General features: G+C 58.0%; 49 protein-coding genes and 1 tRNA gene. 21 read left to right on the forward strand and 29 right to left on the reverse strand.

The window, feature by feature from the left end; all coding sequences use genetic code 11:
- Positions 1–112: hypothetical protein (locus J7400_RS13090; RefSeq protein WP_209064502.1), on the forward strand; the 112-nt coding region annotated here is incomplete at its 5' end.
- Between the two features lie 162 nt (positions 113–274).
- Positions 275–350 (forward strand) — tRNA-Trp (locus tag J7400_RS13095).
- A gap of 56 nt (positions 351–406) precedes the next feature.
- Here the strand turns inward: J7400_RS13095 and J7400_RS13100 are convergent.
- On the reverse strand, positions 407–988 hold the full coding sequence (locus J7400_RS13100) for a hypothetical protein (RefSeq protein WP_209063945.1): 582 nt from the start codon (positions 986–988) through the stop codon (positions 407–409).
- A 303-nt stretch (positions 989–1,291) separates the two neighbouring features.
- Between J7400_RS13100 and J7400_RS13105 the strand changes: the two genes are divergently transcribed.
- Both J7400_RS13105 and J7400_RS13110 read left to right on the forward strand, forming a co-directional pair.
- Positions 1,292–1,936: a 2-hydroxychromene-2-carboxylate isomerase gene (locus tag J7400_RS13105; protein ID WP_209063947.1), complete on the forward strand. Its 645-nt coding sequence runs from the start codon at positions 1,292–1,294 to the stop codon at positions 1,934–1,936.
- Between the two features lie 280 nt (positions 1,937–2,216).
- A complete protein-coding gene (locus J7400_RS13110) occupies positions 2,217–4,466 on the forward strand; it encodes an ATP-binding protein (protein WP_209063949.1) in 2,250 nt (749 codons plus the stop codon).
- Positions 4,467–4,479: 13 nt separating this feature from the next.
- On the opposite strand, the gene J7400_RS13115 is transcribed toward J7400_RS13110, so the two are convergent.
- The 3 genes from J7400_RS13115 to J7400_RS13125 form a co-directional block, all read right to left on the reverse strand.
- Positions 4,480–5,202, reverse strand: a complete 723-nt coding sequence (locus tag J7400_RS13115) for a glutathione binding-like protein (RefSeq protein WP_209063951.1) — start codon at positions 5,200–5,202, stop codon at positions 4,480–4,482.
- 141 nt (positions 5,203–5,343) lie between these two features.
- Complete coding sequence (locus tag J7400_RS13120) at positions 5,344–5,934, reverse strand: NAD(P)H-dependent oxidoreductase (protein ID WP_209063953.1); 591 nt, start codon at positions 5,932–5,934, stop codon at positions 5,344–5,346.
- Between the two features lie 173 nt (positions 5,935–6,107).
- Positions 6,108–7,022, reverse strand: a complete 915-nt coding sequence (locus J7400_RS13125) for a glycosyltransferase (protein WP_209063955.1) — start codon at positions 7,020–7,022, stop codon at positions 6,108–6,110.
- Positions 7,023–7,227: 205 nt separating this feature from the next.
- Between J7400_RS13125 and J7400_RS13130 the strand changes: the two genes are divergently transcribed.
- On the forward strand, positions 7,228–8,859 hold the full coding sequence (locus tag J7400_RS13130; protein ID WP_209063957.1) for a hypothetical protein: 1,632 nt from the start codon (positions 7,228–7,230) through the stop codon (positions 8,857–8,859).
- A 101-nt stretch (positions 8,860–8,960) separates the two neighbouring features.
- On the forward strand, positions 8,961–9,737 hold the full coding sequence (locus tag J7400_RS13135) for a sulfotransferase (protein WP_209063959.1): 777 nt from the start codon (positions 8,961–8,963) through the stop codon (positions 9,735–9,737).
- Here the strand turns inward: J7400_RS13135 and J7400_RS13140 are convergent.
- From J7400_RS13140 to J7400_RS13150, 3 genes are read right to left on the reverse strand one after another with little or no spacing between them, the layout of a single operon-like run.
- Positions 9,734–10,834: a glycosyltransferase family 1 protein gene (locus tag J7400_RS13140; RefSeq protein ID WP_209063961.1), complete on the reverse strand. Its 1,101-nt coding sequence runs from the start codon at positions 10,832–10,834 to the stop codon at positions 9,734–9,736. The two genes, J7400_RS13135 and J7400_RS13140, sit on opposite strands and share 4 nt — an antisense overlap.
- The gene (locus J7400_RS13145; RefSeq protein ID WP_209063963.1) at positions 10,831–11,979 is read right to left on the reverse strand and encodes a glycosyltransferase; all 1,149 of its coding nucleotides are present in this window, start codon (positions 11,977–11,979) and stop codon (positions 10,831–10,833) included. Before J7400_RS13145 ends, J7400_RS13140 begins: the two co-directional genes overlap by 4 nt.
- 12 nt (positions 11,980–11,991) lie before the next feature.
- Complete coding sequence (locus tag J7400_RS13150; RefSeq protein WP_209063965.1) at positions 11,992–13,440, reverse strand: mannose-1-phosphate guanylyltransferase/mannose-6-phosphate isomerase; 1,449 nt, start codon at positions 13,438–13,440, stop codon at positions 11,992–11,994.
- 958 nt (positions 13,441–14,398) lie between these two features.
- Here J7400_RS13150 and J7400_RS13155 point away from each other — a divergent pair.
- A complete protein-coding gene (locus J7400_RS13155) occupies positions 14,399–14,845 on the forward strand; it encodes a hypothetical protein (protein ID WP_209063967.1) in 447 nt (148 codons plus the stop codon).
- Positions 14,846–14,990: 145 nt separating this feature from the next.
- Positions 14,991–15,887, forward strand: a complete 897-nt coding sequence (locus tag J7400_RS13160) for a hypothetical protein (protein ID WP_209063969.1) — start codon at positions 14,991–14,993, stop codon at positions 15,885–15,887.
- 8 nt (positions 15,888–15,895) lie between these two features.
- Here J7400_RS13160 and J7400_RS13165 read toward each other — a convergent pair whose 3' ends face one another.
- Positions 15,896–16,954: an acyltransferase gene (locus J7400_RS13165; protein WP_209063971.1), complete on the reverse strand. Its 1,059-nt coding sequence runs from the start codon at positions 16,952–16,954 to the stop codon at positions 15,896–15,898.
- Between the two features lie 217 nt (positions 16,955–17,171).
- Here J7400_RS13165 and J7400_RS13170 point away from each other — a divergent pair, with 217 nt between their 5' ends.
- On the forward strand, positions 17,172–18,266 hold the full coding sequence (locus J7400_RS13170) for a glycosyltransferase family 1 protein (RefSeq protein WP_209063973.1): 1,095 nt from the start codon (positions 17,172–17,174) through the stop codon (positions 18,264–18,266).
- Here J7400_RS13170 and J7400_RS13175 read toward each other — a convergent pair.
- From J7400_RS13175 to J7400_RS13190, 4 genes are all read right to left on the reverse strand, one after another.
- Positions 18,196–18,993: a metallophosphoesterase gene (locus J7400_RS13175; protein WP_209063974.1), complete on the reverse strand. Its 798-nt coding sequence runs from the start codon at positions 18,991–18,993 to the stop codon at positions 18,196–18,198. The genes J7400_RS13170 and J7400_RS13175 overlap by 71 nt on opposite strands.
- Before the next feature lie 97 nt (positions 18,994–19,090).
- Positions 19,091–20,944: a hypothetical protein gene (locus J7400_RS13180; RefSeq protein WP_209063976.1), complete on the reverse strand. Its 1,854-nt coding sequence runs from the start codon at positions 20,942–20,944 to the stop codon at positions 19,091–19,093.
- The gene (locus tag J7400_RS13185) at positions 20,944–21,210 is read right to left on the reverse strand and encodes a hypothetical protein (protein WP_209063978.1); all 267 of its coding nucleotides are present in this window, start codon (positions 21,208–21,210) and stop codon (positions 20,944–20,946) included. The genes J7400_RS13180 and J7400_RS13185 overlap by 1 nt, the downstream gene beginning before the upstream one ends.
- Before the next feature lie 156 nt (positions 21,211–21,366).
- Positions 21,367–22,836 carry an oligosaccharide flippase family protein gene (locus J7400_RS13190; protein WP_209063980.1) on the reverse strand — a complete coding sequence of 490 codons (1,470 nt, stop codon included), beginning with the start codon at positions 22,834–22,836 and terminating at the stop codon, positions 21,367–21,369.
- A gap of 191 nt (positions 22,837–23,027) precedes the next feature.
- On the opposite strand from J7400_RS13190, the gene J7400_RS13195 reads away from it, so the two are divergent.
- From J7400_RS13195 to J7400_RS13210, 4 genes are all read left to right on the forward strand, one after another.
- Positions 23,028–24,476 carry a hypothetical protein gene (locus J7400_RS13195; RefSeq protein ID WP_209063982.1) on the forward strand — a complete coding sequence of 483 codons (1,449 nt, stop codon included), beginning with the start codon at positions 23,028–23,030 and terminating at the stop codon, positions 24,474–24,476.
- Between the two features lie 100 nt (positions 24,477–24,576).
- Positions 24,577–26,793, forward strand: a complete 2,217-nt coding sequence (locus tag J7400_RS13200) for a polysaccharide biosynthesis tyrosine autokinase (RefSeq protein WP_209063984.1) — start codon at positions 24,577–24,579, stop codon at positions 26,791–26,793.
- Entirely contained in the window at positions 26,786–28,006 is a 1,221-nt protein-coding gene (locus tag J7400_RS13205) for a polysaccharide biosynthesis/export family protein (protein ID WP_209063986.1), read from the forward strand. The genes J7400_RS13200 and J7400_RS13205 overlap by 8 nt, the downstream gene beginning before the upstream one ends.
- A gap of 519 nt (positions 28,007–28,525) precedes the next feature.
- Entirely contained in the window at positions 28,526–29,239 is a 714-nt protein-coding gene (locus tag J7400_RS13210; protein ID WP_209063988.1) for a sugar transferase, read from the forward strand.
- A 237-nt stretch (positions 29,240–29,476) separates the two neighbouring features.
- Here J7400_RS13210 and J7400_RS13215 read toward each other — a convergent pair whose 3' ends face one another.
- The 6 genes from J7400_RS13215 to J7400_RS13240 all read right to left on the reverse strand — a co-directional run bounded on the left by J7400_RS13215 (position 29,477) and on the right by J7400_RS13240 (position 38,733).
- Positions 29,477–30,514, reverse strand: coding sequence for a hypothetical protein (locus J7400_RS13215; RefSeq protein WP_209063989.1), 1,038 nt, complete (start codon positions 30,512–30,514; stop codon positions 29,477–29,479).
- Positions 30,515–30,522: 8 nt separating this feature from the next.
- Positions 30,523–33,288 carry a Hint domain-containing protein gene (locus J7400_RS13220; RefSeq protein ID WP_209063992.1) on the reverse strand — a complete coding sequence of 922 codons (2,766 nt, stop codon included), beginning with the start codon at positions 33,286–33,288 and terminating at the stop codon, positions 30,523–30,525.
- A gap of 1,027 nt (positions 33,289–34,315) precedes the next feature.
- Entirely contained in the window at positions 34,316–35,203 is an 888-nt protein-coding gene (locus J7400_RS13225; protein WP_209063994.1) for a GNAT family N-acetyltransferase, read from the reverse strand.
- A 209-nt stretch (positions 35,204–35,412) separates the two neighbouring features.
- On the reverse strand, positions 35,413–37,077 hold the full coding sequence (locus tag J7400_RS13230) for a peroxidase (protein ID WP_209063995.1): 1,665 nt from the start codon (positions 37,075–37,077) through the stop codon (positions 35,413–35,415).
- 9 nt (positions 37,078–37,086) lie between these two features.
- Entirely contained in the window at positions 37,087–38,076 is a 990-nt protein-coding gene (locus J7400_RS13235; RefSeq protein ID WP_209063996.1) for a hypothetical protein, read from the reverse strand.
- A gap of 12 nt (positions 38,077–38,088) precedes the next feature.
- The gene (locus J7400_RS13240) at positions 38,089–38,733 is read right to left on the reverse strand and encodes a hypothetical protein (protein WP_209063998.1); all 645 of its coding nucleotides are present in this window, start codon (positions 38,731–38,733) and stop codon (positions 38,089–38,091) included.
- Between the two features lie 369 nt (positions 38,734–39,102).
- On the opposite strand from J7400_RS13240, the gene J7400_RS13245 reads away from it, so the two are divergent.
- Positions 39,103–41,892, forward strand: a complete 2,790-nt coding sequence (locus tag J7400_RS13245; RefSeq protein WP_209063999.1) for a bifunctional aconitate hydratase 2/2-methylisocitrate dehydratase — start codon at positions 39,103–39,105, stop codon at positions 41,890–41,892.
- 316 nt (positions 41,893–42,208) lie between these two features.
- Entirely contained in the window at positions 42,209–42,913 is a 705-nt protein-coding gene (locus J7400_RS13250; protein WP_209064006.1) for an NAD(P)H-dependent oxidoreductase, read from the forward strand.
- Positions 42,914–42,965: 52 nt separating this feature from the next.
- On the opposite strand, the gene J7400_RS13255 is transcribed toward J7400_RS13250, so the two are convergent.
- Entirely contained in the window at positions 42,966–43,877 is a 912-nt protein-coding gene (locus tag J7400_RS13255) for a LysR family transcriptional regulator (RefSeq protein ID WP_209064008.1), read from the reverse strand.
- Between the two features lie 134 nt (positions 43,878–44,011).
- Positions 44,012–45,082, reverse strand: coding sequence for a cell division protein ZapE (gene zapE, locus J7400_RS13260; RefSeq protein WP_209064010.1), 1,071 nt, complete (start codon positions 45,080–45,082; stop codon positions 44,012–44,014).
- Positions 45,083–45,220: 138 nt separating this feature from the next.
- On the opposite strand from zapE, the gene J7400_RS13265 reads away from it, so the two are divergent.
- Positions 45,221–46,459 carry an MFS transporter gene (locus J7400_RS13265; RefSeq protein ID WP_209064012.1) on the forward strand — a complete coding sequence of 413 codons (1,239 nt, stop codon included), beginning with the start codon at positions 45,221–45,223 and terminating at the stop codon, positions 46,457–46,459.
- Positions 46,460–46,647: 188 nt separating this feature from the next.
- Here J7400_RS13265 and J7400_RS13270 read toward each other — a convergent pair whose 3' ends face one another.
- The 3 genes from J7400_RS13270 to J7400_RS13280 form a co-directional block, all read right to left on the reverse strand.
- Complete coding sequence (locus tag J7400_RS13270) at positions 46,648–47,562, reverse strand: ornithine cyclodeaminase (protein WP_209064014.1); 915 nt, start codon at positions 47,560–47,562, stop codon at positions 46,648–46,650.
- Positions 47,559–48,182 carry an HAD family phosphatase gene (locus tag J7400_RS13275; RefSeq protein WP_209064015.1) on the reverse strand — a complete coding sequence of 208 codons (624 nt, stop codon included), beginning with the start codon at positions 48,180–48,182 and terminating at the stop codon, positions 47,559–47,561. The genes J7400_RS13270 and J7400_RS13275 overlap by 4 nt, the downstream gene beginning before the upstream one ends.
- An 84-nt stretch (positions 48,183–48,266) precedes the next feature.
- Positions 48,267–49,232 (reverse strand): DMT family transporter, encoded by a 966-nt coding sequence (locus J7400_RS13280; RefSeq protein WP_209064017.1) that lies wholly within the window; start codon positions 49,230–49,232, stop codon positions 48,267–48,269.
- 242 nt (positions 49,233–49,474) lie between these two features.
- Between J7400_RS13280 and J7400_RS13285 the strand changes: the two genes are divergently transcribed.
- On the forward strand, positions 49,475–49,969 hold the full coding sequence (locus J7400_RS13285; RefSeq protein WP_209064019.1) for an SRPBCC domain-containing protein: 495 nt from the start codon (positions 49,475–49,477) through the stop codon (positions 49,967–49,969).
- Between the two features lie 15 nt (positions 49,970–49,984).
- On the opposite strand, the gene J7400_RS13290 is transcribed toward J7400_RS13285, so the two are convergent.
- The 4 genes from J7400_RS13290 to J7400_RS13305 all read right to left on the reverse strand — a co-directional run bounded on the left by J7400_RS13290 (position 49,985) and on the right by J7400_RS13305 (position 53,514).
- A complete protein-coding gene (locus J7400_RS13290) occupies positions 49,985–50,434 on the reverse strand; it encodes a YaiI/YqxD family protein (protein ID WP_209064021.1) in 450 nt (149 codons plus the stop codon).
- A gap of 16 nt (positions 50,435–50,450) precedes the next feature.
- Entirely contained in the window at positions 50,451–51,284 is an 834-nt protein-coding gene (fghA, locus tag J7400_RS13295; RefSeq protein WP_209064023.1) for an S-formylglutathione hydrolase, read from the reverse strand.
- 36 nt (positions 51,285–51,320) lie between these two features.
- Positions 51,321–52,250 carry an AEC family transporter gene (locus tag J7400_RS13300; protein WP_209064025.1) on the reverse strand — a complete coding sequence of 310 codons (930 nt, stop codon included), beginning with the start codon at positions 52,248–52,250 and terminating at the stop codon, positions 51,321–51,323.
- A gap of 373 nt (positions 52,251–52,623) precedes the next feature.
- The gene (locus J7400_RS13305; RefSeq protein WP_209064027.1) at positions 52,624–53,514 is read right to left on the reverse strand and encodes a DMT family transporter; all 891 of its coding nucleotides are present in this window, start codon (positions 53,512–53,514) and stop codon (positions 52,624–52,626) included.
- 72 nt (positions 53,515–53,586) lie between these two features.
- Here J7400_RS13305 and J7400_RS13310 point away from each other — a divergent pair, with 72 nt between their 5' ends.
- The 3 genes from J7400_RS13310 (at position 53,587) to J7400_RS13320 (ending at position 55,563) form a co-directional block, all read left to right on the forward strand.
- Complete coding sequence (locus J7400_RS13310; RefSeq protein ID WP_209064029.1) at positions 53,587–53,937, forward strand: helix-turn-helix domain-containing protein; 351 nt, start codon at positions 53,587–53,589, stop codon at positions 53,935–53,937.
- 122 nt (positions 53,938–54,059) lie between these two features.
- Positions 54,060–54,680, forward strand: coding sequence for a TetR/AcrR family transcriptional regulator (locus J7400_RS13315; RefSeq protein WP_209064031.1), 621 nt, complete (start codon positions 54,060–54,062; stop codon positions 54,678–54,680).
- 88 nt (positions 54,681–54,768) lie between these two features.
- Entirely contained in the window at positions 54,769–55,563 is a 795-nt protein-coding gene (locus J7400_RS13320; RefSeq protein WP_209064033.1) for a hypothetical protein, read from the forward strand.
- Positions 55,564–55,610: 47 nt separating this feature from the next.
- On the opposite strand, the gene J7400_RS13325 is transcribed toward J7400_RS13320, so the two are convergent.
- Positions 55,611–56,750 carry an S-(hydroxymethyl)glutathione dehydrogenase/class III alcohol dehydrogenase gene (locus tag J7400_RS13325; protein ID WP_280637743.1) on the reverse strand — a complete coding sequence of 380 codons (1,140 nt, stop codon included), beginning with the start codon at positions 56,748–56,750 and terminating at the stop codon, positions 55,611–55,613.
- Positions 56,751–56,942: 192 nt separating this feature from the next.
- On the opposite strand from J7400_RS13325, the gene J7400_RS13330 reads away from it, so the two are divergent.
- The gene (locus J7400_RS13330; protein WP_209064035.1) at positions 56,943–57,212 is read left to right on the forward strand and encodes an I78 family peptidase inhibitor; all 270 of its coding nucleotides are present in this window, start codon (positions 56,943–56,945) and stop codon (positions 57,210–57,212) included.
- Positions 57,213–57,233: 21 nt separating this feature from the next.
- On the opposite strand, the gene J7400_RS13335 is transcribed toward J7400_RS13330, so the two are convergent.
- Positions 57,234–57,668, reverse strand: coding sequence for a cytochrome c (locus J7400_RS13335; RefSeq protein ID WP_209064037.1), 435 nt, complete (start codon positions 57,666–57,668; stop codon positions 57,234–57,236).
- Positions 57,669–57,671: the final 3 nt, after the last annotated feature.

A 57,671-nucleotide genomic window follows, 5' to 3' on the forward strand; every position in this document is an offset into this window, starting at 1 on the left:
GTTCAACGTTGAGCTGATCGCACCGATCGCAATGGAAGCCGGCCTGCGCTTCGCGATCCGTGAAGGCGGCCGCACCGTTGGTTCCGGTGTTGTGTCCAAAATCGTCGAATAATCAGACCTTCTGATTGTTTACGGAAAGGCCGCCCCTCGGGGCGGCCTTTTTGCTTTGGTAAGGCGCGGTCTCGCCAAGGGAAGAAAGCCGCGATGAGAGCGCATTTTGCGCGTTTTCCCTCTTGCCCTTCCTGCAGCACTGCACTACGAAACTGCTCACGTTAGGGGTATAGCTCAGTTGGTAGAGCGACGGTCTCCAAAACCGTAGGTCCCGGGTTCGAGCCCTGGTGCCCCTGCCATTTCCCAAAAGATACCTGTGTCAGAGAACCGTGCGCTTAGCGGCGGGTTCGACGCGTTAAATGCGGACCATGCGCCTGAAGCGACCGGCGGACATGCGGGCCAGTTTGATGGCGCGCTGTGGGGTTTTAAACTTCACATAAGGCGCGTTGGCATCAAAGAGTGGAGGCGAGAAGCTGCTCTCCACCCCAAGCCATTTGTAGAAATCCTGATAGTAGATCTCGCGCAGCGCCAGTGCGCTTTCAAAGCTGAAGATGTAATACTCATGTGTCTGCATGATGTTGGCGAAGATATCACGCGCGCGCGCATCATCGGCTTTGTACGTCGCGGTCGCGCCGCCAAATCGGAGCTGGCGGCTGGTGCGGCTGATGGAAAGGTCGCGGGTGCAGATCACGAAGCGCACATCATAGTCGGCCAGATCCTTGATTTCGTCCTGAAGCTCCTCAAACCATTTTTTTGGCCCGCGGGAGTAGGGCATCGAGCGGTGGATGATCACCAGGTCGTCGCCCTTGTCGCCGTTCCAGCCGTAGCCATCCCACGCGCCGAAGGTTTTGCATTTCTGGAGCACGTGTGAGGCCACGCGGGCAAGGAATACGCTGCCGGAAGATTCAAAACCGGTGACAATCAAAAGCCGTTTCATGTCTCTCGTCCTTAACACTATCCATACTGGCACAGACCGGGACTTGGGGCCCGTAGCGGCACATTTGACAGGCTCTGAAAGGGGGCGGGGCTGGTCGAAATTCTCAGCGATCCCCGGCAGATGAGCATGCCGCTATGCGCCGCAGGTAAGCTATCATGGGTTGTCGTAGCGGCAGAGTGTTATCTGCATGTGACGGGCCACAGGCGGAGTTGAGCCGGTGGCTGCTGATTTGTTGTGCGGGGCGGCGGAGGGGGCTGGAGCTTTTTTCTGGTTATGGGAGAGGGCCGCTGTTAGCGTCCCGCTATGGCTGAAATCGAGATTGAATATTTTTATTCCACCCACTCTGCCTTTGCCTATATCGGGCATCAGAGGCTTCTGGACATCTGTGCCAGGAACGGCGCGCGGTTGCGGCATCGGCCCATAGAGCTGTCGCCAGTCGTGGAGCATGCAGGCGGGATGTCTTTTGCGGGCCGGACGCAGGCGCATGTGGACTATTTCTTTGGTCGCGAAATCGAGCGGTGGGCCGCGTTCCGGGGCGTGGAGGTGCTTGGGCATCGTCCGAGTTTTCACGATGCGCCGCTTGCGCTCTCCAGTGGTGTGATGATTGCAGCCGCAGAGGCGGGCTTTGATCTGGACAGGTTGGCCTTTGCCCTGCTGCAGGGGCATTGGCGCGACGATATGGACTTGAGCGATGCAGGAGCCTTGGCCGAGGTGTTGCAGCGCGAAGGGGTAGATGCGACCGGGTTGCTGGATACGGCGATGTCGGCGCCGGTGCAGGCGCAGTTGGCGGCAAACACGCAGGAGGCCATGGCGCGCAACGTATTTGGCTCGCCCACCTATGTGTTGAACGGGGACATGTTCTATGGGCAGGACCACTTGGAGCTTCTGGAGCACGCGCTAGAGACGCCCTTTGGCCCGCATCGGTTCCAAAACCCGCCGGTTGGCTGAGGCATGGCTGTTTGCAGATTTTTTATGCGCTGCTGGCGGGCGAAAGGTTTGTACGTGACGTCGCGGCGTGTAAGCGCATAGCGGGTGTCTTGACTTGAATGCTCACCCAAAAGTAAGTGTCTGATCGCACGATTAGCCGTGTGATCAACTTAAAATTTACAGCAAATGATTTTTAGAATACTGAAAACGCTATGAAAAATGGCGACTTTCCCAGTCGCGATGTTAACGTTTGTGACCCTTTAAATAGTTTCTGAATACCTATTTAACCTCTAACGAGACCATGACCCAGGCACCGACAGCTCTTTACTCAGCGCAGGACGCCCTGCCCGTTGACGCCGTTCTGCAAAAACGCCGTCAGCTGCTTAAAGAGTATGCAGAGGAGCGGGCTGCGCGTTGGAAGGCGCGGCTGGTGCTGTTTGCGATCGGCTGTTTCATTGCCAGCTTTGCGTTGGATCCGTGGATTGTTGCGATTGCCTTTCTGCTCGCTGTTGGCGGTGATTGGTTGGACAGCCATATCCTGAGAACCCATGTGCGCCGCCTGATTGACGCAGGGCGGTTGCGGCCTGCGCAAAGGCTGGCAGTGATCTCCAGCGCCGTTCAGGGTGGCGCCTTTGTGGCCAGCATTGCGGTGTTTTACTTTGCGGAGCTTGAAGAGGCTGATTTGCTGTTTGTCGTTGGGGCGCTCTGTATCGGCGCGGTGAACGCGACAATCGCCCTGCCGAAAAACCCAGCAACAGCCATTTGCAGGTTGTTTTTCTATGCCAGCGCTCCGTTCGTGCTGATGGGGGTGCATGCTCTGCAGCTGGGGTCCTTTGAGCCGTTCTACCTCATCCGCGCCTCCAGCGTGATGCTGATGTTTTGCCTGTGTTATATGTTCATCGCATTTTCGAAGGCGGGGCTGGAAAACGCCCGTATCACCCAAGATCTGCGTCAGCAGCGGGCGGAGATGAAGGCGGTGACGGCGCGCCTGCAGGAACAGCAGACCGAGATGCGCCAGCTGTCGCTGGTGGCCCGCAATGCCAACGACTGTGTGATCATTTCTGACAAGAACCGGCACATCGTCTGGGTGAATGACGCTTTCACACGGATCACAGGGTTTTCTTTGGCTGAGGCAAAGGGGCAAGCCATTGTCGATCTGTTGACCGGCAACATCGAAGAGCTGCGAAGCTACAAACCCATTGAGGATGCTGTGGCCGCCGGCCGGGCTTTTCGCGGTGAGCTGCAGAATGTGACCAAGGACGGTCGACGCATCTGGGTGGATGTGAACCTCTGTCCGATCCGCGATGAAACTGGCGAAGTTGAGTTCTTCGTGTCCATTGAAAGGGACGTGACGGAAGCGCGTCAACACTCGCAAGACATGGTGAAAGCCCGTGAGGCGGCTGAGCAGGGCGCGCGCACCAAAGCGGAGTTTCTGGCAAACATGAGCCATGAGATTCGCACGCCGCTGTCCGGTGTGATCGGCATGGCCGATCTTTTGGCTGAAACCCAGCTGGACACAGAACAGGCGCGCTTTACCGAGACCATTCGCGGATCCTCCATGTCGCTGATGGCAATCATCAACGACATTCTGGACCTGTCCAAGTTGGATGCCGGGCGGATGCAGTTGCATCCGGTGGTGTTTTCACCACACGCCTGCATCAAGGAGACCTTGGATCTGTTGAGCCCTGCGGCGGACGACAAAGGGCTGGTGATCACCTTTAATGTCGGGGAGAGCACGCCGGACTACGTGAAGGCTGATGACGGGCGTATCCGTCAGGTACTGACCAATATTTTGGGCAACGCCATCAAGTTCACCGACACTGGAGGGGTAGATGTGATGCTGCGCCACACCTATGATGCGAAGGGGCGGCGCCTGATCTGTGAAATCAGCGACACGGGGGTCGGCATTCCGAAAGATCAGCAGGACAAGATTTTTGATCACTTCACCCAAGCCGAAGCCGCGACCTCGCGCAAGTTTGGCGGTACGGGACTTGGTCTGTCGATCACGCGGCACATTCTGGATGTTATGGGCGGCAGCATCATGGTGGAGTCTGAGCCCGGCGAAGGGGCAACATTCTGCGTTGAGATCCCTTATGAGGATGTGGAGCAGTCTGAGCTGTCCCCCATGGAGGCTGCCAACTCAGATGCGCCCGCACAGATCGAGCCGGGGCTGCGCATACTGGTGGCTGAGGACAATCAGACCAACCGTTTCCTGATGAAAAAATACCTCAAGGATCAACCGCTGGAGCTGGCCTTTGCCGAAGATGGTCAGGAAGCGGTCGAGATGGTTGAGGGTTTTGCGCCCAACCTGATTTTTATGGATATGTCGATGCCGCGCCTGAACGGCGTGGAAGCGACGAAGGCCATTCGCAAAATGGCCATTGCGCAGCCGACCATTGTGGCGCTGACCGCACATGCGTTTGATGGGGAAATGCAGGCGTGTCTGGATGCGGGCATGGATGAATTTCTCACAAAGCCGCTGCGCAAGGTTCAGCTTTTGAACTGGATTGCTGATCACCAGAAAAACGGACAGATCACCGGCGCAGCGTGACGCTTGGCGTGACCTAAGGCTGTTTTGCATCCATCGCAAAGCGCGCAGCGTTTTCGGCGCCAAAGGCATCATCCTGCGCTGAGGCGCTCCAGAATTGCGGCTGGGCCTTGGGGATGGTGAGTGCTCTTTGCGTTGCAGGGCGGGCGTCGATGCGGTCAAACCACGCTTGCAGATGCGACAGCCCGTCGATCGAAACCTTGGCCCAGGCGTACGCACGTGCCCATGGAAAGGTTGCCATATCGGCGATGCTGTAATTCTCGCCCGCAAGCCACTCGCGGCCTTTAAGGCGGGTGTTGAGCACTTCGAGAAGGCGGCGGCTCTCATCCACATAGCGCTTGATTGCGTAGGGCTCTTCATGCCCGTTGGGCGCGGCGATGCGCTGGAAGTACATGGCTTGGCCCATCATCGGCCCGACACCGCCCATTTGAAACATAAGCCACTGCAGTGTCTCGGACCGTGCGTTTGGATCTGTTGGCAGGAACTTCCCGTATTTTTCGGCCAGATACCAAAGGATTGCCCCGCTCTCAAACACCGCAAAATCGCCGTTTGAGCGATCCACGATGGTAGGGATACGGCCGTTCGGGTTGAGCTTCATATAGTCCGGCGCTTTCTGCTCGCGTTTGCCAAAATCAACGAATGTCAGATCGTAGGGAACGCCGGCCTCTTCCAGAAACAGGACCGGTTTGTAGCCGTTCATTGTGGCAGCGGTATAGAGATGGATGTCTGGCGCGGGCATGAGGGCACTCCGGGGTTCGGCAAGCTTGCATCCACAGGCTAGCAGCTTCGGCTATTGCTGGCGACAGGTGGCTGGCGGCAACACATTTGACTGGTGCAGCCGCCGAGTTTGGGATGCAAGATTGGCTGGGGGCAATGGCCGTCAGGCTGCGAGATGTGCCGCGAGATGGGCGTCAAAACGCTCAAAATCTGCGGCAATGTCGGGATTCTTCATCACATCAAACGCGGCAAAGGTTGGCAGGGCGGACATGTCAAAGAACTTTGCGTTCAGGTGCATGGGGCGCAGCAGGTCATCAACGCTGCCACCAGCAAAAAGAGCCTCGGCAGGGTCATCAAAAGACTCACGCGGAGCGTTGAATGTGACCGACAACATGTAGCGGGTGCCGGTGAGCGCGCCACCCATGCCGTAGTTGGCTTTGGGGGCTTCTTCGGTGCGGCCATCGCCCGCGCTTAAGCGGCCATCCAGACCGGCGGTATAGACTTCATCCATGTATTTCTTGAAGGACCACGGCACGCCCATCCAGTTGACCGGGAACTGGAAAATCACAGTGTCCGCCCATTGGTGGTTCGCGATCTCGGCGTCTACGTCATAGCCCTCGGCGACAGTTGTGACGCGCACGTCATGGCCTTTGGCTTCGAGCGCTGCGCGGGCGCGATCGGTCAAAGAGGCGTTCAGCCGGCCCGGTGCAAATTCATAGGGTTGGGCGCCGTTGAGGATCAGTATGTTGGTCATGATGCATTCCTTGCATTTGGGACAACCGCTTGGGGAGGTGCGGTGCGCAGGACGTGTGGTTGCCCAATGTGAAGTTCAACCTGTGCGCGTTTCTCAAATCCGCACGTTTCCGTGAAACCTGCAGAGGGGACGAGAAAAGCCATTGAACGGAAGGCATTAGGCGCCCTCCCCAATTACATTTTCAGGATCTTTTCGGGGTCAGACCGGCCCATCAGCACATCCGCGATGGCCATCCAGTTGCCGCGGGCGCGGCCGCGTCTGTCGACCCATGCCTCCGGGCGCAGGGATCGCAGGTGGTTGGCAGCGAAGTTGCGCAGGCACATGGTCAGGCCGCGCCGCCACGGAATGCTGCCTTTGCGGATCAGATAGAGCGGGTTGGCGATCTGGGAATAGCCCAGAATTGCGCCATTGCGCTCGCGGCCAGATTTGACGCCGCAATGCACCCCCACAAGGCTTTGCAGTCTGACCTTCTGGCCGGGCAGGCGGGCGCCAAAGTCGAGATCTTCCTGCCATGCATAGAGTGGGAGTTTCTCGTCAAAGCGCACGTCTTTGGCCGCAGAGGTCCGCACCGCCATGTTGCAGCCGTAAAGCCCGAGCAGGCCGGAGTTCATGATTTTGGGTTCCCCCCTTCCAGCGTCCGGTGCTTGCTGCTCCCAATTGACCACTGCATGCCCCGCTTCCTTGATGCTGATGCCCTCAGAGTTGATCCCATCCGCCAAGAGATTGCCGGTGACGCCGGTCACCTCCGGGAAGGCCTCAAAAGCTTTGATGATGTCAGCAATCACGTGGCAGCTGGGCACATAGTCATCATCTTGAAAGAAGACAAAATCGGACTGATCCACAACGCGATCCAGCCCGACATTGCGTTGCCTGGACGAGCCTTTTTCCGAGAGGATCACCTCTGGGAAGACAGGTGCGTGGGGGAGAAGTTTTGCAAAATCCGGCGCGTCTTCGGGTTTGGTGACCACAAGCAGGATCCGGCTTGGCAAGACGGTCTGCCGCATCAGATAGGGCATCATTTGGGCCAGAGTGTCAGAGCGACCAAGCGAGCAAATCACCACTGCTACGCGCTTTGGGGCAACCGACATACAAGCACTCCGAAAAATTTCATTTTCCAGTGTCTATATGTCTAGCAGGTTGCATAATGCGATAAAGTGACAGTTGTGCCTTTTCCGGTTTTTGATGGTGTGTTTGGTGGTATTTCGCAAAAGAGGCCCGCTGCTTAGGCAGATTGTTGCCTGTGCGCTGTTGGGCGGTTTTTTATCTGCGCAGCAAAGTGGCGCTGAGGGGAAATTGAGGGCACCGCCAATTGGCGTGGCAAGCAATTTTGGGGTGGATCAGCAGGATCGGGTGCTGCGGCTGGCGCAGGCGTTTCCCATTCTCAACATGCGCGATTCCATTTCTTGGAAAGAGCTGGAACGCGCGGCAGGCGCCTATGACTTCGGCAGGCCGCGCACGGGTTTTCCTGCGCAATTTGATCTGGAGAAGGTCGCGACAACGCTGATCGTGCATCCCGCGAACCCGCTTTATGAGGCAGGCAATACGGTGATTACAGAACACGGCATCGCCGCCTTTGCGCGCTATGTGGAGGCGGTGTCCACGGCCTATCCCGGGGTGGTGGCCATAGAGGTGGCCAATGAGTTTAACGGAGGCAGTTTTGTCAAAGGTCCGGCGCTTAAACTGGGGCCGATGGGGCGCGCGGATTTGCATGCGGCGCATCTGGCCGCCGTTTCAGAGAGGTTGCGTGCGCGAGCTCCTGAGGTACGCATCATTGGCGGGGCCGCGCATTCGATCCCCGCAGGCTACCTGTGGCGGCTTCTTGATCAGGGTGCGGCGGCGTGGATGGATGCCATCGCGCTTCATCCCTACACCACAGAGCCGGAACAGTTTGTGCGGCAAGTGGCGGTTCTGCGTCGGCATCCGGAGATGGCGGGGCTTGGCATTGATGTGACGGAGTTTGGTCATATCGACCGGGAGGCGGCGCCGGGCTACATGCTGCGGTACTATTGCCAGATGGCACTGGCGGGTGTGGACCGCGTCGCTTGGTATCCGCTGGCGCGCAGGGGGAAATATGCGGGGCTATTTACGCGCGATGGGAGGATCGAGCCAGCGGGGCGCAGCTATCGCATGATTGCTGCTGAACTCTCGGGCACGGATGTTGAGACGGTTGAAGCCGGGGCCTTTACCTATGGCTGCGCCTTTGATGGCGGCCGCAAGCTGGTGCTTTGGGGTGCGCCGCGTCCGGTGACAGTAACGGCGGCAGATGTGACTGTGCGCGGCGCTGATGCGGTGGAGGTGCCTGCCCGGGAAGAGATGGCCTTGTCACGTGAGGCACCGTTGGTTTTCAGCGCAGAGCGGCCACTTGCGCTGGGCACGGATATTCGGCTGGGGGCGCAGGCGCTGCTGGCCGATAGCTTTGATCAGTTTGCCTACCCTTCGGAGGGGGAAGCTCTAGGCAGAGCGCCGGGATTTCAGCGTTTCCTGCAGGTGGCTGGGGCTGAAGAGAGGCCGTTTGTCACGCGACCGGGGCAGGAGGCGCGGGGCAGACCCTGGACGCCTTACCTTGGCACGGATCTTGCCGAAGGTGTGCGGCTGACGGCGCGCGGGATGCAGCTGGGCGGGGGGCGTGCTCAGGATATCGGGATCGTGCATCGTTATGTTTCGGCGCGGGGGGGTACGCTTGATGTGTCCGCCAAGCTGGAGATCACGGGGCAGGGTGGCGATGGGGTGATGATTGTCGTCAAGGCTGGCGACGTGGTGCTGGCGGAGCAGGTTGTGCAAACGGAAGAGGAGATCGCACTGACAGGTGTCAAACTGCTTGCGGGGCAGGCCGTGGACATCGTCGTGCGGGCCAATGGTTCAATGCGTGGTGATAGTTTGCGCCACCGATTTCAGCTTTTTGATGCTGAGGTTGCCCGTAACTGAGCAGCGGGTGGGAAAAGGGTCACCTCGGGTCCATGAAGCTTTGACACAGGGGCGGTGATGGCGCAGGAATGAGCTTGTATTCTGTGTGTTTGGCCATTTTTATGACCGTTTCTGTGAGATCATTTGTGAAGGCACCGGTGGGGGCCGCGGTGGCGGCGGTTAATCCGCAATGCCGCTTTGACCGCGCGATATTTGTGATGTCTCACATGCGGGGCGCAACAACAGCCTTATCTAACGTGCTGTGCAGCCATCCTCAGATTTCAGGCTATGGCGAGGCGCATATTTCTTATCAAGGACGCGGGAGCCTTGGGCAGCTGGCGGTCAATCAGGCAAGGCGCAGCGCGTGGTCGCCGAGCGCGCGATACCTGTTTGACAAGATGCTCCACAATCGGCTCGACCGTGACCTGCCGGAGGCATTTTTTGCTGCGCGTGTGGTCTTCTTGTTGCGGGCGCCGGAGCCGACAATCCTGTCGGTGGCCAATCTGTTCCAGCATGTGGGGTCCAGTGAGTACCCCGATGAGATCACAGCGGCGCAATATTATCTGGCGCGGGTGCGGCGGCTCACACGCCTGTGGCCACGGTTTGCGCCAGAGCGGCGCATCGGGTTGCGCAGCGAGGCGTTGCTGTCTGATCCGGAGGCCGCCGTGGCGCGCATTCAGCACATGCTGCAGATGACCCCTCCGCTAGAGAACCGCTATGTCAGCCGGGCGGCGAGCATCGGGGCGGGGGCGGGCGATCCGATCCAAAGTGGCAACCATGCCAGGATTGAACGGCGCGTGCCTCAAGAAGAAGCGCCGATGCCCAACATTGCGCCGTCTCTGTTGGCGCAATGCCGGAAGGCCTATGAGGCGTTGTTGCAGATGATGGAAGCGGGTTAGGAAGCAACCCGGTGCTGATCCAGCGCGGCAATCACCGCGCGGGCGGCATTCTCCCAGGTGAAGTCGGAAATATGCGCGCGGCCCGCAGCGATCAGAGAGCTGCGCAGGGCGGGTTGGCTCATCAAGAGTTGGGCGCTGATCGCCCAGTCTTCAGGATTGTCGGGATCCGCGTAAAGTGCGCCGTCACCGCACACTTCAGGCAGGGCTCCGCATGGCGCGGCGATGGCCGGGGTGCCCAGTGTCAACGCTTCGGCAGGGGGAAGGCCGAAACCTTCGGTGCGTGATGGCGTGAGCACGGCAACGGCCCCCTGATAGAGGGCGGCGAGTTCCCGATTGGAGACAAACCCCGGGAAATGGACGTTGTCCGGCACCACATGACCTGCGCTCAGGAACGCCTGTTTGGTGGATTTTCCGACCAGCACCAGCTGGGCATTTTGCATGTCGGACCGCGCAAAGGCCTGCAGCAAGACGGCGATGTTCTTGTGATCCTGCAGGCTTGAGAGGGCCACGAAATAAGGCGTCTTCGGCGGGGCGTTGTTCGGGTTGTAGCTGTGTGAAGACAGGGCGGCCAGATGGCCGACGCCATTTGAGACCACATGGATCTGATCTGATTTGGCGATGCCCAAAGCCACCAGCCGGGACTTGGAATATTCCGATACCGCCAACACCAGCCGCCCATCAGTGGCCGCACCATAAGACAGCAGCTTGCGCCACTGACGCGTGGTGAAGCTGTAGCTTTCCGGTGCATCAAAGACATGGGCATCGTGCAGCATGGTGACATGGTTTTTGCCGAGCAGCGGAGCGGTGTTAAAAAAGCCGGCGATGCGGCCGCGGCGACTCAGGCGGGGAAGTTCCAGCTGTTCCCAGAAAATGCCGCCGAGGCGGCCGAAGACCTGAAACGGGATGCCTAAGGCTTGCGCTGCTTTTTTCGCGGCGGGGGGGACAACCACTTTGAGGTCATAGCGGGCGGCGACGTCCGGGTCGGTCGCCTGAAGTCTGGCCAAGGCCAGGGTCAGCTCGCGCGCGACTGTGTTTACTGCTGTGGTGTCTGCGGTCAAGAAGCGCCCGTTGACAAAAACCGGAAGTCGGGTCGTCACATGATCTCCTCAACCAGTTGCTGCATTTTTTTCTGAAACACTTCTTTACGGAAGCTTTCGGCGTGGCGGCGCACGGCTTTGGGTTTGATGTCGTCCTCCACCGCAAGGAACTGATCGACCGCGCCTAGCAACGACGGAATGCTCTGTTCGTTATAGAGCACGCCGGTGGGATCGCCTTTGTCCAGCCCGCGCACGGTTTCAGCAGAGCCTCCGACACCAAAGGCAATAACCGGAGTGCCGCAGGCCTGCGCCTCGACCGGTACCATGCCAAAATCCTCTAGTGCAGCAAAAAGAAAGGCGCGGGCATTGCGGAAACACTTCGCCATATCGGCGTCGGCAAGGCGGCCGGTGAACTCCACATTGGGGCCGGCAAGGGCCATGATGCGCGACTGTTCCGGGCCGGTGCCGACGACTTTGAGTTTGAGGTCCGGGCGGCGGGTGAAGGTTTCGACAATGAGGTCGATGCGTTTGTAGGGCACAAAGCGGGAGGCGGTGACAAAGTAGTCATCGCGCGCGCCCTCGTTGTAGGGGAAACGCTCCATATCAATGGGGGGGTGGATCACCTGCGCCTTGCGGCGGTAGACCTTCTCGATGCGCTTGGCGATGAATTCCGAATTGGCGACGATGTGATCCACCATATTCACCGTGCGCAGATCCCAGAGGCGGAATTTGTGGAGCATGCCGTGTGCAAGGTGGCGCTTGAGCTGGCCTAGAAAACCGCCACCGAGACTGTCCAGATATTCTGGTGCAAGATCCCAAGCATAGCGGGGAGGTGAGTGAATATAAGCGATATGGGGTTGATCGACCCCGGTGATCACGCCCTTGGAAAAGGCGGCGGAGGAACTGATCACGCAATCAAAGCCGCGCATGTCGAATTTTTCGATCTCGCGGGCGCATTGAAGCAGCAGATATCGGTAGTATTTCTGCACGCCGGGCAGCCGGTTGAGCCGGCTGACCTTGAGCGGGCTGAGCCCACCGTTTGTCGCGTAGTCACGCTCTTCCTCGGTGAGAAAATCAAAGAGAGTGTGTATGGGAGCGCCGGGGAAAGCACGCGCCAATTCGGCGGTTACGTACTCTCCTCCAGCAAGTCCGGGGAACCAGTCATGTACAAGTGCGATGTTGCGTGCCGGGGAGCGCATCAACATGGCGAAACCTACCTATCCTTTGGCACCTTGCCCCCGCGAATACACATCTTCGTAGCGAATGATGTCATCTTCGCCGAGATAGCTGCCGGTTTGAACTTCGATGAGAACCATGGGGACTTTGCCAGGGTTTTCCATCCGGTGAACCGCCCCAAGCGGGACGTAGATTGATTGGTTTTCCGATACCAGTTGTTCGGTGTTGTCCACCGTTACTCTTGCCGTGCCCTCCACGACGATCCAATGCTCTGCCCGATGGTGATGGGATTGCAGAGACAGGGATGCGCCCGGGTGGACATGGATACGTTTGACCTGAAAGCGATCGCCAATGACGAGACTTTCAAACCAGCCCCAAGGACGGTGATCTTTGGGGAATGCGGTTGCCTGCAAGGCGTTCTTGGCCTTGAGCGCCGTGACGGCGTGTTTCACGTCTTGCGCCTTGCTCATATCCGCGACCAGAACCGCGTCGTTCATGGCTACGGCAATGATGTTTTCGAGGCCGATGCCGACGATTTCCTGAGTGTCGGTTTCGGAGCGCAGCAAGGTGTTGCGGCAGCCTATATCGGTGGCATTGCCTGAAAGCGCGACACCCTGATCGTTCTGATCGCTGTTGCGCCATACGGAGTCCCAACCGCCAAGGTCAGACCAATAGCCGGTGAAAGGCATCACTGAGAGATTGGTGGCCCGCTCCATCACCGCGTAGTCGATGGAGATGTCTTCGGCCTCGCTCCAGGGCTCTGGCGCCAACCGCAGGAAGCCAAGGTCCACTTCGGCCGCTTCAACGGAGGCCTGGACCGGGGTGATGAGGTTGGGGGCGTGCGCCTCAAAGGCGGCAATGATGTCTTTGGCTTTGAACAGGAAGATGCCCGCATTCCAAAGATAGTTGCCCTGCTCAAGCATGGCCTGGGCAACCTCAAGCTTTGGTTTTTCGACAAACCGCGACAGCTTGATCGCGCCTTCAGCGTTTTCGGGAGAGCCTTCGAGCTCCAAGTAGCCGTAACCGGTTTCCGGCGAGGTTGGCGTGATGCCGAACGTAACCAGATCTCCGCGCCCAAGCGCAGGCAGCGCTGCTTTGACGCTGGCCTGAAACGCGGCCACATCAGGCACCACATGGTCAGATGGCCCTACAAGCATGACGGCGTCCGGGTCTTCGGAGTGAAGGTGCAAGGCCGCCGCCAATACAGCGGGCGCGGTATTGCGACCCTCGGGTTCAATTAGAATGGTTTTGGGGTCAATTCCGATATCCATTAATTGCTCGGTGACAATAAAACGGAAGTCGGAATTTGTAATAACAACGGGAGTTGAGAAGCTCATATTTTCAATGCCGCCCGTAAGGCGCTGGGCGGATGCTTGAAAAAGAGTGTGCGTGCCAACCAATTCGACAAATTGCTTGGGGTAACTCTTTCTAGAAAGAGGCCACAAGCGCGTTCCAGAACCGCCACAAAGTAAAACCGGCGAAATTTTCATTCGGGTTTATCTCCAATATTAATCTACAGATCCTGAAGAATATTCAGGGAGGGTATACGCAGATCCTGAAACTGAATTCAGGTATAAGTGTATCATGTGACTGCCTCAAGTTATTGAGAACATTGTCACAAAACTATCACCCGCTGCGGGAGATTGCCTGAAAATTAGGCTGACTGCCAGCTTTTTTGCGCATGAACTAACCGTTTGAGGAAAGTTCCGCACGAAAGAGTATGCAGCGTTGTTTTCATGGCCGTTAGGCGGTTGTAGCGGTGACGTCAGGTCGTGGTTTTGGCAGAGGTTGTGGCGGATAGGGGATCTTCCCTAGATTTATTCTCCTTATGGTTAAGTATTGTTCATTAAATATTAACGAAGGATTAATTTTTGTTTTGTGATTTTTGAAACGTTGTCGTGTTTTGGATTTGGCGAAATTATCGAAATGGTTGAGCGTTGAATTGGTGTTTCGTCCTTGGGAATTTAATCAAAATATGTGAGCGGAATCAGCATTGATGACGGCGTTATGGGCGATTGTTTGCTGGTTGCATGAACGTCAGTTCGGCGGCAATTTGCCGAATTATTATTTAGTTAACTATTCATGTCTCGAAAATGCGCTCGAAATAATTCAAAAGACAAAAATAATCTTGTGTCAGGCGCGTGCGTAGTGCCGCTGCCACCGTTTCCAGTGATCAGTAGAAAATTAACTTCGCAGAGATATCGACTCTGTTGGAGAAATTGTGGTGCCGGAATTGAACCGAGGAATAGTGGCCATTTCCTGAATGTCGCGGGCGGAGTGCGTATGCACAGCATGCCGACTATTTCCCGCGAGTGGGTTGCGCATTCAACGGATCGGTTCGTCAGCCCGGCGCATATGCAAGCCGCGATGATCGGCAGAGAAGATCGGACGCAAAGTCCCAATCCGGTGCAGGAGCCAGAAGATCTGCGCCAAGGTGGAGAAGACAAAATGACTGACACCGCAGAACGCGATGTCTGGAAAGACAGAACACTGAAACTTGACCGCGATGAGAGCCGCTGGGTCTCCCGCCAAGGGGGCGAGGCGCTCTTTGTCGGGCACGGAGATGACAATGTGATCGGCGCAAATGGCGTGGATCGTTTGGCTGAGGTGACGGTCGACGAATCTGTGGCCGATGGTGGCCCATCAGATGTTTTGCGGGACGATGTCGATGAAACGGCACTGGCTGGCGATGAAGTATGTGAGCGCGTCATCAACTTTGATATTTTCGAAAGTGACCGGCTGGTGTTGAAGCTGGCGCATGTTGATGAGCGTGGTCCGGATTTTGTGGCATCGGGCACTCAGCTGGGTCGGAATAATGAGGCCATCAACCTCTTCGGTGGCCTTCATCTGGGCGAAGGCCAGCAGGATGATCGCTTGGAAGCACTCTTCGGGTGAACACGAGATACCGTTGAGCAAAGCAGCCTGATCAAAAAATGAGCGACTGGCCAAACGGACCTGCCTGATTAGCCTGTGCCGTTTACCGCAAATACGTCGCGCGATAAGCTGGCAGCGTTGGTTGATTTGTTTTGCGGGTGGTTTCTTGGACAGGCTGATTTACATCATCGGCTCCGGGCGCAGCGGCTCCACCGTTATGGAGCGCGTTCTCAACAGTTCAGACAGAGTGGTGGGCGTTGGAGAAATCCACGCGCTGTGGCGGCTACCGATTGACGGGTTGATGTGTTCCTGCGGTGCGACCGTGCCTGATTGCACGTTCTGGCAAAGCGCCTTGTCGCACGCTGAAATTGATGCGGATGATCTGGCCGAACTTGCGGAGCTGGAGGCCAGTGTGGTCCGCAATAAGTTTCTCGTGCGAAAGCGATATGATCTCAGAAAGATTGCGCGCGATCCGGGGATCGTTCGTTTTAACGCATTGCAGGCCCGGCTGTTTGACGGCGTGCGGTTTGCGAGTGGCGCTGAAATCGTGCTCGACAGTTCCAAGGCGGGGCCGCGGGCTTGGGTTTTGGCAGCCACAGAACGCCCACCGGTGTTTTTGCACGCTTATCGCAATGCCCGTGATGTGATTGCGTCATGGCGTAAGCCGAAATTTGAGCCCTCCACCAATAGCTTGATGAAAAAGCCAAGTTTGGGGAGCGCGGCGCTTGATTGGATCAAGGTGGAACAAGCCGCGCGCAGTCTGGCCCATCGAGGGCAGAAGGTGAGCCGCGTGAACTATCTGGATTTTGCCAAAGCACCGCGCCCGACCTTGCACGCTGCGCTGGAGCCTTGGTTTGCTGGGCTGGTGGACACGATGGATTGGCGTGGCGAAAGGGATGTCGCACCGGGCGCGCAGTATCATTCTGTCCTCGGCAATCCGGATCGCTTTGACAGAGGGGTGATCCAGATCCGGCCGCAACGGGTGGCGGCGCAAAACTTTTCGCGTAGCGAAGCCATTGCCATTCAGAGCGTTGCCGCGGTTCTGCAGCGGTTCTACCGATAGCTGGCGGCCTATGCCTGTGATTGCTTTGGGGTGAAACTGTCTCGAAACCAGCGGGTTATGGGCCGTTCGATCCAGAGGTGGGTGGCTGTGCCCGCAGAGATTGCCGCAACAAAAAGCACTGCCGCAGTGCCGATAGCGCCGAGTGGCCTGGCGAACTCAAGGGCTGCGATCCCCTTTTCTCCGATTTGCAACACAATGGTGTGGGACAGATAGAGAGCGTAGCTTGCAGCGCCTTGTTGTTGCCAAAACCGGGATTTGAGCGATTGGGAGGCGCGCTCCAGGCAAAGTGCGCCAGCCACGATGCAGAAGGCCGGCAGGCCGAAAATTAAAAACCGAAGCGGCATGAGTTGTTGAAAATCGGGGCCCCAGTCGAAAATTTCTGGGAGAGCCAGACCAATACCACCGGCTGCGATCAACAGCCAACCGGTGCTGCGCCGCCCGCCAATGGGGCCTGCGTTCAGGTACCAATGTGCCAGCCAGCAACCGGTGAGAAACTCCAAGAGAATACTGTTGGTGAAGAAGCGGGCCACCGCGCCGGAGGGCTGTAGAAGCAGGCCAGCCAGCGGCAAGAGCAGAAGGCAAGTGGTGATCGCCATCAGACGGTGGCGATTGGGCAGAAAAAGAGCGGCGCCAAAGAGCAGGTAGAAAAACGCTTCGTAGTTGAGGGTCCAGCCGACGCCGAGAAAGGGCATAAGCGCGCCGTTACTGCGCTCAAACGGAATGAAGCCCATGGATTTGAACAGATTGGTCAGCGTGGCGTCTGTGTCGGTGAGGCCAACGGGACGGAGGCCGAAAGCCACCATGCCAGCGATGAGCAATAGGAACAGCCAGTAAAGCGGCACGATGCGTGTAGCGCGCTGTGCAAAGAACTGTGCTGGCGTGGCGGTTCTCTGCGCCGTGGTCAGCGTGATGATAAAGCCCGAAATTACAAAGAAAATATCGACCCCGGCCGCACCTACATGGATGTCCTTGATCCATGGGGCATGCGGGAGCAACGGCGTGCGCAGGTGGTGCAGAACCACCATGGTCGCGGCAACAGCGCGCAGAACTTGTACATTACACAGCATAGCAAATGACCTCTCCCCGAAGGGCCTTGGCACACAAAGATGGGTCGGATCTCTTTTTTAGCTCTGCTGGAAAGATGGGCTCTGTCAACCTACGGGAGATGATAGTGCCCAGCATTGGGCAGATTTTGCGCCTCCAAGTGGCAATGCTGTTGAAAGATCCGGCAGCCGCTCGCATGGTAAGGCTGTTTTTATGTGTTTGCTTTGATGTGTTTTTGAGATGGCGCTTTTGCTCAATGGCCGCTTTTTGACGCGACCGCCGACCGGTGTGGACCGGGTTGCTGTGGAACTGATGCGCGCGTTTTTGGCGCGGGACGATGCGCCGGAGCTGCGATGCGTGGTGCCGCAGCCAGGACCAATTCAGGAGCTGGAAACCTTTCCTGACGCTCTGATCAAGTCGGTGGAAATTTCCGACAGCATCTTGAAGGGGCAACTTTGGGAGCAGGTCTCTTTGCCCGGTTTGGCGGCAGAGGAGACCTTGCTCAGCCTTTGCAATATCGGGCCGATTGCCTCAGCAAATCAGGTGGTGATGATGCACGATGCGCAGGCGTTCACACAGCCGCAGGCATACGCGCGCGCCTTTCGCATGTGGTATCATGCGGTGCAGCCGCGATTGGGGCGGACGGCCAAATTGGTTCTGACCGTTTCCCGCTTTTCAGCGGGGGAGTTGGAGGCGCATGGTGTCGTGCCGCGCGGCAAGGCGCGCGTGGTGCACAATGGGGCGGATCACATTTTGCGCACCGCTGCGGATCCGGAAATCCTAACAGATTTTGCGCTGGAACCGCAGGGGTATTTTCTCGCGATTGGCAGCTTGGCGCCGCATAAGAACTTGAAAATGTTGATCGCCGCGGCCGAGCGGCGCGGGGCGGGAGCACCACCCTTGGTGATCGCGGGGGGCGGCAATGCGCGGGTGTTTGGCGAAAACGGTCTGCGGGAAAGTGCGTCGGTGCGCCTGTTGGGGCGGGTGAGTGATGCGCAATTGCGCGCTCTCTATGAAAATGCGCTGGCCCTGACGTTTCCATCGCTGACGGAAGGATTTGGATTGCCTCCTGTTGAGGCGATGACGTGTGGCTGTCCTGTGATTGCCGCGCCGCGCGGTGCTGTGCCGGAGATCTGTGGTAGTGCGGCGCGCTACGCCGATCCAGAAGACGCTCAAGCTTGGACCGTTGCGATACAGGACATCGCCGATAACCAGCAGGAAAGGAAAGAACGGGCCGAGGCTGGGCGCGCCCAGAGTGCCGCATTCACTTGGCAGGCAGCGGCGGCGCAGTTTGCGGCGCATCTGGATGAGGCTGGTCTATTGTCTTCAGCGTAAGGCCACCGGCTTCGATCCGTGCCACGGTGAGCGCGCCGGTCGCATAGACGCCGCTGTCGATTGCGATGCGCCCGTTGGTCAAGCCGGGGCGATCCACGATGAGGTGGCCGTGCAGCACAAACAGTCCGTCTTTGCGGCGAATGTCATAGCAGTCGGCATTGCCCCAGGTCAGCACTGCCGGGTCTTGGGCATCGGGCGATTGGGCTGGGTCGAGACCTGCGTGAACCGCAATGATGTTGCCGGATTGCCAGAGCCAGGGCCAGTCGAGCATCCATTGGATCATCTCCACACCCATGGCCTGCGCAAGGGCATCGCGCAGATCATAGAGCGCGTCTTCACTGTTGGTGGTCGGTGTGAGGCCGAAACTTTGCAGGGTCTCTGCGCCGCCGGCCCCAAGCCACATTGGGGCGTATTGGACCGGATCATCCAGAAAGCCGAGCAGCATTTCCTCGTGATTGCCACGCAGGCAGATCAGGTCTGGCCAGGCGGCGCGCAGGCTGAACAGCCTTCGCAGCACCGCGGCGCTGTTAGGCCCGCGATCTATACAGTCCCCGAGAAGCACCACCGGAGCCTCAGCATCTTCAGGGCGGGCGGCGATCCAGCCAAGAGCGGCGTCCAGACGATCGGCGCAGCCATGCACATCGCCGATGGCAAAGAAAGGCTTTTGCGGCGCAAGCGCGCTTTCGGTGAACGGTTTGGTGCGGAACAGGCGGGGAAACAGAGGCATCACAGTCTGAGATCGGAATATAAGCTCAGACTGGCATGCTTTTGTCCGGGGTCAAGCGGGAAGCGCTTGGGATTGGTCACATTTGCGGAGCCTCCCGCTAGCCCCAGGGCTGAAAGCCCGTTGGCAGGGGCAATGTGAGGCCGGAGGTGCGCAGTCTTGCGCCGGTGGTTGTTCCGGGCCCAAGGCCTGCAAGCGGTTTGAGGGGGCCAAGGACGGCCGAAATATCTGCACCAGAGGTCCCGGAGGCGGGATCGGCATCGGCAGTGTTGTTCCAGAGGGTTGCGCCGGAAGGGCGCAGCCAGAGCTGGCGGGCCGTAAGGTCAACGGCCACCTGTACGGTTGTCTGGCTGTTGATATGGGACCCCATCTGCTGAAGGCCGCCGCCGGAGAAGCGCAGCGTTGTGCCCAGCCAGCCTGCTTTGCGCACACCATTGGTGCCGCCGCCCAGCGGGGCGTCCTGATCCCCGACCCCGACAAAGACGACGCTTCCGAACACATCGACCTCAAAGATAAACTTCCCTGTTGCGCGTGTTTGGGTGCCGCGTGCATAGCGGGTGCCGGTCTCGCCGTTGTTCACCAACGCCCCATTTTCGGAGTAGCTGAACAGGCTTGGTTGATAGGTCACATCCCAGACCGAGGCGCTGGAGGGCAGGGTGATGTCGGGGAGCGATTGCAGGGGGCTGTTGATCTCGTCTGTCGTCAGCAACGCGTAGATGTCCATTGGGGTGTCCTGCGGCAGGGCGCTTAGAAGGACCGTGGATTGTCCGCCGGGGGGAAGAGTGCTTGGCAAAGCTTCCTGCTGCGTGGCGAGGAAGCCTGTGCCAGCTTTCAACTTCGCTTGCGTCGGTGCCGGATCGCCTGCGGGCAGTGCTGCCACATAAAGTGTGCCGCCATCGGTGCTGCGCAAAGACAGGGTCAGATCCGCGTCTGAGATCTCCGTTTCGGCGAGTTGCGTGATCACAGGGCGCAATGCCGGTGCGTAGGAGTGCGATGCGCCATCGGCACCGCGCAGATCCACGAGGGCATTGGCGATGAGCTGGCCGAGCTGCTGCATTTGAGACGCTGTCAGATGCACATTGTTGCCATTGCGCAAACCGTGCTCGACAAAATAGCGCCGAGTATGACCGCCGTTGGCCGCGTCGGTAATTGTGCCATCCTGTGCGATGTGCCAGCGGCAGAGGCCGCGCAATTGGTCGTTGATTGCGGCGGTGTAAGGATCGGGTTGGCCGGACCCAAGGGAGGTTTCGATGGGAGACAGAGCGATCAGAAACCAGGGCGGCTGCGCACCCATTTGAGCCTCTTCAAAGGCGTAGATCTCCTCAAAATGCTGGGCGTAGTCGGTGATATCGGGGTGCGTGAGGTTGGCCTCGGCTCGTGGCGTGCTGGTATTGGTTTCGCCCTGCCACCAGATTTTCGCCTGATAACGCAGAGGAGCAGGCAGGCCCGCGAGCGCTTGGCGCAGATGGCGTCTTCCGTGGATCTTGTTCTGCCAGACCTGCCCGGAAAGGCTTGGGCGGAAGGCGTCGATGTGCTGCCCTGCCGTGGCCGCCTTGGCCAGCAGGAGCGCGCTCGCCGTTCCCCAAAGCGTGCCTGTGTCAAAGGCTGCGGCGAGGCCTATGGTTGGGCCTGTGCCACCGCTGCCGCCACCGGACGTGAGGCAGCGCTCCCCGTAGCGGCCCTCTTGCCCGGCGATGGTTTCATCTGCTGCGGCCAGCACGTAGGGCAGGGTTTCCACTGTTGGCGTGGAGGTTCCTGCACCAGCGGTGATCGAGAGTTGGGAGACGTCCCCATAGAGGCGCCGTGCGGAGGCAGGCAGGCTGTCGATGGAATTGAAGCCAACAATGTTGGATTGCCCTTCTGCATCGAGAAGAGCGATGAAGCTGGGTTGCGGTGAGACTGTTCCGGCTTCCCCAAGCGTGCTCGCAGAGATGTCGAGGCCGATCCCAATCATCAGCTTAGCCCGATGATGCCGGTTGCGGTTGTGCCTGTGGCCCAGACGCGCGTGGCGCGCACAGGGAAGGTGATCCCGGCGGCAACAAAAAGCGTGGCCACAGAGCCATCGGCGGTTGTGAGGCGCACCGTGCCGCTGCTGGCAACGTTCAGGGCGCGTGTGGTTTTGCTGAGATCCGCGCTGTCGTTTGGGGTGATCTCCTGCAGAGACACCGCTGGAGCGTTCAGGGTGACGGGATATTGGGAAAAATCATCTGGTGACGGCAAAGCTGTGTCCTCGCATGGTCAATCGGTCAGGCGGGGTGCCTGAGCTTGATGGGCAAGGGGGATGCCAGATCGTGCTTAATCAGGGGTGGGCGCTGCGCGCGCAGGCTACGAGTTCCGAGCAACGGGAGCTGTCTGTAGTGGCTTGGTATGAGGGGCTTACCGCTCGGCAAAGACCCGCATATCAAACACGCGCAGCCGCATTCCCGCGCCGATCGTGGCCAGAGCCAGAAGCGTGGCCAATGACAGACCGATGCCAAGGCTGAGACCGCTGACGCCAATCCCGCTTTTGATCCAGAGCCACAGGCCGCTAGCGGCAGCGTAGTAGGCGCCAACCACCGCCAATGCGATGAGGATATTGTAAACTGCGCCTCGAATGGGCACTTCGCCTTGCCAAGAAATCAGTGCGAACGCGGCAATTGCTGTGAGGATGGCCACACAGGCTTGGGCAAAGGCGAGCGTGTTCAGGCCCTGATCTGAGGTGACAAAGATGGTGGCGATCATCACGCTGGTCCAGAACAGATTGTGATACATCGACACCTGCGTTTTGTTGCGCGCGGCAAAGATCGGCAGGATCAGCGCATTGCCAAACCCGGCAAAGGCGCGCACCGACAGCGCATAGAGGGCGCCAAGGGCGGCGAGATAGCTTGGGTGAAAGAGTGTGGTGACGAGATCGGCTCCGAACACCAGAATGGTGGCGGCAAAGCCTCCCATCAAAATGACCATCACACCACAAAAGCGGTTGAGCACTGGCTCCAGCTGCGCCCCTGTTCGGGCCGCCGCGCCAAATTGGTTGAGCGCAAAACTGCGCAATGGTTGCCCTACGATATCAATGGTGGCGGTCGAAAGCCGATTGGCGAACCGATAGAGACCGGATTCTGCCGTTGTGAAGAAATAGGCCAGCAAAAGGTCTGTGCCGAAGTTGGAGACAAAAACCAGCAGGCGGGATCCATAAAGCCCCGAGGCATAGCGCAGCGCATGTGCTGCCATCGGTCGATCAAACAGGAAATGCGGCCGATCCGGCGTCATGACGCTGTAGAGAAAAACACCTATGACAACCCGGATATAGCGGTAGACCACCAAGGCAAAGAGCGACTGCCACAGCCAAAGCACCAGCGCGCCGCCGAGCATTGCGGCACTGTTTTGCAGCAGCATGATGATGAAGTGCCGCCGCATCTGCTGACGCCTTATCAGAACGGCGCTGGCCCAGGCCATGCCGGAGGCAAAGGGCTGCAGCAGGCCCAGGTAGCGCAGGACGGGTGCGAGATCAGGGCTGTCAAAGACCTGTGACAACCATGAGGCAAACACGATGAGTGCACCACCGCCAATCCAGCCCACAAGTTGCATTAGCCAAAACATGGTGGAAAGAACCGATTTGTCATCCTCAGAAGAGGTCACGACAAAATGGTAAAACCCCGCATAGGTGAACGCGAGCACCAGCTCCACAAAAACAATGGCAAGCGTGTAGACACCGTATTCAACGGGGGCGAGAAAGCCTGCGGCCAACAGCGTGATGACAAAACCGGATATTTGCTGCGATGCGAGGCCAACCATAGAGAGCGCCGCATTCGCGCCGGATTGGATCTTGGATTGGCCTGAGGATTGGGCTGCGGGAGCGCGATCTGCCATCTGTCCTGTAAATCCGAGTTTTGAACAAAAGAAACCAAAGTACGGGTGATGAAAATTCGTGCGCCACAGGGCGCGATATCGGGAATTCAGAGGTTTTGGCGCGTGAATAGGGAACGCGGCTGTTAAATTGCCTTAAAATGTTACATCCTGTCGGTATTTGTAAGTAAAGCGTATTTGAGACTTGGTTTGGTATGCAATTCGTCTCGACCTCTTTTATTGCCGTGTTTTTGTGCAGTGTCCTGTTGTTGCAGGGGCCGTATCGCGGGCTTTGGGCCTTTATGGTCTCTTTGCCTTTTGGTGCAGCTGCGGCGATTTCTTTTCCGGCGGTTGGCGGCACATCCCTGTTGGTCAGCGATATTGTGCTGCTGGTTATGATGGTGCAGCTCTTCTTTCAGCGCCGTTGGTTCAGTCAGACTTTGGGAACATTGCGCCCCTATCGCCCCGGGTTCTGGCTGTTGCTGTGTTTGATCGGGGCGGTTGTATCGGCGATTTTCCTGCCGCGCCTGTTTGTCGGTCAGACCGAGGTTTTTCAGGTGGTGCGTTATGAGGACCGGGCGCTGCCGATGTTGCAGCCCTTGCAGCCGTCAAACAGCAATATCGCGCAGGCCTTTCGCCTTCTTCTGTCTGCTTCTGCCTTTCTGGTGCTCGCCACGCTTTACCGGCTACGGCCCGAGCCGCAGCATGTGGTGGGTGCAATGGCGGCGGCATTGGCTGTGCACGCTGCGCTTGGATTTGCAGATGTCGCCTCCTACGCGTTGGGCATGCCGGATTTGCTGAGCGTGATCCGGACCTCCGGTTATCAAATGCTGGACCACCAGATGCTGTTGGGTGCAAAGCGCATGGTTGGAGGATTTCCGGAGCCTTCGTCCTTTGGCTATTACACCATCGGGCTCTTCGGGTTCTGGCTGCGGTATTGGGTGGGGGACCGTTCAAATGTGCTGGCGATCATCTGCCTGCTGGCGGTGACGGTTATGGTGCTGCGCTCCACCTCCAGCGGCACCTATGCGGCGGTGGGAGCGTTTATGCTGATTTTTCTCGGCCTTCAGCTGCGCCACATGCATTTGGATCATTTGCCTCCGGCGCAGGTCAGGATGTTGGGCGCTGTTGCTGTCTTGTTGCCGCTCTTTGTTGGAACCGCTGTTTTGATCCTCAATCTTGTGCCTGCGGTTGGGGACTATTTTGACCACGTTTTGTTTTCCAAGCTGTCCTCCTCCTCTGGGGTGGAGCGCATGAGCTGGAACCGGCAGGCGTTTGTCAATTTCTGGGACACATGGACGCTGGGGGCGGGCATCGGATCGGTGCGCGGCAACGGTTGGCTTGGCGCGACGCTGGGCAATATTGGCTTGGTTGGAACCCTGTTGTTCGGAGCGTTTCTGGTAGGTGTGATCCGCGCGCGGGCGGTGGATCCCGCGTCACAGCAGGCGCTGGTGGTCTCGGCCCTGCAATATGGCTGTGGCGCGGTTTTTCTGCAGGCGATGCTGACCAAGACGACACCCAATCTCGGCACGGAATTTTTTGCGATGGCGGGGCTCGCCGTAGGTATCGCCCGAGGATCAGAACTGTTGGGGCGCCCAATGCGACCGGTGCCTTTTCGGTCAAAATTGAGGGCAGGAACGCATGGTGTGTCGCTCAACAGCTGAGTGCCGCGCCCTCGGGAGGACTGCGCATACGGCGCGCCAGTGATGAGGCGCCTTTTGAATTGAGATGACAGAGCGTTTTGGCGCTGCACGGAGATTGAATGTGAATACGCTTGGCAACGAAGACCTTGGCACGGAGCGCTCCTACATCGTTCGACCCGCCACCAATGCAAAGGGCGATGAGGTTGATCTAAGCGAGTTTGTGCACTCCTTGCTGCGGCGCAAATGGCTCATTTTAGGATGCTCCTTCGCTGTCGCGGCGCTGTTTTATGTGCTGACCGCGCAGATGACGAGCTACTACACCGCGCGCGCCACATTGATGCTGGACCCAAGGGATACGCAAATTTCGACTTCGCAAGCTTTGGTGTCTGATTTGCAGTTGAGCAATCCGATTTTGGACAGCGAAGTCGCGGTCATTCAATCCAATCAGTTGCTTGAACAGGCCATCAGCAGCATTGGTGTGGACCGGATTGATGCGCTTTATGCCGAAGCCAATGCGCCGCTGCCGCCGTTTTCCTGGTTTCGCTCAAAAAAGCCCGCGTCCGGCTCAGAAAACGACGCCACAGAGGAGGTCGATGCGCCGCCTGCGCTGATCCCGCCGGAGCGAGTGAAGATGAACCGGGTGTCGTCCCGCATTCGCGAGGGGCTTTCGGTTCGGCGCGTGGGGCAGTCCTATGTCATAGAGATCCTGTCTGAAACGGTGGATCCGCAGCTCTCCGGCCTAATGGCGAACAATCTCGCCAATGGCTATATCCAGCAGCAAATCGTCAACCGGCGCGAGGCAGCGCTTCGTGCGACCACATGGTTGTCCAATCAGGTGGAGGCGCAGCGCACGCAGGTTGAACGCGCCGAGGCGGCTGTCGAAGACTTCAAGAGTGCGCAGATCATCAGTGATGGGGCCTCCAGCGATATCGTGTCTCAGCAAATGATTGAGCTCAATGATCAGCTGGCCCGGGTGCGCGCGGAAATTGCAGCAGAAGAGGCGCAGGTTCAGCAGATCGAGGCGGTGTTGCAGGGGGACGGAGCGCCCGCTGTTGGTGATCTGTTGTCCTCGCCTCTCTTCGCGACCTTGCGGGAGCGCCGTCTGGCTTTGCTGCAAGACGATGCCAATCTCGCAACACGTCTGGGCGAAGAGCACCCAGAGCGGCGACAAATCGCTTCGGTGATTGCGCAGCTGGACGCAGAGATGACGGATGAGGCGCGCAAGGTAATTGAGGGGTTTCGCAATGATGTGCGCATACTGGAGTTTCGCGAGCAGGCTTTGTTGGAAAACGTGAGTGAACTGGAGGCCAAGCTGGCGGCCATCTCGCGCTCGTCGCTGGAGTTGCGCCAGCTGGAACGCGAGGCGGATGCGTTGCGCGGCACTTATGAGGATTGGCTGGCCCGTTTGAGCGAGGCGCGTTCACAGGTTGAACTGCAAAGTGCCGAAGCCTTTTTAATCAATGCGGCGAAAATCCCCTCAGGTCCGTCCGCACCGCGGCCGAAACTGCTGACCGCTTTTGGTGCGGTCTTAGGATTGGTGATTGGTTTGATCGCTGCGCTTGTGCTGGAAACCACCAGCCATGGGTTTGCGCGCAGTGCGCAGCTGGAAGCGGCGCATGGCTTCCCGGTGGTGGGCAGCCTGCCCAAAGGCAATTGGTCTGGCCCCGGAGAGATTTTTGCCACCCTAACAGATGATCCCTATTCCTTGTTCAGCGAGCGCTTGCGGCAGCTGCGGGAAACCCTGCTCAGTCGGAAGGAGAGCGGGACATCGCACAGCTACGTGCTGTTGTCTTCTGTGCCCAATGAGGGGAAATCAACTGCGGCGTTGGCGCTGGCGCGGATGTTTGCGATTTCCAACCGCTCTACGATCCTCGTGGATCTGGATACGCGCCAGTCCGCGATCTACCGCGAAGCCAACCTGACAATGGAGCATGATCTTGGGGATTTCATTGCCGGGCGTGTGTCGCTCAGTCAGGCCATCATGCGCGGAGGTTCTCTGAATTTTGATGTTCTGGGAAGTTCCTCTTCCAAAGGTATTTTGTCCGATGCGGTGAAACACTCTGAACTTGTTGAATTGGTGGAAACGCTGAAGCGTCATTACGAGATCGTCATCATAGATGCGCCCCCGGTGCTTGCGGTCTCCGATGCGCTTATGGTGGCAGGGGTGGCGGACAGCCTGTTGTATCTGGTGCGCTGGCGTAAGACGCCCAAACGTGCCGTCAAAATGGGGCTGACACATCTCGCCAGTATCGGAGCGCGTCCGGAGGGCATGGTTTTGACCATGGTCTCCACACAGCAGGATCCCGACTATTATGTGAGGCACTACAATTATGGTTAGAGCGAGTGCATGCGCGCTGGGCCTGTGGGCCGCGCTTCTGAGTTTAGGTGCCACGTTGGCCTATGGAGAGGGCTACAAGCTGGTCATCGGCGACCGGCTTCAGGCAAGTTTGCTGGGAGAGTCGCAACCCATGACAGGCACGGTTGATCTGGATGGGTATCTGCGGTTTGCGGGGCTGGCGCAGTCGCGTGTCGCGGGACTGACACTGGAGGAAGCCGAGCGAGCCCTTGAGAAAGACCTGCAGGCGGCGGAGCTCTACGTCAATCCGGATATCAGTCTGGCGATTGAGAGCCATGCGCCCATCGTAATTGTCGGAGAAGTGCAGCGCCCGGGCTCGTTTGATTTCCTGCCACAATTGACCGTGGAGCTTGCGCTTGGTTTGGCAGGCGGCGTTTCACTGACAGACCTGAGTGATGATCAGCGCGAATTGCTTCATGCGGATGCCGAAGGGCAACTTCGTGCGGCAGCCCTTGAAATTGCGCACCAGACAGTCCGGATCGCGCGACTGGAAGCGCAGTTGGCGCAAAAGTCGGTGCTTGCCGCGCAAGATGTCGATCCCCGCGAGATGCCAGTCGCTATGCCAGAGATCATCGATGCGCAGCTTGGGTTGGAGCAACAGCTGTTGAGCACCTTCATCGCGCAGGGGGGGCGGCAAGATGCGCTTTGGGATCAGCATCTCAAGGAGCTGGAAACGGAAATCGCTCTTTTGGACAGCCGGATTGAGATTCAGCAGGATGTCGTGCTGAGCCGGGTGGAGGAGTTGGAGGACACCAGATCCCTGGCGGAGCGCGGTCTGCAGCGCGCGACCATTGTCACGGCGCAAGAACGCCTTGAGTCCGAGGCACGCGCGCGCATCTTGGAATTAGAGGCGCAAAAGTCGCGTGCGCAAAGTGACTGGATCACTGCATCACGCGCGCAATCCAACTTTCATGACCAGCGGCGACTTGAAACGCTGGAAGCCTTGCGGAGCGCTGTGCAGGCCCGCGATGGTCTGCGGCAACGCCATGAGAATCAGCGACAAAGATTGGCAGTACTCTCCTCAAATGGGGTGATTCTGGGCTCCGCTAGCGATCTTTTGGATATGAATTACGTGATTTTGCGTAGAACAAGCGCCGGAATCGAGCGTTTGGACGCGACGAGCGACACCGTCGTTCTACCAGGCGATGCGGTGATTGTTTCCGCTTTGATGGGCAATGCTGCAAACGACTTTTGAGTGTTGATATTTTGGGCGCTGCAGCTGCACTGAATCCGGTCTTGGAAAACACGTTTATTGGGAATTCTCTGAAGGTAATACGCCAATCAATGAATGCCTGCGTCCCGATGCCGTCTCAAATGAGGGGATGTCACAAATGCGTAAATCCCCTTGATTTTCGAGAGATTTATGCGCTTATTTCGCGGGTGGTATTCGTTGGAGCGCTTTGCGTAAGTATAAGTGGTTTATGTGGATTTTCTAAATTTAACTTGAGAACAATTTCACTTTCCAATTCGCTAATTGGCGCGATCTAATTGTGCGTGAATTTCAGGGAGATTTCTTTTTTATGTAATTTAGTCAGGTTTTCCTGACTGACGCATGGCGCTAAAAAATGGAGAATCAAAAGATCTCTGCAGCGCAGAAAAGTCACGAATATAGATAAGTTAAAAATTTACTTACAATCAGAATCAAACTACTGTTTATCCAATACCTAAGAATACTTTTCGCTATTTTTCGTAAGTTCTGTTTTGAGTTTTGGTCATGAAAGATATTGTGGAAGAACGTTTTTTGTTCGCCCGGCAGAGCTTCACTCGCTCTGATGAAAGATCAGCCACAAAGGCTACTGTACGCGCTACGGCAAACCGGTTTTATCGCCGCGCCGGTAAGCGTGCCTTCGATATTGTCCTTGCCTTGATCATGCTTCCGGTTTTGGCGCCGGTCATTTTTTGCCTTTGGGCTGTGACGCGTCGCGACGGTGGCAGTGGCTTTTTTGGCCATGTACGTGTTGGAAAAGACGGTCGCAAATTCAAATGCTGGAAAGTGCGCACAATGGTGATGGGGGCAGAGGAAAAGCTCCAAGCCTATCTGCGTGAAAATCCGGAAGCGGCAAAAGAGTGGTATGCAAATCATAAACTGACTGATGATCCGCGTATTACAAAGTTTGGTGATTTCCTGAGAAAAACCAGCCTGGATGAATTGCCGCAGATTTGGAATGTTCTGGTCGGCGAAATGAGCTTTGTCGGCCCGCGTCCTGTTGTTCAGGATGAACTTAAGAAATACGGCCACGGCGAAGAATTCTACCTCGCTCAGAAACCGGGGATTACGGGTCTTTGGCAGGTGTCCGGTCGCAATAGCGTTTCTTATGACGACCGTGTTGCTATGGATTACGAGTATCTGCAGCGAATGAGCATGGGTTTTGACATTCGTATTGTGCTTAAGACGTCGCAAGCTGTTGTCAGACGCACTGGGTGCTAATCAGCGATCAGCACAGGCCGTGAGGTTTAATGGTCGGAAATTTCTTTTGGCATAGAGATGAGAAATGCGCGCATGCATTTGGGATCTAATTTTGAAGGCCCAATTTAAGTAACGAGTTCAATTGGTTTGAATACCGTCGCTAGACTAAAATAAGAGCGTAGATGGGGGCATCTGCGCTCTTATTCCTTTGAGTGGCTTTTCGTTCCAGTAAGCGCATATGAAATGCACTTTCATATGTCAGTCAGCCGCGCCTCGGGCGCCTTGGAGCTGTTCGCGGATCTGCTCAAACATCCTCACGAGAGGCCAGGTTTCTTTCTCCATCGCAGCGAAGGTCTCGCCACGCAGCAGCAGGGCCTGAACCATCTCCGGATGCGCGCCAACGCGGTCTGATCTGGCGATCTCCTGCCGGGTGTACCAGCGGCGTCGTTTGATCAGGTGACGCCCGATGCGGCGTGTGCGCAGCGCGATTAGGAGGGTGGTCATCAGATGAAACCGACGCAGCACGAGAGGGGCGGCGAGCCCGTGATATTCTTCGATCCGTGCGACAAAGAGCGGGTAAATGTCGGCAAAAGACAGCGCATGGTATTCATCTGCTGCCAGCCAAGCCAGATCTTCAAAACCTGAGCCGACAAAACTGTCTTCAAAATCAAACCAGCCAATTGTGCCTGACTGTGCGACAGACGCGTTTGCGAGCCGGTTGTCCCATTTCAAAAAGAATGCGTCTGTTGGTGCAAATTCGATTGCCAGTTTGTCAGGATCGTATCCGTCAAGCGTCAGGCCAAAGACCGATGCTGTGCGAATGGGGCCGTCACAGAAATACTGGCGCTTCGCATTGTCTTGAAACAGCACAGGCACCTCAGCTTGAGGCAAGGGGCGGCCGATGTGCATTTGATAGTTGAAGACCGAGACAATGGCGTCGTCAAACAGTGCCTTTTGCTCAGCGGGACGTATGGCCCCGATCCGATTTGCGAGACTCACCGGGCCCATATCTGTCTGAAACAGAAACCCCTGATGCTCGCCAATCAGTTGAGGGAAATGATCTGTGCAGGGCGCGACATGCTCCAGAATGCGCCGTTCCCGTGCTGCGCCTTTGGTGTTGTCCCGACGGGACACAATCACCGTTTGATCTTCCAGAAACATCCGAAAAACCGCCCGGTCACGCCCGCCCGGGCAGCTGGCTTTGATCACCGGTTGCCCGAGGAGTTTTTCTGTGGCGGAGATGAGGCTTGCGACCTCAACTCCGCCGACACGGTCCACGCTGTGCGTGTCCTTCATGGCTTACCTCACTGACGGATTTGAACCTCGGCGGAAGCCGCCGTTTTGGGGTCCACAAGCGTCTTGCGGTTCCGCTGCATGCGCTCCAGGAACACCCGCAGCTCTGCGCCTTTTGGTGTGGCGCGCGCGATCATCGGAATGCCATTTTCTCCACCGGTCTTGAGCTCCGGGAAGATGGCAAAGATCTCGTCCCGCGCCTCCGGGGAAAGCGATTTAAGCGCTTCGGTGCCGGTGAAGAGGGTCTCCGTCACAGTGCCTTCCGACCAGATCAGTTCGTGGTTCTCGCAGAGGAAATGATAGTAGGACACGCCATCCGGGTTGTCCTCCACCACATCAATGCCTTTGAACATGGTCAGCTTCTTGGCGGCGATCAGCACCTCGCTTTTGCCAAACATACGCTCGGCAATTTTGGAGCTGACAAAGATCCGGTGCTGAGGGCTCACCACCAGGTCACGCTTGGGCATGTCCGGCCCCAAAGCGCTGGCAGAGATGCGCACGGGCTTCAGGTTCGGGTGCTTTTCAAGCTCCTCCGCCGAGATATTACGGTTGCCGATCCAGCGGATAGGCTGCGCGCCGTTGTCCTTGGTCATCACCTTGTCGCCAACCGACAGGGCCTCAATGGCGACCTCGCCTTCCGAGGTTGCGATTTGCGTGCCGCGGGCAAAGCAGACAACGGTGAAGTTGATCTCTTCGAAGTTCTCAAAGGAGATATTGCCAACTTGGCCGCTTTCGTCGCCATCGGTGATCCGATAGGTGCCACCCGGCGACACATTTGGAACATTGCCGTCCAGAATGTCGCGCAGCGTGGGCTGGCCCTGGCCACCAAAGTTGATCGCAGCGCCGTTGTTGGGTGTGAACACCCCGATGGCACTGTTGTCAAAACCCGTGATCGTTGACACGTCGGTGACATTGGTGGTCAGCGTGATGGAGTCATCATTTGCAGTCTCATCTGCAACAAAATGCTCGACCTGATTGACCGTGTCGCGAGAGCCCTCGATCAGTTTGTCGATGTGGCCGTTGCCACCATCGTCGATGAAGGCATCAATGTGCTCATCTGCCGGATCGGCGCTCTTATAGGTGTCCCGACCGGAACCGCCTGAGACTTGGTCGCTGCCATCGCTGCTGATAAAGGTGTCATGTCCTCCATCACCAAACAGTTTGTCATCACCTTCGCCGCCATCGATCGTATCGTTATCGGCACCACCGCGAACCGTGTCGCTACCCGAACCACCTTCCAGGTAGTCGTGGCCACTGCCACCTGAAAGGTTGTCATCGCCCTCTCCGCCAAGCACGGTGTCATCACCACCGCGCCCATCAATGACATCGTCACCGTCTGCGCCTTGGAGAATGTTGGAACCATCGGTGCCGGCAAGCGTGTCGTCACCGGCGCTGCCGATCGCGTTTTCAAAGTTGGTGGCAGTTTCAGTCGTGCCATCGCTCAGGCGGGCTGTGCCAGCCTGCAGGTCGAGGTCGACGTTTTGATCTGCCGAGGAAAATGCGCGTTGGAAGCTGACCGTGTCGATGCCATCGCCACCATCCATGTGGTCCGTAGAGAAGCCACCGTCTACAGTGTCGTTGCCATCGCCACCCTTGATGTTGTCGCCACCCCAGTGGCCATACAGGCTGTCATTGCCCGCGCCGCCATCGATATGGTCATGACCTATGCCACCATCTACAGTGTCATTGTGGGCGCCACCGGAGATGGTGTCGTTGCCATCACCGCCGAGGAGCGAGTCGTTGCCATCTCCGCCGTCGACATAGTCGTGGCCTGCGCCTGCATCAATCGTATCATTGCCCGCCACAGACGGGGTTTCGATAACGGACACATTGTCGATTTTGCCGTCGCTGCTATGAGCCTCACCAACAGCCGTTGTATTGGTAATGCGCAGCGTGGTGTTTGGTGTGGTTGCGGTAAACGTGAAGCTTACATGTTCACTGGTGCCGTTTTGTACTGCGACGGATTCTGACGAAATGACATTGCCGTCTGAATCCAGAACGTCGATGCGAAATCCATGATGTGCTGCACCTGCGTGGTGTTCAAACAGGTCCAGAGACACCGTGTGCTCAGCACCGATATTGGTGGCAAAGGTTTGTTGAATCGCGTCACCAGCTGCACGACCACCGTGGTTGAACTGCGCGCGCCCACCACCAACGATTGGCGATACGCCATCGTGGTTGCCGTCAATTCGATGCCAGCCAGCGCTTGAGGAGAAATCCCCATTGGTGATCAGGTTGCCAGTATTGCCGGTCTGTGTGTCCCCATAGATGCGGTCATCTCCTGAACCAGCGCTGATGCTGTCATTCCCGCCGCCGCCGAACACTGTGTCATTGCCACCACCGGCATAAACCGTGTCATTGCCTTCGTTGCCTGCGACCACATCGTTGCCGTCGCCACCGTAAGCAACGTCATTGCCGGAGCCGGCATCAATGTAATCGTTGCCGTCGCCTGCGTTGACGGTGTCGTTGCCGCCGTTGGCATAGATGATGTCATCATTGCCCGCTTCTCCGGGGAGGCGCGCATCGTTGCTATCAACGCGGTCGCCGTCGCCATCGGTGAAGCCCGGGAAGATGTTCTCGTTGCCGTTGCCGCCGCGTACGACGCCATCGGGGCCAACTTTGAGGGGATTGAGACCGCCGCCACCACCGGAGCCGCTGCCTGATCCGCTGCCGCCGCCGCTGCCTGATCCGCTGCCGCTCCCGCGACCACGACGTCCACCTGACCCACTGCCGCTCCCGCTCCCGCGGCCGCTGCCGCTCCCGCTTCCGCCTGACATTTCAGCACCTCCTTAAGTCTGCGTGTGCAGAATGCTAAATTCTCTGAGAGCTAACCCCAGATTGATAAAAGACTTCTTAAACGCACATGAGAGGAAGCCAGCGAGGGCCGTTTCGTAAGTCCCGTAGCACAACGGATTTTCTACCCGATGCTTATATGCGAACTGACACTACAGAGTGTCTGAGTGCGCACCAAGCAACGAGTTTGTTATGAAAGCGTGAACTTATTTGAAAAAAGTCCGTAGTCATCCCCAGTGTCGTCATGGGGCACGAAGTTGCCTTCCATTTGTGATAAAATTAGGACGCGTGCAGGACCTCTTCGTGTCTCATGTGTGTTCTTTCGGACGAACGAGTGACGAGAATGCCCTTATTTACAGAGATCTGTGCGCTGTGGCGTTGCGTATGTACCAGAATGCGAGAGCTGCAGCTTGAAGAGGCTTCAAGTTTGGCCGCCGCGAAAGCTGTGCATATGATGCGTTCTCCGAGCTGATGAGCGGCAATCGATTCTCCTGACTTGGACCTGATTCAGCACTATCACCGTGAAAGATTGCGACGATCTCTGGCAGGGTTTCTGCGTCGTTTCTAAGTATCTGGCCGGTGGCGGTGGCGTCTTCGCCCATCGTCGCGTTGCGCTGGGTGATTTGCTCAGGTTGAGATGTGCTGCTGTTGATTTCCGTCAGATTTCTGACTTGCTCGACGGCTGTGTTTGAAAGCTTGGGCTGAAGCTTGGAAATGTGGTTTACGCGGTTCGCAATGCCATTGATCGCGACGCCGGCATTGCACTCGAACTACATGCCTTTGTCGATCTGCTGCGCGCTCGCAGAAATGAGGTTTTTGATCTCCATGGCGCAATCCGAGGTCTTTTGCGCCAGTGAGCGCACTTCGGATGGGGCCAAGTGATACAAACTGTGTGAATTCAATTCACGCGTTCAGGAGGGGGAAATATGGCATCCAATGAGCGCAGGGATTTAGCCAGTTTCCCTGATAGGAATGCGTTGCTTTCACCTGCAGGCTTGGTCGGTCACCTGCTCATTTCATCAGGTTTTGATCCAGCAAACTCAGGGGGCGCAGCATCCCGCGGATGGGCGGCCACCAGAGCCACGTGCCGCCGAGTGGGCGCAGCGTTGCGCCGGTTCCGAGTTTGAAGCGGGCGAGGCCTGCTGCGGAGCCTTCGGTGGAGGCAATTCCCAGATCGAGATGCAAAGCCCCTTTGGTGGCCAGCCAGCACATGCCTTGCCACATAAGCAGGTTATGTGCGGCCAATGAGCGGCCCAGAGCGGTGCTATGGCTGATGTGATACGTGGCGCTGTGCCCATGTCGTAAAAACAGCATCGCTGCGACAGGGGTCTTGTCGGAGAAAGCGGTGAAGAGCTTCGCGCACCCGGGGTTGGCTTTGGCATAGGCCAGCGTAAGGGCATCGGGCCAGCCGTTGTAGCCGCGCTCTTTCTGCTGGGCCTGGTTTTGTTGCAGCAGCCACTGATCAGGTTTCAGTGTCATGTTCTGCCGTGTGATGCGCAGATCCTGCTGTTCGGCAAAACGCAGACGGTTGCGCCACTTTTGATGCAATTGCGCGCGGAGATCACCCTGCAAAGACAGCTCCGCGATGTGCTGCGGGGTCATCACCGGAACCGCGCCGAGTTTGCCCAGCCACGGGGCGGGCTGATCAGGGTTTAACACCCAGAGGTGTTTGTGGAGGCTGCCGCCCTTGATGGGTTTGCGGATCAGCGCGGGGAGCGTGTCTTGTGAGAGCTGAGCGCGGGGGAGCATTGCCACAGACACACCCGCCAATTTGCGCCGCAGCACCAGCGTGCCGTCCTCCAGCGCGGAGGTTTGTGTCTTGGTCAGCGCGAGAGCCTTGCGATATTCATCACTTTGCTGAAGCGGGGTTGGCGGGAGGTCTGGGCAAGCATCAAACATGCGGCCATTAACGCATCTGAAACCTAAATCATGGTTAATAAACTCATGAGAAAATCAAAACAAACCCCCGTATATGGCCAGACCGCACCAAGCGCCAAGTGGACGAAGGCGGCGGCCCTTCTGTTGGCCACAGGACTTTCTATTCCTGTGTTTCTGGTGCTTTCGGTGATTGAGTGGCTTTGGCTCTGAAGCCGCGCCACGTCGCGTATTTATGTTGGGTCTACCACGCCCATAGCAATGAGCCGCAAGGCGGTCATTGAGGGCACAAAGAAATATTCTCCGCCCCGGCACTCCACAAAGGTTTTGAGCTTGGACATGATGTAGGGCGGCTTTCCGCATTTCGGATCCGCCGGAATGGTATGGCGTTTGTGGGTGCTGTGATCGCCCAGCATGGGGCAGGTGTTGTTGCCTTGGTTGAAATCCAGCCCGTATTGCACCCACTGCTGCTGCACAAACTCAAACTGACGAAACAAGCTTGCTCCCATCAGGATCATGGCGACGCCCTGTTCGGTTTCATCTGTGTTTTTGCTGGCATCTGAGCTGCCATAGGGGAGGCCGCGACGCAGCACGCGGCGCCGTTTGTTGAGCGCATGGGTGGCGTTTTTGTTGGGGTACGGCATCCCTTCGGCATCAACGCCGTCCTGATTGAGCGGGTCGAGATAGCCGCGAGTGTTCATGCGCCGAATATGTGCGCCGCCAGGCACCTTGTAGCCCGGCATGTCATCTGCGTAGCGAAAATCTGAGGCGCAGGGGGAGCGCAAGAAAGCCATCTGATTTTCAAGCGCTTTGACCGGATCGGGATCATCAAAACCCCGCCCGGCCTTAAAGGCTTGCCAGCCCGCAAATGTGGGATGTTTGGCCAGCGGCACACCGTCAGACCAGCGGCCACACATTTTGGCCATAAGCGTTTCACGCGCTTCTTCTTTTGGGACCGACATCACCTTGGCAAAGCGCGCGCTTTCCTCCTCGAGCACCTCATTGAAACTGCCGACGTTTTCATGAAGCTTGCGAAACGCCATGAAGGTGCCGTTGTGTGAAAACTCAGGCGGCATGGCAGCAGGGGGCAACTCCTGACTTTCATCGGGGTGGCCGAGAATAAATTCGCCGGTGGCGATGGGCGTCCATTTGCCGTCCATGCGCTTGCCGCGGCCGATCACCCGATCAGGCATGTCTTCAGGGCGGTATTGCCCGTCAAACACCGGATCGCCGATGCCGTCTGCAAAGCCAAAATGCTCTTTGGGTGTTGGCAACACGACATCGCCGTGGGTGTCAAACACCGCATTGGCTTCCAGATAATCCGCTCTGTCATCACGACCGGCATTCAATATGCGTACACTGCCACCTGAGGCCTCGCACAGATCGCGCAGCCACTGGGTACGTGTCTCAAGTGCGGGGGAGGGATCAGCCTTACCCGGTTGCGCAAGTTGCGCGTTCAGCGAAATCCAGACGTGCACATCCTCAGCGCCTCCGCTTCCGGGAGCGCGGTTTTTTTGCCAGATGGGATCCCAATGTGCATCCCATTCCGGATCGTCCTGCGCCACCTTTGTGGTGTCACGATCGCCCAGAACAAAGGCGCGCGCCTTCATGCCGTCAGCGAACTCAAAGGGCATGCCTTTCAGGGTGCGCGTGGGCACTTCCAAAGCGAGAAGGCCCATAAAGCTGAAGGCCACATTGACCGTGCAGGCGGGCTTCTCGGCCTCTTCGGGCCAGCGCGCGCCTGTGGTGACAACCTTGCGAAGCGCATCGACAAACTTGCGCCCCTCGGCAGCCTTGTCGATATGCAGAAAGAAGTAGCGGGCATAGGGGAAGGAATACCGGCCATAGGCGCGGATCACATTGCCCTGAATGTCATGCAGATTGAGGGTGCGTGCCATGGGCTGTCCTTATGGTTTTGGGGCGGCAATCGTGCCGGGGAGCTGCGTTGGCGCGGTCTTGTTTGCCGGCTGATGGGCGGCGAGAAAGGCGCCAAACTGCGCGTGGAGTTCTTCGGGATCGGCCCCTTGGGTGTCGACCGCGAAATCTGCAAACTTCTGCTGCAGATAGAGCGCCTTAAGCACTGAAGGCAGATCGTCATATTCTGCGGGTGGAAGAGGTTTCTTCCCGTTCTGACACACATACCAGACTGCTGCCGCGGCCATGAGGACGGCCGCAAGCAAACCGCCGATAAAGGCCCAGAAGGTGCTGATAGGTAGAAGCGGCATGTCCACCACGCCGATCAGGCGCAGCAAGAGCCCCAAAAGAGCAAAGAGCAGTGGCACAGCGACCAAGGCAATCAGGCGGCGCAGCGGCAGGTGATGAAAGTCGGGCAAGTTGAGGTAATAGTCATGAAACGGCATGGTCGTTTCGACGTGGCACCTGTCCAGATAGAGCGCGAAGTCGTCAGCGGACTGAACGCCGTCAAAGCCCTCACAATTGCAATACACCGCGCGCAATTCGGCTTCCATGGTGTTCCAGAGCGTGCGGGCATAAGCGGAGCGCACCTCTTTGTGCTCCGTGCGGGAAAGCCCTGCCGGCAGTGGGGCACCATCTTCGGTTATCGCGTCAATGTCGGCACAAAAAACCACATAAGATGTGTTCAGGCGGTCCACATGTTGCGGATCAATTGGATCTCCACGAAAGCGTTTGCCCACACGTCCGTTGTAAACCGCGTCATTGAGCACAAACATACGGGCAAAGTGGGTGCGCGTGTTGCGCGCAAAAGGGCTGTTTTTGCCGCTTTTCTGCGTGGCAGGAGATTGCAGCGCAGGTGGCATTTTTGCCAGGGCAATGCGGGCGGCCTGTGTGTATGAGGTGTGGGTGTGCTCGCCTGCGGCGCTGTCGCGGATTGGGGCGAGCGTTGTCAGAAAATAGTGGCCGCTGTCCAGATCTGGCATTGGGGGCTCTCCTCACGCATCATTGGCGACATAGATGTTGCGGTTCAGATCCGCGCGCTCGGTGCTGAGGCTGGCGACAGGGCCAAAGCCCACATCGCCCAAACAGCCTTGAACCCGGCTCATGGCCTCCCGAAAACTGCGGGCAAAGACTTCGGGGCTCTCCTCTGCGTAGAGCGTTTCCAAGTGCAGGAGCGCGTCATACACCTTCAGCGCCCCTTTGATGTCACGCTGCGCGGCACCGGGTGTGGCGTTGTAGTAGTAATCCGTGCCGAGCTGATTGTGGGTGATGTAGTCCTTGAACGGCGTGACCGGTATCGATAGCGGGTATTTCGTGGCGGAAAACCAGAACAGGTCAAGCCCGCTGGGAATGCCATCGGAAAAGGCGTCGATATACTGGTCCCATGTTCCGTTGAAATTGGAACAGAACAGAACGTAGTCGTTTTGCAGATTTTGCGGGCCTTGCCCGAGATCCGGCCAGTCTTTGGGTTTGATGATCACCCAGCGGGCAAAGTGAATGAGGGACAGGCCCAAAAGCCCGGCCAGACGTTCGGGCAATCCTCGGGCCGCCATGAAAAACAATCGGTTGAGCCATGTCAGCTTGGGGCTGCTTGGGGTGACGACATTCATGGCATACGCCTTGCCGGCAACATTGGTCATAAAAACCTCGACCTAAATAACAACGCACTTAAAAATATTCTCTCAGACTAAGCCAATTGAGACGGTTTGTTAACGGAAAAGGCGGAAAAAATTGGGGTGTGCTTTGGTCGCATCCGCAAGATGTGACGGAGACGGCCTTATATGGTATGCGCTTTCGCAGCCATGTGGCAGGCGAGCGATTGCTGGGCTTGAGATTCCGGCCAAATGGCCTAGTTCACAAAGCGTTTTAAGCATATTGTCGTTGGTCTGGACCTTGTAACCGAGGCAAGCTTGGTATACATCGGCATACAAAGAGCGCTTCAGGGCGCGCTGATCTGTGTCAGCACCCTGTGCTCTCGCTTCTTCTAACGCTTACTCGTCAGGATAGCCATGAGCCTTTATACGGATTACCTAGCTGAAATCGAAACGCGCAAAGAGCAGGGTCTGAACCCCAAGCCGATTGACGCGGGAGACCTGGTTGCCGAATTGATCGAACTGATCAAGGACACCGGGAACGAGGCGCGCGAAGGTGCGCTTAACTTCTTTATCTACAACACACTTCCGGGCACCACGAGCGCTGCTGGTGTGAAAGCGGAATTCCTCAAAGATATCATTCTTGGCGCCGCTGATGTGGCCGAGATTTCTCAGGAATTTGCATTTGAGCTGCTTTCGCACATGAAGGGTGGCCCTTCCGTGCGCGTGCTGCTGGATCTGGCGCTGGGCGACGATGAAGCCATCGCGAAGCAAGCCGCAGAAGTTCTGAAGACTCAGGTGTTCCTCTATGACGCGGATCAAGCGCGTCTCAAGGAAGCGCTGGACGGTGGCAATGCTATCGCCAAAGACCTTCTGGAAAGCTACGCCAAGGCAGAGTTCTTCACCAAGCTGCCTGACATCGACGAAGAGATCGAGATCGTGACCTTCATCGCGGCGGAAGGTGACATCTCCACCGACCTGCTTTCCCCGGGTGCGGAAGCACACTCCCGCGCGGACCGTGAACTGCACGGCAAGTGCATGATCACCGAAGCGGCACAGAAGCACATCGAAGAGCTGAAGCTGCAGCACCCTGGCAAACAGGTCATGCTGATCGCTGAAAAAGGCACAATGGGTGTGGGCTCCTCCCGTATGTCCGGTGTGAACAACGTGGCGCTCTGGACCGGTAAGCAAGCATCCCCTTACGTGCCATTTGTGAACTACGCGCCGATCGTGGCGGGCACCAACGGCATCTCCCCGATCTTCCTGACCACTGTTGGCGTGACCGGCGGTATCGGTCTGGACCTGAAGAACTGGGTGCGCAAAACCGATGAGGACGGCAACCCGATCCTCAACAACGACGGCAACCCGATCCTTGAGCAGAAATACTCTGTTGAGACCGGCACCGTTCTGAAAATCAACACCAAAGACAAAAAGCTGCTGAGCGAAGACGGCGAAGAGCTGGTGGATGTGTCCTCTGCCTTCACCCCGCAAAAAGCCGAGTTCATGAAAGCTGGCGGCTCTTACGCGATTGTCTTTGGTAAGAAGCTGCAGACATTTGCCGCAGAAGCGCTTGGCGTGGAAGCAACACCTGTCTTTGCGCCGTCCAAAGAGATCACTGCGGAAGGCCAAGGTCTCACTGCTGTTGAAAAGATCTTCAACAAAAACGCTCTGGGCTCCACGCCGGGGGCCACTCTGCTGGCGGGTTCCGACGTGCGCGTGAAGGTCAACATCGTTGGTTCTCAAGACACCACCGGTCTGATGACCATGCAGGAACTGGAAGCGATGGCGGCGACTGTTGTGTCCCCAATCGTGGATGGTGCCTATCAGTCTGGCTGTCACACCGCCTCTGTGTGGGATGCAAAAGCGCAGGCCAACACGCCGCGTCTGATGCAGTTCATGAACGACTTCGGCCTGATCACCGCGCGTGACCCTAAAGACGTTTATCACTCCATGACAGACGTGATTCACAAGGTGCTGAACGACATTACCGTGAACGACTGGGACATCATCATCGGTGGCGACAGCCACACCCGTATGTCCAAAGGCGTGGCCTTCGGTGCGGACTCTGGTACTGTGGCGCTGGCGCTGGCGACCGGAGAAGCCTCCATGCCGATCCCCGAGTCTGTGAAAGTGACCTTCAAAGGTCAGATGGCGGATCACATGGACTTCCGTGATGTGGTGCACGCCACTCAGGCGCAGATGCTGGAGCAGCACGGCGACAACGTGTTCCAGGGCCGCGTGATCGAAGTGCACATCGGCACTCTGCTCGCAGACCAAGCCTTTACCTTCACCGACTGGACCGCAGAGATGAAGGCGAAAGCCTCGATCTGTATCTCCAACGATGAGACCCTGATTGGTTCTCTGGAGCTGGCGAAATCCCGTATCCAGATCATGATCGACAAGGGCATGGACAACGAAGTGAAGATGCTTCAGGGCCTGATCGACAAGGCGGATGCCCGCATTGCCGAAATCCAGTCTGGTGAGAAGCCAGCACTGACCCCGGATAGCGACGCGAAGTACTTCGCAGAAGTTGTGGTGGATCTGGACCAGATCGTTGAGCCCATGATCGCCGACCCGGACGTGAACAACGCAGACGTCTCCAAGCGCTACACCCACGACACCATCCGTCCGATCAGCTACTACAACGCTGAAAAGAAAGTGGATCTGGGCTTTGTGGGCTCCTGCATGGTGCACAAGGGCGACATGAAGATTGTGGCTCAGATGCTGAAGAACCTCGAAGCGGCCAATGGCAAAGTCGAGTTCAAGGCACCGCTGGTTGTGGCCGCGCCGACCTACAACATCATCGACGAGATGAAGGAAGAGGGCGACTGGGACATTCTGCAGAAGTACTCGGGCTTTGAGTTTGATGATCTCTTCCCGAAACAGCAGGCGCGCACCGAGTATGAGAACATTCTCTATCTCGAGCGTCCAGGCTGTAACCTCTGCATGGGCAACCAGGAGAAAGCTGCGAAGGGTGACACCGTTCTGGCGACCTCAACCCGCCTGTTCCAAGGCCGTGTTGTGGCTGACCTGCCGGAGAAGAAGGGTGAGTCTCTGCTTGCTTCCACACCGCTGGTGGTGCTCTCCGCGATCCTCGGCCGCACACCAACGCTGGAGGAGTACAAAGAGGCGGTTGAAGGCATCGACCTGACCAAATTCGCGCCACCGCTTCAGGTGCCAGCGAACGCGAAGTCCGCACACTTCTAAGAAACACATCGACGGGCAGCATCTGAAAATGGTGTTGCCCGTTTTCTTTTTCAGGCGCTGATGCGATATGCATGCAAATGCTTGCAGAGCGAATTTCTCGCCTCTTGAGTCTCTCAAAATCAAATGAATTTAGCGGGTTAACCTCTTTGGGCAATGCGCAGATCGATGCGTTACCTCTTGGTTTACGTCTTTCCGGCAAACTGTAATTCACCCGTTAATTATATGCGAAACCCGAATTCTCTTTTGTGACTCGCCTCAGTTTTTGTCAGATCTCGCTTCTCATATCTGAGCGCCATCAGATTTTTGGAGTGAAGACATGAAAGACATCACTGACACCACCCGCATCCAGGCCGAAATCCTTGAGGCCTTCAACTTCCGTCACGCGACCAAAGTGTTCGACGCTGAGCGCAAGATTGATGACGCCTCCTTTGAGACCATTCTGGAAGCCGCGCGCCTGTCACCAACTTCCTTTGGGCATGAGCCGTTCAAGATCGTCATGCTCCAGAAACCGGAAAGCCGTGAGCTGTTCCGGGAGTTTTCCTGGGGGGCAAACGGGATGATGAACGGCAGCACCGGTCAGCTGGGCACTGCGAGCCACTTTGGCATCATTCTGGCGCATACCGAAGAGACCATGACTGCAGGCTCCGATTACCTGCAGAACTTCTACCGCACTGTGAAACAGCTGCCTGAAGAGGTGATCAAGATCTTCAACGGTGCCTATGGCAAGTTCCAATCCGACGATCACAAGATCACCAGCCCGCGTGAGATCAGCGACTGGGCGGGCAAGCAGGCCTATATCGTGCTGGCGAATATGATGACCACTGGCGCGCTTATGGGCATCGACTCCTGCCCGATCGAAGGCTTTGACATGGCACAGACCGCAGAGGTGCTCGAAAAGCACTTTGGCATCGATCCAAAGCTCTACAAACCGGCTGTGATGTTCGCCTTTGGCTACCGCGCAAATGAGCCCGAGTTCGGCAAGACCCGCCGCAGCATGGAAGACACTGTAAGCTGGTTCTAAAGCCGGCTTTGTTTAAGCACTTTGACCGCGCCCCAAAAACCGGGGCGCGGTTTTATACAGGGGTCTGCCAGACCGGGGATTTGCCGATCTCTTCGATCAGAAAATCCATAAACACCCGCACCTTGGCAGAGAGCACGTTGGTTTTTGGGTAGATCATCCAGAGTACTGAGCCGTCTGCCACCTCGTGATCGGGTAACACCCGGACAAGCGCGCCGGATTTCAGCTCCTGATGAACGCTCCAGACCGGATTGCTGGAGATGCCAGCCCCGGCGATGGTTGCCAACTTCTGGCTAAGGCCGTCGTCCAAAATCACCCGGCCACGGGCTTTGTTCGGATCAAAACTCCCGATCTCCCCATCGCGGCGGCGCAGAGGTTTGGCCTCCTGATCGGCAAAGGCAATCAATTCGTGCGAGAGCAGATCCTCAGGCGTTTGAGGGATGCCGCGTTTCTCAAGATAGCTGGGGGCCGCGCAAAGGATGCGGTGGTCATTGGCCAATTTGCGCCCTTTGAGGCTGGTGTCCTCAAGTGCTGAGTTGCGGATCGCGAGGTCAAAGCTGCCTTCGATCAGGTCAAACCGGCTGTCTGAGAGGCGCAAATCCAGCGTAATGCCCGGGTATTGCTCCAGAAATTTGGGTAGGATCGGGGCAATGTAGAGCTGTGCAAAGGTGCTGGGCGCGGTGAAACGCAGGGTGCCCGTGGGCATGGCCTGACCTTGGCCCAATGCGGCCAGTGCGGCTTCCTCCTGAACAAGGATTTCCCGCGCGTAGGGGAGAAACTCCGCACCTTCCAGCGACAGAGACACCTTTCGGGTGGATCGGTGCAGCAGGTCGGCGCCTAGGGCGTGCTCAAGCTTGGCCAGACGGGCGCTGGCAACGGCTGGTGCCAGACCAAGCTCCCGACCAGCAGCGCTGATGTTGAGCTTGTCGGCGGCGAGCACAAAAAGGCGGAGGCTGTCAGTATCCATGGGCGCCTCATTGCATGGAGGGATGGAACGATCCATCCAGAAATGAGCGGTTTTTCCCTATGGCGCAATGGTTAGGTGACCAAAGGGCGCAGTAAGGGGATGACGTTATTGCCGCTACGCCTCTTGTTTTTGAACTAGTTTTCCGGCTCTTGGCCCCACTCCGCATCTTGCATTTCACGCAGGCGGGAAGCGGTGCGTTCAAACTCAAAGGTGCCTTCCCCCTCAAGATAGAGCATCTCTGGTTCTGCCGCGGCAGAGCAGATCAGGCGAACGCGGGCCTCATAGAGCGCGTCGATCAGGGTGACGAAGCGCTTGGCTTCGTTGAAGTTTGTTCGGCTCAGGGCCGGGATGTCCTCTAGGATCAGAACCCGCACCGCATTGGCGATGGCCAGATAATCACCGGGGCCAAGCATCTTGCCGCAGAGATCAAAGAAGCTCGCCCGTGCCACACCATTGCGGAAGGCAGGCAAGGTGACTTCGCGGCTTTTGACCGTAAGCACCAGCGGTGACGCGTCGCCGCCGGTTAGATCCTCCCAGATGCCGCGGATCTGCGCGCGGGCCTCGGTGCCGGCCTGAACAAAATAGACCTGATTGCCCGCAAGGCGGTTTTGCCTGTAGTCGGTTGGGCTGACCAGCTCCCAGACCCGCAACTGTTCTTTGATTATCGCGATAAAAGGTAGAAATAACTGACGGTTGAGACCATCCTTATAGAGATCGTCAGGCACGCGGTTTGAGGTGGTGACAACCACCACGCCCGCCTCAAAAAGCTGTTCAAACAGGCGGCCCACAATCATCGCGTCGGTGATGTCGGTGATCTGCATCTCGTCAAATGCTAGCACGCGCACGCTCTCTGACACCGCTTGGGCCACGGGTTGAATGGCGTCCTCAACCCCATCAGCGCGGGCCTTGTGCATGGCCTCGTGGATTTCTTGCATAAAGGCATGGAAATGCACGCGCCGGACGGGGACAGAGAGACTTTCGACAAACAGATCCATCAGCATGGACTTGCCCCGACCAACGCCGCCCCAAAGATAAAGACCCTGCACGGGTTCCGGTGTGGATTTGCGGAACCAGCTCTTTTTCACCGGTTTGCTCACCTCCGCGCGGATGCGCTCAAGCTCTGGCAAAACGGCGGTTTGGGCGTCGTCAGGCGTGAGGATGCCTTCGGCAACCTTGGCGGCGTAAATCTCTGGCAAGCTTGTCATATTATCGGGTGTAGCCAATCGCGGGGCGGAGGAAAAGTGGCGTTACATTGACAGGCGTGATGTGGGGGCAAACAAATGCTGAATTGCCTGTGTTGATTAAACTGTGCAGTATCTGCTCTGCGCAACAGGAGAACCCCCATGCCGCAGAAGACCCCTCTTATGACCCCGGTTTTGATCGTGGGCTGTATCATCATTCTGGTGAGCTTTGCCATTCGGGCGAGCTTTGGGGTGTTTCAGATCCCGATTGCCGATGAGTTTGGTTGGCTGCGCAGTGAATTCTCTCTGGCGATCGCGATTCAGAACCTGGCCTGGGGGATTGGTCAGCCGTTTTTCGGGATGATTTCGGAGAAGATGGGCGACCGGAAAGCGATCATTCTGGGGGCTGTGACCTATGCGGCGGGGCTTGTTCTGTCGTCTTTCGCGGTCACACCCGAAGCGCATCAACTCTATGAAATCCTTGTTGGATTTGGCATTGCGGGCACGGGGTTCGGGGTGATTCTGGCGGTCGTGGGGCGGGCCAGTTCGGATGAGAACCGCTCTATGTCATTGGCGATTGCCACAGCGGCAGGGTCCAGTGGGCAGGTGTTTGGGGCACCGCTTGCGGAATGGATGCTGGGCTTTTTGAGCTGGCAGGAGACCTTCCTTGTTTTTGCGGCGGTTATTCTGGCGGTGCTGTTGCTCTTGCCGATGATGCGGGCGCCTGCGGCACCTAAGGCGGAGCTACAAGAGAGCATGGGCGCGATCCTGATGAAAGCCTTCCGGGATCCGTCTTACACGTTGATTTTCCTTGGGTTTTTCAGCTGCGGCTATCAGCTTGGGTTTGTGACCGCGCATTTTCCGGCGATGATCACTGAGATGTGCGGGCCGATTGCGTCGGGGAGCATGTTGGCGGGGTTGGGGATTTCGACCACCTCGGCACTGGGTGCGGTGGCGATTTCGTTGATTGGTCTGGCCAATATCGGAGGCACTTTGCTGGCCGGTTGGTTGGGCAAGCACTATCAGAAAAAGTATTTGCTGGCAGGGGTTTACACTGGCCGTACCCTCGCGGCGGCGATGTTCATTCTGATGCCGATCACGCCGACAACGGTGGTGGTCTTCTCGCTGGTGATGGGCTCTCTGTGGCTGGCCACTGTGCCGTTGACCTCAGGGTTGGTCGCGCATCTTTACGGGCTGCGTTATATGGCGACGCTTTACGGAATTGTCTTTTTCTCTCATCAGCTTGGCAGCTTCTTGGGTGTCTGGCTCGGCGGGCGCTTGTATGACCAATACGGCGACTACACAGTGGTGTGGTGGCTGGGTGTGGCCATCGGAGCGTTCAGCGCGATTGTGCACCTGCCGATCCGCGAAAAACGCGAGCCCGTTGCGTCCGCGGCCTAGGGCGCGTTAACCATAAATCGGAACGTCGGTATTGCGTCTGTATCGCGGCTGTATTGCGGAGGTGCGAAATTTGGCGGCGAAAAAAGGTTACCCAACCGCGCGTTGCGCCGGCAAACAGAGGCCCTAGGCGGCTTGTTGGGGCGCAATCTCGCCCCAAACATCGGTTTGGCAAGAGGACGGCGCGCGCGTCAGCGCGCGGCCTGCCATTGATCGAGAATGTAGCGGCTGGTCATCAGATCGAGATGGGCCCCCCCGCCGTTCTTAAAGAGTGTGATCTCGTCCTCTGACTGGCGGGTGAACCGGGACAGGTCATAATAGTCTGCCAGCACATCCTCGTGGGTGAGGGCGCCCTCAGACAGCGGGATCTTCAACTCGCCGATATGATCCAAGGTGGTGGCATAACTGTCCACAAACACGCGGGCGCGTTGGAGCGCGGTGTCATCGGCCTCGCGCATGTCGGGGCGATAGGCGCCGATCAGATCCACATGCTGGCCGGGTTGCAGCCAGTCGCCGCGCAGGGTGGGCTCTGTGGACATGGTGGCGCAGGTGATGATGTCAGCCTCGCCCACGGCGGTTTCCAGATCGGTGGCCACAGAGAGGCCCTCGATCTCAGACGCCATCTTCTCGGCATTGGCCTGTGTGCGGTTCCAGACTGTGAAGCGCGCCTCCGGGAAGGCGACGCCATAAGCGTCGCGCAGGTTGCGCCCCTGCGTGCCTGCGCCAACGATCAGGATGTTGCGGCTGTCGGGGCGGGCGAGGCGGCGGGCGGCCAGAAGGCTGTCGCCTGCGGTTTTCCATTTGGTGACGAGGTGAAAATCAATCAGCGCGGAGAGCGTGCCGATCTGGTCGTCAAACAGGGTGACCGCCCCGTTGACCATGGGCACGTCCTGCGCCGGGTTGCCGGGGAACACGGTGGCGGATTTGACCGCGATGCCCAAACCGTCGATCCAGGCCTGACGCTGCAAGAGCGTGTCATTGCCGCGATAGAGAAAGCTGTCGGAGATTTCGGCGCGGGGCAGATCATGGCCAGCGGCCAGCGCATCGGTGAGGCCGAGCCAGTTGATGTTTCGCTCGCCTTCTTCAAAGGAGATATAGGGGATCATTGCGCTTCCTCCGCCGTCAGGAGACCCTCGGTGACCAGCCGGTCGGCCCAGCCCTGAGGGTGTTCAAAGAGATGGGTTTGCCAGCCGCGTTCGGCGGCGGCGGCGATGTTGTCGGCGCGGTCATCGGTGAAGAGCAGACGCGCGGGATCAACACCGCTGTCGGTTTCCACATGGGCGTAGATCGCCGGATCGGGTTTGATCAGCTTGAGACGTCCGGAGACATATTCGCGGTCAAAGCGGTTGAGGAACGGGTAGACCGCTTGGGACAGCGGGAAGTTGTCGTGGCCGAAATTCGTGAGGGTGAAGACCGTCACGCCTTTGTCCACCAGTGCGTTCAGCAGGCGCACGGAATGGGGGATTGCCGGGGCGGCGAGGTCGTTCCAATTGTCGTTCCACATGCGCAGCTCTGCCTCATATTCCGGGTACTGCGGCACGAGGCTTTCGATCATGCCCGGCAGGGAAGCCCCGGCATCAATCGCTTCGTGGTGGCGGTGGATGTCTGTGTCGGCAAAGAAGGCTTTGCGGCGCGCCTCTCCCACGGTGCGGTCGTAGAAATTTTCCGGTTGCCACTCGATCAGCACATTGCCGATGTCAAAGATCACGGCCTCGATTTGCGACATGGTCTTCCCCTGTATGGATATTTTGGGCTGACCGTAGAGCGGCGGGGGCGTCAGGGGAACCGGTTTCTGCTGCCTCTGCGCGCTTTAGCGGCGACTGCGCGGGCGTTCGGGTGCGGGCACATCGCCGAGCTTGGTTTCGCGCCAGAAGACAAACAGGCCGCTACCGATGATCAGCACCATGCCGAGCCATGAGGCCGGCGTGGGCCATTCGTTAAAGAGCACGATGCCGACGACAACCGCGATTGGCATGGCGACATATTCCAGCGGGGCAATCAGGCTGGCTTCTGACAGGCGGTAGGCTTGTGAAATGAAGAAGCCGCCGCCCGCGCTGGCGATGCCCAAGAGCACCAGCAGGGGCCAGTCCGCCGCGGCGGGGATGTGCCAGCTGCGCAGCAGGAAGGCGAGCATTTCGCCACCTTTGTCCTCCCAAGCGCCATGGCCGAGGGTGGCCCCAACGGTGGCGGAAACAACCACAAAGACCAGCTGGATATAGACTGACATGGTGGCCGCGCTTTCGGTGCCGCCGATCTTGCGGGTGAGCACGTGCAGCAGCGCATAGGCCACGGCAGCGAGGATCGGCAGGAGGAGCGCGGCGTTGAAACCCTCAGCCCCGGGGCGCACCATGATCAGAACGCCAACCATCCCAAGCCCCACCGCCAGCAGGCGGCGCGGGCCGATCTTTTCCCCCAGCAGCAGCACGGAAAAGGCGGTGATCAGCAGAGGCGATACAAAGAAGACCGCCACCGCATCCGCCAGCGGCAGCACTGCAAGGCCAAGAAAGAAGGTGGTGTTGGCGGCGACCACGCAGAAGCCGCGCAGCATATGCATGCCAAAGCGGCTGGTGCGCAGCACGCCAAAGCCGCCCTGCAGCGGCACGATGATGGCCAGCAGGATCGCCAGACCGATGACGGAGCGGATCAGCACGATCTGATGCAGCGCGTAGTCGCCGGACAGGAATTTGATCGTCGCGTCGTTGATCGAGAAGAAGATCACGGCGATCAGGGCCGAAAGTGGGCCGAGGGGCAGGCGATGGGTCAGGGCTTGGCTCATGTGTCCACTTGGGATGAACAATCGTTCAGCGTCTAGAGCAAAAACGACCTGTGCGGGATTTTGCGCTTTTGCGGCGGGTGTCCCCGCGCAGATTTGAGGGGCAAATCCGGTCTATCGTCAGAACTTCTTAAGGCTGTGGCCGTATTTAGGGGAGGCACAGGTGCGTCTTTGGATGCCTCCGGTGTGTTTGAAGGCAAGACAGATGCGTGTGAGGCGCGCGCAGAAAAAGGAACGCTAGGGTCATGATTGACGTGCCGGTATTCACCTTGGAGCGCGATATTGCGGCTTCGATGGATCAGGTCTGGGCCGCCTTGAGTGCGCCGTCGCTGCTTGGGCAGTGGTATGGGGCGGGTGTTGAGACCGTGACCCATGGCTTTGCCTTTGAGGAAGGTGGCGAGTGGCGCACGGAGATGCGGTTTAACGGGCAATGTGACCACAGCCGTATTCTGTTCAAGACCATTGAGGAAAAGGCGCGTCTGGTCTGGCTGCATCAATCGACCGATGCGGATTGGCAGAAAGCGCCAAGCCAGTCGTTGCCAAATTGGCCGCAGGATATTCTGACCACGATCACCCTTGCGCCTGCGGGCGAGCACACCAAGCTGGGGGTGTCGATGGTGCCGGTGGCGGCTTCTCTGACTGAACGGGTCTGTTTTGTGGAGTATCTGCCGATGGTGGAAGGCGGGTGGCGCCAGAACCTTGCGCGGATGGAGCGCCTGCTGGTGGGGGAAGCGGCTTAAGCGGCCGCTTTGGGATTAGCGCTTTGCGGCGCGCAGCTCGCGTTCAAGCGCATCCAGAAACCGGGAGCGGTCTGCTTTGGTGAAGCCTTTGCCGCCGCCCTGACGGAACGGATCTGCGGCGCGTAGGTCGGCCATGAGATCGCGGGTGGCAAGCACATTGCCGATGTTGGCCGCGGTGAGGGCCTCGCCGTTGTGTCTGAGCACGCGGGCCCCGGCCTCCACACATTTTGCGGCCAGAGGGATGTCGCCGGTGATGACAACATCCCCCGTTTTGGCGCGGTCTGCGATCCACATATCGGCCACATCCGGGCCTTCGGGCACAATCACGTTTTCCACAAGCGGGTTCTGGCTGGGCCGGAGACCGCCGTTGGAGACAACGTAGATTTTGACCTTGTGGCGGGTGCTGACCCGTTCGACCTCGGCTTTCACCGGGCAGGCGTCGGCATCCACATAAATCGCAGTCATTTGGCCTGTCCTGTTCTTAGTCTGCGTAGAGCGCTTCGGCGTGGAAGGCGATGTGCTCTTCCATGAAGGACGACACAAAGAAGTAGCTGTGATCATAGCCTTTTTGCAGACGCAGGGTGGCTTCCTGACGGCGGGCGTTTGCGGCCTCGGCCAGCGCTTCGGGGCGCAAGAGATCAATGAACTGATCGTCGGTGCCGGTGTCCACAAGGATCGGGCCGTCAAAGCCTTTCTCGCGCATCAGCAGCGTTGCGTCATGGGCGGCCCAGGCGGCTTCGTCGTCACCCAGGTAGGCGGACAGCTGTTTGCGGCCCCAGTCCGCGGCCGTCGGGTTGGCGATGGGGGCAAAGGCCGACACGGAGCGGAAGCGGCCGGGCAGGGACATGGCCAGCGTCAGCGCGCCGTGGCCACCCATGGAGTGGCCCATGATGGACTGGCGGGACAGATCCACAGGGAACTCCTCCTGCAGGAAGGACGGCAGATCCTCGGCGATGTAGTCCCACATGTTGTAATGCGGCGCCCATGGTTTTTGGGTGGCATTCACATAAAAGCCTGCGCCCTGACCCAGATCATAGGCCGGATCATCCGCCACGCCTTCGCCGCGGGGCGAGGTGTCGGGGAAGACCAGCGCAACGCCCTGCTCGGCGGCCCATTGCTGTGCGCCTGCCTTCACCATGGCGTTTTCATGGGTGCATGTCAGGCCGGAGAGATACCAGATGAGCGGCACTGGGCCGACCTTGGCTTCTTCGGGCAGAAAGAGGCCAAAAGTCATGTCACAGCGCGTGCTGTGTGCATTGTGTGTGTAGACGCCTTGCGTGCCGCCAAAGGCGCGGTTTTCAGAGATCAATTCCATGGGTGGGGCTCCTGCCAAACGGTTTGCGCCAAAATGTCAGAACTGGCTGACCCATGCAATCACCAGCGAGACCGTTGCGATGGATGCGACGGTGGAAAAAAGAATGGCGGCGGACACCCGATGCGGAGCGACGCCATAGTGCTGCGCAAGCATATAGACATTGCCAGCCACCGGCAGGGCCGCGGCGGCGATCACAACGCTGGCGGAATAGGGATCAATCGGCAAAATCCACAGCACGGCAATGGCCACAAACAGCGGATGCAGCACCAATTTGGCAAAGCTGAGCCAGACCGCCACCTGCACCCGCTCGGCTGATTTGGTGGCCAACGACGCGCCAATGGCAAAGAGCGCCCCCGGTGTGGCCGCGCCGCCAAGGATGGCCAGAAACTCGTTCACAGGCGCGGGGATCGGCAGCGCAAGGGCAGACCAGACAAAGCCCAGCGAAATCGCCACAATCATCGGATTGCGAATCAAACCGGCGGCAACTGTGCGCAGGATCGCGAGGTTCATGCGCCCGTCCCGAGAACCTGTGATCAGGATCACAATGAGGCTGGAGAAGACAATCAGATCCACCGCCAGCACCAGCATCACAGGGCCGATGGCTTCTGGCCCCATCAGAAGTGTCAGCATGGGCACGCCCAGAAAGCCGACATTGCCGATGGTGGCGCATTGCGCCTCGACAGCGGCGGTGGCCACATCCTGTTTACGCAGCATGGCAATGCTGGTCGCCAGCCCGTAGATCACGCAGCTGCCCATCAGATAGGCCCCCATCAGGCGCCAGTTCAGAACCTCAGCAAGGCTGAGATTGGCGGCAAAGCGGAACAGCATGGCCGACAGCGCGAAATAGAACACAAATTTGGTGAGATAGGCCGTGGCCTCCTCTGAGAAGAACCGCGTGCGCCCGGCCCAATAGCCAAGGCCAATGAGCGCAAAAAACGGCAGTGTTTTCAGAAAGATTGCCAGCATGGCCAAGGCTTAACAGGTTTGGTGCAGGTGGCAAGGGCGGGCTGGGGCCTGTGGGCAATCAGGAGGTCGCATCAGCTTCAGTCCAAAATTGCTCAGTTCCAATCATCGTCGTGAAAACCTGAGGCGCTTGGTCTCTACCTGCGCGCAGGAGGCGAAGCCGACCAGCCTCAGCCTTCCTTACGGGCCCTCCCTAAGGGAGGGGGCTTCACCCCCACCCAGGGTCGGGGGCCGGTCTATGTGAGCTGCTACAGTTGTTACAGATTTGCTGGACGATGATTTAGGGATTTGGACGCAGGGCAAGTCATCTATTTCACGGCCAAATGACGACGAAATAGGCCGCGCTCTGATGCAACCTCGTGATTGTGCTCAGGCGTTAGAGCAAGGCGATGACCGCTGTGCCTGACACGGCGATCAGCGCGCCCATAAGGGCCATGGGATGTGGCCGAAGACGCTCTTTGGCCCAGAGGATCGGCAAGATCAGCACCGGGGACAATGCGCCCAGTGTCGCGGCGATGCCCGCATCCAGATGCGCAAAGGCAAAGAGCAGCAGAGACGAGGCAAACATATAGCCGATCACTCCCGGCAGGATGGTTTTGCCCAGCAGTTGCGTATTGAGCGCTTTGTGCGGTTTCACGGCTTTCATTGGCAGGCAGGCCATTACAGAAATCAAAGCCGCAGCGCCCAAGAGGCGCAGGGCGGTGGCCGCGATGGGGCTCAGCCCGGCTTCGAGCGCGGGTTTCATGGCCAGAAAACCAGCCCCCTGCAATGCGGTGGCCACCACGCCCAAGCCCACAATGTGCAGCAATGGAGCAAAGCGCGCGTCGCTTTGGGACTGTGTGTTTGTGCCGAACAGAATGGCGATGCAGACCCCGATCAGGGTGATGGTAGCGCCGAGGATATCAGCTGGCGCGGGCACTTCCCCCAGCCAGAGAAAGGCGATGCCGCCCACGATGGGGGCTTTCAGAGACAGCAGCAGCTCTGTGCGTCTGGGACCGCCTCTGCGCAGGCAGGCGATCATGGCAAGGTTGCCCAGCAGAATGCCAAAGACACTGCTGAACACGAAAGCAGGCCAGAACTGCCACGGGACGCTGTGCCAATGCCCGAGCGCGGTGGTGAGCACGGCGGCAAGCACCCCGCAGGCGACCAGCTGGATATGGGTAAAGGCAAAGGCCCCCAACAGCTTTGCAGGGGATTGGGCAATCACGATGCCACTGGCCCAGCCAAAAGACGCACCCAGCGCGGCAAGAAGGGGAAGAAGGGTCATGACAGGGCTCACAAGATTCGCTACGTTTTGTGTAGCAATAGTGTGCTATCAAATGTGTAGCAAGGAGGATCTATGACGCATCAGGTGCCAACACCCGGCCGCCCCGTGCGCGGCTCAAAGACCGGCAAGCCGATCATGGCGCTGTTTGACCTTTTGGGGCGCAGCTGGGCGCTTGGGGTTTTGTGGCAGCTCTCGGACGGGGCGATGACCTTTCGCGCGTTGCAGGCGCGGTGCGAGCAAGTGTCGCCAACGGTGCTGAACCGGCGTCTCAAAGAGTTGATGGCCAGCGGGTTGGTGCAGCGCGGCGATGCGGGGTATGAACTGAGTGCTGCTGGCCATGAGTTGTTTGCGCTGTTGGCCCCCTTTGGCCCTTGGGCGCAGAACTGGGCGCAGGGGCTGGCGGAGAGCACACAGGACGTCTAGCGGTTTTGGAGGACCCAGGTTTTGCGGTGGTGTCGAAACAAGTTTCGCAACCGGACTTGCCGCAGGGGAAAGCGGCGGTGTACTGTCTGGACGCACGCCAGCCAAGAGGTCAGCACAGCCTTATGAACACCCAAAGCCCTATCATTCGGCAAGGCCGGAAATTTGCGCAGGTTCTGGATCATGCGCGGCGTCTGTTCATGCAGCATGGGTTTGAAAGTGTGAGTATGGACCATATTGCGCAGGCGGCGCAGGTCTCCAAGGCGACGCTTTACAACTATTTCCCCGACAAGCGGATGCTGTTCATGGAGGTTGTGCGCCAGGAATGTGCGGAGCAGGCCGAACAGCTTGAGGCGGCGGTGGATGGCACGCAGCCGGCCGCCGAGGTTTTGCGCGTGGTCGGGCGCGGGCTGATGGGGATCATCCTGTCCGAATTCGGGCGCAATATGTTTCGGGTCTGCGTGTCTGAAGGGGACCGGTTTCCCGAGCTGGGGCAGCAGTTTTACACCTCCGGCCCGCAGCTTTGTCAGAGCCGGTTAATGGCGTTTTTTGCTGAAGCGGAAGCGCGCGGGGAGCTGCGGGTGCCCGATAAGAAACTGGCAGCGGATCAGTTTACGGAGCTGTGCAAGGCCGGGCTGTTTCTGCGGCAGGTGACCGGCGTGCAGACAGAGTTTGAGGCAGGTGAGGTGGAGCACGTGGTTGAGGGCGCCGCAGAGATGTTCATGGCGCGCTATGGGGTGCGGTGAGGCTTAAGTTTGTTCTACAAAGATCCGAAGTGTTGTTCGTATGTGGGCAGCTCTAGATTGAATTGCGCCATTCTTCTAGAGGATTTCAATGGAAGCTAAAGTCATAACTAGGGTTCGTCCCTATCTTCTAAATACGCCAATGTCTGTGTTCATCGGAGCACTTTTGGGGATAGGTTTTAGCTATCTTCTTTCAGGTGAGTTTGGCGATCAGTGGGCGAAGTTTTATGTCATTGTGCTGTCTTCGTTGCTTTCGTTGGTGATTGCCGGAATGGCGCTTGCTGGTGTGTTGGCAAATATTCAAGCTCAAGAGGATCGAGAGCTTGAACACCGGCGGAGAAAGCGACTAGCGGCGACCGCTGAACTGCCTATTGTGCTAACTACAATATGTGAGAGTTTTGCTGCGGCGGCGCAGGCATCGGTAGATTTGGCTACAGTGCCGGGGCTCGATCGTGATGATGAGTTCCAGGAACAAGCTCTACGTGACTTGACGCTTCCTGATAGTATGATTCTAAAGCTATCGAACTCGATCGAGGTTAGCGAAAGTGATGATGTTGCGAACCGTATAGCTGACCTTTTGGCCCACTATCAGATTGCACATGCGAGATGGCAGGGCAGCACTTACGGTAAACCCGGCGCAATATTGAAAGTGAACGAGCGAAGACGAACACTGGAGTGGGTAGCGTTGTACGCACTTTCTGTTTCAATGTTTGGATATGCTCGAAAAGGCGAGGCAATTTCCGAAATTACTCAAAGTAGTTTAGAGAGCGCATTTGCGGCAATATTTTCTAGTCGGTTTGTACATCTCTTCGAAGAGCTCGAAGAGTTTGAAGATGACGATTTTAACAAAGCTTACAAGCGGCTAGAGCGAAATCTACGTAAATGAAAAAGAGGGCCAGTTGGCCCTCTCTGGCATTGATGCCGGGTCTAAAATTAAAATTCAACCACTGCGCGAATGGACTTGCCTTCGTGCATCAGATCAAAGCCGTGGTTGATCTCATCCAGCGTCAGCTTGTGGGTGATCATCGGGTCGATCTCGATCTTGCCGTCCATGTACCAGTCAACGAACTGAGGCACGTCGGTGCGCCCTTTCGCGCCGCCAAAGGCGGTGCCTTTCCAGACGCGACCGGTGACCAGCTGGAACGGACGGGTGGAGATTTCTGCACCAGCAGGGGCCACGCCGATGATCACAGAGACACCCCAGCCGCGGTGGGAACATTCCAGCGCGTCGCGCATGACCTGCACGTTGCCGGTGGCGTCAAAGGAATAGTCCACGCCGCCGAACTGGTCTTTCTCGGTTTTGGTGAGCTCGATGATTGCTTCGGTCACCGACTGGCCTTCGGGCAGCTCGGAGGGGTTCACAAAGTGGGTCATGCCAAACTTCTTGGCCATCTCGGCTTTGTCGTTGTTGAGATCCACGCCGATGATCATGTCGGCACCGGCCATGCGCAGGCCCTGGATCACGTTGAGACCAATGCCGCCGAGGCCGAAGACCGCCGCGGAGGAGCCGATCTCGACGCCAGCGGTGTTGATCACCGCGCCGATGCCGGTGGTGACGCCGCAGCCGATGTAGCAGATTTTGTCAAACGGCGCGTCTTCGCGCACTTTTGCGAGCGCGATTTCCGGCAGAACCGTGTGGTTCGCGAAGGTCGAGCAGCCCATGTAGTGGTAGATCGGCGTGCCATCGAGCATGGAGAAACGGGTGGTGCCATCGGGCATCAGGCCTTGGCCTTGCGTGCCACGGATCGCGGTGCAGAGGTTGGTTTTGCCCGATAGACAGGCGTGACATTCACGGCACTCAGGGGTGTAGAGTGGGATCACGTGGTCGCCGGGCTTCAGGGTGGTGACACCTTCGCCCACTTCCACCACAACGCCTGCGCCTTCGTGGCCGAGGATGGAGGGGAACAACCCTTCAGGGTCCGCGCCGGAACGGGTGAATTCATCGGTGTGGCACAGGCCGGTGGCCTTGATCTCCACCAGAACCTCACCCTTTTTCGGGCCTTCGAGGTTCACTTCCATAATTTCCAAAGGCTTGCCGGCTTCTAGCGCGACGGCGGCACGGGTACGCATCATTTTGCTTATCCTCCATGATTTGCTCAGAGCGTGGTTGAAACCCGCGCGCTATGCAACCTTAATGGCGACGTCGCAAGCCCGAATTGCGCCACGCCGCGTGTGGACCAATGCAGGCGAAACCGTTGGTTGTGCAAGGCTGGGCGGATGTGGCAGGGGGCAAGGCGCGCGGGCGCAATGAGAGGGATTGAGAAGATGCGTATGATCGGTTTGATGGCCCTGAGCCTGACGGCATTGGTGGCCTGCAAAGAGGAAGAGGTGGCAAGCCAAGGCAGCACAACCTGTGATCCGGAGGCGTTTGCCTTTCTGGTCGGGCAGGACAAAGGCGCGCTGGAGGGGGTCACCACACCTGAGGTGATGCGCGTGTTGGGGGAAAACTCCCCCGCCACGATGGATTTTAATCAGCAGCGCCTCAATGTGATCCACGATGACGCGGGCAAGATCATTGAGGTCAGCTGCGGCTGATGCGCCGCAGGGCGCAAGCCTTTATTTCTTTTCGCGGTACTGCTTATGGCAGGCGCGGCAGGCGCCGCCCACGGCACCCAATGTGTCTGCCAGCGCCGCGCGGTCTTTGAAGTCCAGCGCCTGCGCGGATTTGGTCAGATCGTCCGCGCGGTCGGAGAAATCTTCCCAGTTCGCCCAGATCGCTGGCAAGGCTTCGGATTTCTGATCGGTGGCGTGATCTTCAAACAGGGGCGTGATCTTGTCGGAATGCAGGACAATGGTGTCGCGCGCCATACGTGCTTTGGCTTGATGTAGTGGCGTTTCATTCTTGGCCATGCTCACCAGAGTTTTGAACGCGCCTGCGATGCTTTCCATGGCCATCATGCGGGCCATGACATTGGGGTCTTTCACGCCGTTATGGGCGGCGGCGGCATTTGCGAGTAACAGTAGGCAAGACAGAGTAAGAGTGCGAAACACGGC

Origin of the sequence: Shimia sp. R9_2, assembly GCF_017743735.1 — a bacterium.
In the GTDB taxonomy this organism is placed as follows: Bacteria; Pseudomonadota; Alphaproteobacteria; order Rhodobacterales; family Rhodobacteraceae; genus Shimia.

Bases quoted from the DNA above. Each gene is read 5' to 3' on its own strand.
- J7400_RS13100 (WP_209063945.1), bottom strand. From the start codon at position 988: ATGAAACGGCTTTTGATTGTCACCGGTTTTGAATCTTCCGGCAGCGTA.
- J7400_RS13105 (WP_209063947.1), top strand. From the start codon at position 1,292: ATGGCTGAAATCGAGATTGAATATTTTTATTCCACCCACTCTGCCTTT.
- J7400_RS13110 (WP_209063949.1), top strand. From the start codon at position 2,217: ATGACCCAGGCACCGACAGCTCTTTACTCAGCGCAGGACGCCCTGCCC.
- J7400_RS13115 (WP_209063951.1), bottom strand. From the start codon at position 5,202: ATGCCCGCGCCAGACATCCATCTCTATACCGCTGCCACAATGAACGGC.
- J7400_RS13120 (WP_209063953.1), bottom strand. From the start codon at position 5,934: ATGACCAACATACTGATCCTCAACGGCGCCCAACCCTATGAATTTGCA.
- J7400_RS13125 (WP_209063955.1), bottom strand. From the start codon at position 7,022: ATGTCGGTTGCCCCAAAGCGCGTAGCAGTGGTGATTTGCTCGCTTGGT.
- J7400_RS13135 (WP_209063959.1), top strand. From the start codon at position 8,961: ATGACCGTTTCTGTGAGATCATTTGTGAAGGCACCGGTGGGGGCCGCG.
- J7400_RS13145 (WP_209063963.1), bottom strand. From the start codon at position 11,979: ATGTTGATGCGCTCCCCGGCACGCAACATCGCACTTGTACATGACTGG.
- J7400_RS13150 (WP_209063965.1), bottom strand. From the start codon at position 13,440: ATGAAAATTTCGCCGGTTTTACTTTGTGGCGGTTCTGGAACGCGCTTG.
- J7400_RS13155 (WP_209063967.1), top strand. From the start codon at position 14,399: ATGACTGACACCGCAGAACGCGATGTCTGGAAAGACAGAACACTGAAA.
- J7400_RS13165 (WP_209063971.1), bottom strand. From the start codon at position 16,954: ATGCTGTGTAATGTACAAGTTCTGCGCGCTGTTGCCGCGACCATGGTG.
- J7400_RS13170 (WP_209063973.1), top strand. From the start codon at position 17,172: ATGGCGCTTTTGCTCAATGGCCGCTTTTTGACGCGACCGCCGACCGGT.
- J7400_RS13175 (WP_209063974.1), bottom strand. From the start codon at position 18,993: ATGCCTCTGTTTCCCCGCCTGTTCCGCACCAAACCGTTCACCGAAAGC.
- J7400_RS13180 (WP_209063976.1), bottom strand. From the start codon at position 20,944: ATGATTGGGATCGGCCTCGACATCTCTGCGAGCACGCTTGGGGAAGCC.
- J7400_RS13190 (WP_209063980.1), bottom strand. From the start codon at position 22,836: ATGGCAGATCGCGCTCCCGCAGCCCAATCCTCAGGCCAATCCAAGATC.
- J7400_RS13195 (WP_209063982.1), top strand. From the start codon at position 23,028: ATGCAATTCGTCTCGACCTCTTTTATTGCCGTGTTTTTGTGCAGTGTC.
- J7400_RS13205 (WP_209063986.1), top strand. From the start codon at position 26,786: ATGGTTAGAGCGAGTGCATGCGCGCTGGGCCTGTGGGCCGCGCTTCTG.
- J7400_RS13210 (WP_209063988.1), top strand. From the start codon at position 28,526: ATGAAAGATATTGTGGAAGAACGTTTTTTGTTCGCCCGGCAGAGCTTC.
- J7400_RS13215 (WP_209063989.1), bottom strand. From the start codon at position 30,514: ATGAAGGACACGCACAGCGTGGACCGTGTCGGCGGAGTTGAGGTCGCA.
- J7400_RS13220 (WP_209063992.1), bottom strand. From the start codon at position 33,288: ATGTCAGGCGGAAGCGGGAGCGGCAGCGGCCGCGGGAGCGGGAGCGGC.
- J7400_RS13225 (WP_209063994.1), bottom strand. From the start codon at position 35,203: ATGTTTGATGCTTGCCCAGACCTCCCGCCAACCCCGCTTCAGCAAAGT.
- J7400_RS13230 (WP_209063995.1), bottom strand. From the start codon at position 37,077: ATGGCACGCACCCTCAATCTGCATGACATTCAGGGCAATGTGATCCGC.
- J7400_RS13235 (WP_209063996.1), bottom strand. From the start codon at position 38,076: ATGCCAGATCTGGACAGCGGCCACTATTTTCTGACAACGCTCGCCCCA.
- J7400_RS13240 (WP_209063998.1), bottom strand. From the start codon at position 38,733: ATGACCAATGTTGCCGGCAAGGCGTATGCCATGAATGTCGTCACCCCA.
- J7400_RS13245 (WP_209063999.1), top strand. From the start codon at position 39,103: ATGAGCCTTTATACGGATTACCTAGCTGAAATCGAAACGCGCAAAGAG.
- J7400_RS13250 (WP_209064006.1), top strand. From the start codon at position 42,209: ATGAAAGACATCACTGACACCACCCGCATCCAGGCCGAAATCCTTGAG.
- J7400_RS13255 (WP_209064008.1), bottom strand. From the start codon at position 43,877: ATGGATACTGACAGCCTCCGCCTTTTTGTGCTCGCCGCCGACAAGCTC.
- zapE (WP_209064010.1), bottom strand. From the start codon at position 45,082: ATGACAAGCTTGCCAGAGATTTACGCCGCCAAGGTTGCCGAAGGCATC.
- J7400_RS13265 (WP_209064012.1), top strand. From the start codon at position 45,221: ATGCCGCAGAAGACCCCTCTTATGACCCCGGTTTTGATCGTGGGCTGT.
- J7400_RS13270 (WP_209064014.1), bottom strand. From the start codon at position 47,562: ATGATCCCCTATATCTCCTTTGAAGAAGGCGAGCGAAACATCAACTGG.
- J7400_RS13275 (WP_209064015.1), bottom strand. From the start codon at position 48,182: ATGTCGCAAATCGAGGCCGTGATCTTTGACATCGGCAATGTGCTGATC.
- J7400_RS13280 (WP_209064017.1), bottom strand. From the start codon at position 49,232: ATGAGCCAAGCCCTGACCCATCGCCTGCCCCTCGGCCCACTTTCGGCC.
- J7400_RS13285 (WP_209064019.1), top strand. From the start codon at position 49,475: ATGATTGACGTGCCGGTATTCACCTTGGAGCGCGATATTGCGGCTTCG.
- J7400_RS13290 (WP_209064021.1), bottom strand. From the start codon at position 50,434: ATGACTGCGATTTATGTGGATGCCGACGCCTGCCCGGTGAAAGCCGAG.
- fghA (WP_209064023.1), bottom strand. From the start codon at position 51,284: ATGGAATTGATCTCTGAAAACCGCGCCTTTGGCGGCACGCAAGGCGTC.
- J7400_RS13300 (WP_209064025.1), bottom strand. From the start codon at position 52,250: ATGCTGGCAATCTTTCTGAAAACACTGCCGTTTTTTGCGCTCATTGGC.
- J7400_RS13305 (WP_209064027.1), bottom strand. From the start codon at position 53,514: ATGACCCTTCTTCCCCTTCTTGCCGCGCTGGGTGCGTCTTTTGGCTGG.
- J7400_RS13310 (WP_209064029.1), top strand. From the start codon at position 53,587: ATGACGCATCAGGTGCCAACACCCGGCCGCCCCGTGCGCGGCTCAAAG.
- J7400_RS13315 (WP_209064031.1), top strand. From the start codon at position 54,060: ATGAACACCCAAAGCCCTATCATTCGGCAAGGCCGGAAATTTGCGCAG.
- J7400_RS13320 (WP_209064033.1), top strand. From the start codon at position 54,769: ATGGAAGCTAAAGTCATAACTAGGGTTCGTCCCTATCTTCTAAATACG.
- J7400_RS13325 (WP_280637743.1), bottom strand. From the start codon at position 56,750: ATGATGCGTACCCGTGCCGCCGTCGCGCTAGAAGCCGGCAAGCCTTTG.
- J7400_RS13330 (WP_209064035.1), top strand. From the start codon at position 56,943: ATGCGTATGATCGGTTTGATGGCCCTGAGCCTGACGGCATTGGTGGCC.